General features: G+C 40.4%; 63 protein-coding genes, 1 tRNA gene and 1 pseudogene. 6 read left to right on the plus strand and 59 right to left on the minus strand.

Going from position 1 to position 51,051, the window contains the following annotated elements:
• Positions 1 to 260: 260 nt before the first annotated feature.
• The 3 genes from HMPREF1481_RS09535 to pbp2a form a co-directional block, all read right to left on the minus strand.
• Positions 261 to 332: transfer RNA gene (locus tag HMPREF1481_RS09535), tRNA-Glu, on the minus strand.
• 69 nt (positions 333 to 401) lie between these two features.
• Entirely contained in the window at positions 402 to 878 is a 477-nt protein-coding gene (locus HMPREF1481_RS09540; protein ID WP_016466444.1) for a sigma factor, read from the minus strand.
• Between the two features lie 182 nt (positions 879 to 1,060).
• Positions 1,061 to 3,286 carry a penicillin-binding protein PBP2A gene (gene pbp2a, locus HMPREF1481_RS09545; protein ID WP_016466445.1) on the minus strand — a complete coding sequence of 742 codons (2,226 nt, stop codon included), beginning with the start codon at positions 3,284 to 3,286 and terminating at the stop codon, positions 1,061 to 1,063.
• An 88-nt stretch (positions 3,287 to 3,374) separates the two neighbouring features.
• On the opposite strand from pbp2a, the gene HMPREF1481_RS09550 reads away from it, so the two are divergent.
• On the plus strand, positions 3,375 to 4,250 hold the full coding sequence (locus HMPREF1481_RS09550; RefSeq protein WP_016466446.1) for an RluA family pseudouridine synthase: 876 nt from the start codon (positions 3,375 to 3,377) through the stop codon (positions 4,248 to 4,250).
• 73 nt (positions 4,251 to 4,323) lie between these two features.
• Here HMPREF1481_RS09550 and gap read toward each other — a convergent pair whose 3' ends face one another.
• The 52 genes from gap to HMPREF1481_RS09795 form a co-directional block, all read right to left on the minus strand.
• A complete protein-coding gene (gene gap / locus HMPREF1481_RS09555; RefSeq protein ID WP_016466447.1) occupies positions 4,324 to 5,334 on the minus strand; it encodes a type I glyceraldehyde-3-phosphate dehydrogenase in 1,011 nt (336 codons plus the stop codon).
• A gap of 309 nt (positions 5,335 to 5,643) precedes the next feature.
• Positions 5,644 to 8,295, minus strand: coding sequence for a bifunctional acetaldehyde-CoA/alcohol dehydrogenase (adhE, locus tag HMPREF1481_RS09560; protein ID WP_016466448.1), 2,652 nt, complete (start codon positions 8,293 to 8,295; stop codon positions 5,644 to 5,646).
• A 299-nt stretch (positions 8,296 to 8,594) separates the two neighbouring features.
• Positions 8,595 to 9,008, minus strand: a complete 414-nt coding sequence (locus HMPREF1481_RS09565; RefSeq protein WP_016466449.1) for an MORN repeat-containing protein — start codon at positions 9,006 to 9,008, stop codon at positions 8,595 to 8,597.
• The gene (locus HMPREF1481_RS09570; RefSeq protein WP_016466450.1) at positions 9,001 to 9,438 is read right to left on the minus strand and encodes a low molecular weight protein-tyrosine-phosphatase; all 438 of its coding nucleotides are present in this window, start codon (positions 9,436 to 9,438) and stop codon (positions 9,001 to 9,003) included. Before HMPREF1481_RS09570 ends, HMPREF1481_RS09565 begins: the two co-directional genes overlap by 8 nt.
• 48 nt (positions 9,439 to 9,486) lie before the next feature.
• Entirely contained in the window at positions 9,487 to 9,807 is a 321-nt protein-coding gene (yajC, locus tag HMPREF1481_RS09575) for a preprotein translocase subunit YajC (RefSeq protein ID WP_016466451.1), read from the minus strand.
• A gap of 116 nt (positions 9,808 to 9,923) precedes the next feature.
• Complete coding sequence (gene tkt / locus HMPREF1481_RS09580; RefSeq protein WP_016466452.1) at positions 9,924 to 11,900, minus strand: transketolase; 1,977 nt, start codon at positions 11,898 to 11,900, stop codon at positions 9,924 to 9,926.
• 118 nt (positions 11,901 to 12,018) lie between these two features.
• Complete coding sequence (locus HMPREF1481_RS09585; protein WP_016466453.1) at positions 12,019 to 12,639, minus strand: hypothetical protein; 621 nt, start codon at positions 12,637 to 12,639, stop codon at positions 12,019 to 12,021.
• Between the two features lie 55 nt (positions 12,640 to 12,694).
• A complete protein-coding gene (jag, locus tag HMPREF1481_RS09590) occupies positions 12,695 to 13,651 on the minus strand; it encodes an RNA-binding cell elongation regulator Jag/EloR (protein ID WP_016466454.1) in 957 nt (318 codons plus the stop codon).
• A gap of 14 nt (positions 13,652 to 13,665) precedes the next feature.
• The gene (locus HMPREF1481_RS09595) at positions 13,666 to 14,481 is read right to left on the minus strand and encodes a YidC/Oxa1 family membrane protein insertase (protein WP_016466455.1); all 816 of its coding nucleotides are present in this window, start codon (positions 14,479 to 14,481) and stop codon (positions 13,666 to 13,668) included.
• A complete protein-coding gene (rnpA, locus tag HMPREF1481_RS09600; RefSeq protein ID WP_016466456.1) occupies positions 14,456 to 14,827 on the minus strand; it encodes a ribonuclease P protein component in 372 nt (123 codons plus the stop codon). The genes HMPREF1481_RS09595 and rnpA overlap by 26 nt, the downstream gene beginning before the upstream one ends.
• A 306-nt stretch (positions 14,828 to 15,133) precedes the next feature.
• Entirely contained in the window at positions 15,134 to 16,471 is a 1,338-nt protein-coding gene (locus HMPREF1481_RS09605) for a PFL family protein (protein ID WP_016466457.1), read from the minus strand.
• Between the two features lie 9 nt (positions 16,472 to 16,480).
• Positions 16,481 to 16,747, minus strand: coding sequence for an ACT domain-containing protein (locus tag HMPREF1481_RS09610; RefSeq protein WP_006151049.1), 267 nt, complete (start codon positions 16,745 to 16,747; stop codon positions 16,481 to 16,483).
• A 258-nt stretch (positions 16,748 to 17,005) separates the two neighbouring features.
• Positions 17,006 to 17,392 carry a 50S ribosomal protein L17 gene (gene rplQ / locus HMPREF1481_RS09615; RefSeq protein WP_004251124.1) on the minus strand — a complete coding sequence of 129 codons (387 nt, stop codon included), beginning with the start codon at positions 17,390 to 17,392 and terminating at the stop codon, positions 17,006 to 17,008.
• A gap of 11 nt (positions 17,393 to 17,403) precedes the next feature.
• Positions 17,404 to 18,339: a DNA-directed RNA polymerase subunit alpha gene (locus HMPREF1481_RS09620; RefSeq protein WP_006151057.1), complete on the minus strand. Its 936-nt coding sequence runs from the start codon at positions 18,337 to 18,339 to the stop codon at positions 17,404 to 17,406.
• 43 nt (positions 18,340 to 18,382) lie between these two features.
• The gene (rpsK, locus tag HMPREF1481_RS09625; protein WP_001118385.1) at positions 18,383 to 18,766 is read right to left on the minus strand and encodes a 30S ribosomal protein S11; all 384 of its coding nucleotides are present in this window, start codon (positions 18,764 to 18,766) and stop codon (positions 18,383 to 18,385) included.
• A 17-nt stretch (positions 18,767 to 18,783) separates the two neighbouring features.
• Complete coding sequence (gene rpsM, locus HMPREF1481_RS09630) at positions 18,784 to 19,149, minus strand: 30S ribosomal protein S13 (RefSeq protein ID WP_006151054.1); 366 nt, start codon at positions 19,147 to 19,149, stop codon at positions 18,784 to 18,786.
• A 17-nt stretch (positions 19,150 to 19,166) separates the two neighbouring features.
• On the minus strand, positions 19,167 to 19,283 hold the full coding sequence (rpmJ, locus tag HMPREF1481_RS10780; protein WP_001808836.1) for a 50S ribosomal protein L36: 117 nt from the start codon (positions 19,281 to 19,283) through the stop codon (positions 19,167 to 19,169).
• A 24-nt stretch (positions 19,284 to 19,307) separates the two neighbouring features.
• Positions 19,308 to 19,526 (minus strand): translation initiation factor IF-1, encoded by a 219-nt coding sequence (infA, locus tag HMPREF1481_RS09635; RefSeq protein ID WP_001029883.1) that lies wholly within the window; start codon positions 19,524 to 19,526, stop codon positions 19,308 to 19,310.
• Between the two features lie 117 nt (positions 19,527 to 19,643).
• Positions 19,644 to 20,282: an adenylate kinase gene (locus HMPREF1481_RS09640; protein WP_016466458.1), complete on the minus strand. Its 639-nt coding sequence runs from the start codon at positions 20,280 to 20,282 to the stop codon at positions 19,644 to 19,646.
• A gap of 155 nt (positions 20,283 to 20,437) precedes the next feature.
• Entirely contained in the window at positions 20,438 to 21,748 is a 1,311-nt protein-coding gene (gene secY, locus HMPREF1481_RS09645; protein ID WP_016466459.1) for a preprotein translocase subunit SecY, read from the minus strand.
• A 12-nt stretch (positions 21,749 to 21,760) separates the two neighbouring features.
• Positions 21,761 to 22,201 carry a 50S ribosomal protein L15 gene (gene rplO / locus HMPREF1481_RS09650; protein WP_004251104.1) on the minus strand — a complete coding sequence of 147 codons (441 nt, stop codon included), beginning with the start codon at positions 22,199 to 22,201 and terminating at the stop codon, positions 21,761 to 21,763.
• 145 nt (positions 22,202 to 22,346) lie between these two features.
• On the minus strand, positions 22,347 to 22,529 hold the full coding sequence (gene rpmD / locus HMPREF1481_RS09655; RefSeq protein WP_000057241.1) for a 50S ribosomal protein L30: 183 nt from the start codon (positions 22,527 to 22,529) through the stop codon (positions 22,347 to 22,349).
• Between the two features lie 13 nt (positions 22,530 to 22,542).
• Positions 22,543 to 23,037, minus strand: coding sequence for a 30S ribosomal protein S5 (gene rpsE, locus HMPREF1481_RS09660; RefSeq protein ID WP_004251100.1), 495 nt, complete (start codon positions 23,035 to 23,037; stop codon positions 22,543 to 22,545).
• A gap of 17 nt (positions 23,038 to 23,054) precedes the next feature.
• On the minus strand, positions 23,055 to 23,411 hold the full coding sequence (rplR, locus tag HMPREF1481_RS09665) for a 50S ribosomal protein L18 (protein ID WP_004251098.1): 357 nt from the start codon (positions 23,409 to 23,411) through the stop codon (positions 23,055 to 23,057).
• An 83-nt stretch (positions 23,412 to 23,494) separates the two neighbouring features.
• The gene (gene rplF, locus HMPREF1481_RS09670) at positions 23,495 to 24,031 is read right to left on the minus strand and encodes a 50S ribosomal protein L6 (RefSeq protein ID WP_016466460.1); all 537 of its coding nucleotides are present in this window, start codon (positions 24,029 to 24,031) and stop codon (positions 23,495 to 23,497) included.
• Positions 24,032 to 24,218: 187 nt separating this feature from the next.
• A complete protein-coding gene (gene rpsH, locus HMPREF1481_RS09675) occupies positions 24,219 to 24,617 on the minus strand; it encodes a 30S ribosomal protein S8 (protein WP_004251095.1) in 399 nt (132 codons plus the stop codon).
• A gap of 213 nt (positions 24,618 to 24,830) precedes the next feature.
• Positions 24,831 to 25,016 (minus strand): type Z 30S ribosomal protein S14, encoded by a 186-nt coding sequence (locus HMPREF1481_RS09680; protein ID WP_001085699.1) that lies wholly within the window; start codon positions 25,014 to 25,016, stop codon positions 24,831 to 24,833.
• Between the two features lie 17 nt (positions 25,017 to 25,033).
• Positions 25,034 to 25,576 carry a 50S ribosomal protein L5 gene (rplE, locus tag HMPREF1481_RS09685; protein ID WP_000013542.1) on the minus strand — a complete coding sequence of 181 codons (543 nt, stop codon included), beginning with the start codon at positions 25,574 to 25,576 and terminating at the stop codon, positions 25,034 to 25,036.
• Between the two features lie 23 nt (positions 25,577 to 25,599).
• Positions 25,600 to 25,905: a 50S ribosomal protein L24 gene (gene rplX / locus HMPREF1481_RS09690; protein ID WP_000497691.1), complete on the minus strand. Its 306-nt coding sequence runs from the start codon at positions 25,903 to 25,905 to the stop codon at positions 25,600 to 25,602.
• 72 nt (positions 25,906 to 25,977) lie between these two features.
• Positions 25,978 to 26,346 carry a 50S ribosomal protein L14 gene (gene rplN / locus HMPREF1481_RS09695; protein ID WP_000616547.1) on the minus strand — a complete coding sequence of 123 codons (369 nt, stop codon included), beginning with the start codon at positions 26,344 to 26,346 and terminating at the stop codon, positions 25,978 to 25,980.
• A gap of 25 nt (positions 26,347 to 26,371) precedes the next feature.
• The gene (gene rpsQ, locus HMPREF1481_RS09700; RefSeq protein ID WP_000440801.1) at positions 26,372 to 26,632 is read right to left on the minus strand and encodes a 30S ribosomal protein S17; all 261 of its coding nucleotides are present in this window, start codon (positions 26,630 to 26,632) and stop codon (positions 26,372 to 26,374) included.
• 24 nt (positions 26,633 to 26,656) lie between these two features.
• Positions 26,657 to 26,863, minus strand: a complete 207-nt coding sequence (rpmC, locus tag HMPREF1481_RS09705; RefSeq protein WP_000772918.1) for a 50S ribosomal protein L29 — start codon at positions 26,861 to 26,863, stop codon at positions 26,657 to 26,659.
• Between the two features lie 9 nt (positions 26,864 to 26,872).
• Positions 26,873 to 27,286, minus strand: a complete 414-nt coding sequence (gene rplP, locus HMPREF1481_RS09710; protein ID WP_000960948.1) for a 50S ribosomal protein L16 — start codon at positions 27,284 to 27,286, stop codon at positions 26,873 to 26,875.
• A gap of 3 nt (positions 27,287 to 27,289) precedes the next feature.
• Positions 27,290 to 27,943, minus strand: a complete 654-nt coding sequence (gene rpsC, locus HMPREF1481_RS09715; RefSeq protein WP_000529936.1) for a 30S ribosomal protein S3 — start codon at positions 27,941 to 27,943, stop codon at positions 27,290 to 27,292.
• 12 nt (positions 27,944 to 27,955) lie between these two features.
• On the minus strand, positions 27,956 to 28,300 hold the full coding sequence (rplV, locus tag HMPREF1481_RS09720) for a 50S ribosomal protein L22 (RefSeq protein WP_000818137.1): 345 nt from the start codon (positions 28,298 to 28,300) through the stop codon (positions 27,956 to 27,958).
• Positions 28,301 to 28,311: 11 nt separating this feature from the next.
• A complete protein-coding gene (rpsS, locus tag HMPREF1481_RS09725) occupies positions 28,312 to 28,593 on the minus strand; it encodes a 30S ribosomal protein S19 (RefSeq protein WP_000533766.1) in 282 nt (93 codons plus the stop codon).
• A 102-nt stretch (positions 28,594 to 28,695) separates the two neighbouring features.
• Positions 28,696 to 29,529 (minus strand): 50S ribosomal protein L2, encoded by an 834-nt coding sequence (gene rplB, locus HMPREF1481_RS09730; RefSeq protein ID WP_016466461.1) that lies wholly within the window; start codon positions 29,527 to 29,529, stop codon positions 28,696 to 28,698.
• Positions 29,530 to 29,546: 17 nt separating this feature from the next.
• A complete protein-coding gene (locus tag HMPREF1481_RS09735) occupies positions 29,547 to 29,843 on the minus strand; it encodes a 50S ribosomal protein L23 (protein ID WP_001055347.1) in 297 nt (98 codons plus the stop codon).
• On the minus strand, positions 29,843 to 30,466 hold the full coding sequence (gene rplD / locus HMPREF1481_RS09740; RefSeq protein ID WP_000024549.1) for a 50S ribosomal protein L4: 624 nt from the start codon (positions 30,464 to 30,466) through the stop codon (positions 29,843 to 29,845). The genes HMPREF1481_RS09735 and rplD overlap by 1 nt, the downstream gene beginning before the upstream one ends.
• A 24-nt stretch (positions 30,467 to 30,490) precedes the next feature.
• Positions 30,491 to 31,117 (minus strand): 50S ribosomal protein L3, encoded by a 627-nt coding sequence (gene rplC, locus HMPREF1481_RS09745; RefSeq protein WP_004251088.1) that lies wholly within the window; start codon positions 31,115 to 31,117, stop codon positions 30,491 to 30,493.
• A gap of 82 nt (positions 31,118 to 31,199) precedes the next feature.
• Positions 31,200 to 31,508 (minus strand): 30S ribosomal protein S10, encoded by a 309-nt coding sequence (gene rpsJ / locus HMPREF1481_RS09750; protein ID WP_003009585.1) that lies wholly within the window; start codon positions 31,506 to 31,508, stop codon positions 31,200 to 31,202.
• 279 nt (positions 31,509 to 31,787) lie between these two features.
• Positions 31,788 to 32,408 (minus strand): uridine kinase family protein, encoded by a 621-nt coding sequence (locus tag HMPREF1481_RS09755; RefSeq protein ID WP_016466462.1) that lies wholly within the window; start codon positions 32,406 to 32,408, stop codon positions 31,788 to 31,790.
• The gene (nrdG, locus tag HMPREF1481_RS09760) at positions 32,405 to 33,001 is read right to left on the minus strand and encodes an anaerobic ribonucleoside-triphosphate reductase activating protein (protein WP_016466463.1); all 597 of its coding nucleotides are present in this window, start codon (positions 32,999 to 33,001) and stop codon (positions 32,405 to 32,407) included. The genes HMPREF1481_RS09755 and nrdG overlap by 4 nt, the downstream gene beginning before the upstream one ends.
• Before the next feature lie 5 nt (positions 33,002 to 33,006).
• Positions 33,007 to 33,507, minus strand: coding sequence for a GNAT family N-acetyltransferase (locus HMPREF1481_RS09765; protein WP_016466464.1), 501 nt, complete (start codon positions 33,505 to 33,507; stop codon positions 33,007 to 33,009).
• Positions 33,508 to 33,544: 37 nt separating this feature from the next.
• Positions 33,545 to 33,685 (minus strand): hypothetical protein, encoded by a 141-nt coding sequence (locus tag HMPREF1481_RS10785; RefSeq protein WP_000521611.1) that lies wholly within the window; start codon positions 33,683 to 33,685, stop codon positions 33,545 to 33,547.
• Positions 33,686 to 33,696: 11 nt separating this feature from the next.
• Positions 33,697 to 35,904, minus strand: coding sequence for an anaerobic ribonucleoside-triphosphate reductase (nrdD, locus tag HMPREF1481_RS09770; RefSeq protein WP_016466465.1), 2,208 nt, complete (start codon positions 35,902 to 35,904; stop codon positions 33,697 to 33,699).
• A gap of 125 nt (positions 35,905 to 36,029) precedes the next feature.
• Complete coding sequence (locus HMPREF1481_RS09775) at positions 36,030 to 37,583, minus strand: hypothetical protein (protein ID WP_016466466.1); 1,554 nt, start codon at positions 37,581 to 37,583, stop codon at positions 36,030 to 36,032.
• 44 nt (positions 37,584 to 37,627) lie between these two features.
• Positions 37,628 to 37,762, minus strand: coding sequence for a hypothetical protein (locus tag HMPREF1481_RS10985; protein WP_016466467.1), 135 nt, complete (start codon positions 37,760 to 37,762; stop codon positions 37,628 to 37,630).
• 86 nt (positions 37,763 to 37,848) lie between these two features.
• On the minus strand, positions 37,849 to 39,765 hold the full coding sequence (gene mnmG / locus HMPREF1481_RS09780) for a tRNA uridine-5-carboxymethylaminomethyl(34) synthesis enzyme MnmG (RefSeq protein WP_016466468.1): 1,917 nt from the start codon (positions 39,763 to 39,765) through the stop codon (positions 37,849 to 37,851).
• 11 nt (positions 39,766 to 39,776) lie between these two features.
• Positions 39,777 to 40,229 carry an NUDIX hydrolase gene (locus HMPREF1481_RS09785; RefSeq protein WP_016466469.1) on the minus strand — a complete coding sequence of 151 codons (453 nt, stop codon included), beginning with the start codon at positions 40,227 to 40,229 and terminating at the stop codon, positions 39,777 to 39,779.
• A 140-nt stretch (positions 40,230 to 40,369) separates the two neighbouring features.
• Positions 40,370 to 41,491, minus strand: coding sequence for a tRNA 2-thiouridine(34) synthase MnmA (mnmA, locus tag HMPREF1481_RS09790; RefSeq protein ID WP_016466470.1), 1,122 nt, complete (start codon positions 41,489 to 41,491; stop codon positions 40,370 to 40,372).
• 354 nt (positions 41,492 to 41,845) lie between these two features.
• Positions 41,846 to 42,481 carry a LysM peptidoglycan-binding domain-containing protein gene (locus HMPREF1481_RS09795; RefSeq protein WP_016466471.1) on the minus strand — a complete coding sequence of 212 codons (636 nt, stop codon included), beginning with the start codon at positions 42,479 to 42,481 and terminating at the stop codon, positions 41,846 to 41,848.
• A gap of 241 nt (positions 42,482 to 42,722) precedes the next feature.
• Between HMPREF1481_RS09795 and sdaAB the strand changes: the two genes are divergently transcribed.
• From sdaAB to HMPREF1481_RS09810, 3 genes are read left to right on the plus strand one after another with little or no spacing between them, the layout of a single operon-like run.
• The gene (gene sdaAB / locus HMPREF1481_RS09800) at positions 42,723 to 43,394 is read left to right on the plus strand and encodes an L-serine ammonia-lyase, iron-sulfur-dependent subunit beta (protein ID WP_006151069.1); all 672 of its coding nucleotides are present in this window, start codon (positions 42,723 to 42,725) and stop codon (positions 43,392 to 43,394) included.
• Between the two features lie 8 nt (positions 43,395 to 43,402).
• Entirely contained in the window at positions 43,403 to 44,275 is an 873-nt protein-coding gene (sdaAA, locus tag HMPREF1481_RS09805) for an L-serine ammonia-lyase, iron-sulfur-dependent, subunit alpha (RefSeq protein ID WP_016466472.1), read from the plus strand.
• 22 nt (positions 44,276 to 44,297) lie between these two features.
• A complete protein-coding gene (locus HMPREF1481_RS09810) occupies positions 44,298 to 44,930 on the plus strand; it encodes an HAD hydrolase-like protein (protein ID WP_016466473.1) in 633 nt (210 codons plus the stop codon).
• A gap of 104 nt (positions 44,931 to 45,034) precedes the next feature.
• Here the strand turns inward: HMPREF1481_RS09810 and HMPREF1481_RS09815 are convergent, their stop codons facing one another.
• The 4 genes from HMPREF1481_RS09815 to HMPREF1481_RS09830 all read right to left on the minus strand — a co-directional run bounded on the left by HMPREF1481_RS09815 (position 45,035) and on the right by HMPREF1481_RS09830 (position 48,940).
• Positions 45,035 to 45,499: a DUF805 domain-containing protein gene (locus tag HMPREF1481_RS09815; RefSeq protein WP_016466474.1), complete on the minus strand. Its 465-nt coding sequence runs from the start codon at positions 45,497 to 45,499 to the stop codon at positions 45,035 to 45,037.
• Positions 45,500 to 45,675: 176 nt separating this feature from the next.
• Positions 45,676 to 46,029 (minus strand): DUF805 domain-containing protein, encoded by a 354-nt coding sequence (locus HMPREF1481_RS09820; protein WP_016466475.1) that lies wholly within the window; start codon positions 46,027 to 46,029, stop codon positions 45,676 to 45,678.
• A 151-nt stretch (positions 46,030 to 46,180) separates the two neighbouring features.
• Positions 46,181 to 48,031, minus strand: a complete 1,851-nt coding sequence (locus HMPREF1481_RS09825; protein ID WP_016466476.1) for a polysaccharide biosynthesis protein — start codon at positions 48,029 to 48,031, stop codon at positions 46,181 to 46,183.
• A gap of 78 nt (positions 48,032 to 48,109) precedes the next feature.
• Positions 48,110 to 48,940 (minus strand): glycosyltransferase, encoded by an 831-nt coding sequence (locus tag HMPREF1481_RS09830; RefSeq protein WP_016466477.1) that lies wholly within the window; start codon positions 48,938 to 48,940, stop codon positions 48,110 to 48,112.
• 217 nt (positions 48,941 to 49,157) lie between these two features.
• On the opposite strand from HMPREF1481_RS09830, the gene HMPREF1481_RS09835 reads away from it, so the two are divergent.
• Both HMPREF1481_RS09835 and HMPREF1481_RS10880 read left to right on the plus strand, forming a co-directional pair.
• Positions 49,158 to 50,324, plus strand: a complete 1,167-nt coding sequence (locus tag HMPREF1481_RS09835) for a CynX/NimT family MFS transporter (RefSeq protein ID WP_016466478.1) — start codon at positions 49,158 to 49,160, stop codon at positions 50,322 to 50,324.
• 211 nt (positions 50,325 to 50,535) lie between these two features.
• A pseudogene (locus HMPREF1481_RS10880) lies at positions 50,536 to 51,051 on the plus strand (hypothetical protein); the annotation flags it as partial.

Consider the following 51,051-nt stretch of genomic DNA (forward strand, 5'->3'; position numbering starts at 1 on the left):
TCATCCTGAGCCAGGATCAAACTCTCATTAAAAGTTTGAGTTCTCACTCATTTCTGTCACTGACAGATTTATTGTTTTTTCATTGTTCAGTACTATAACCTTAAGTTATAGTGCCCTGCACATTGGTTCGTCTTGTTCAGTTTTCAAAGGTCTTTGTCGCTCTTGCGACAACTATATTAGTATATCACAGTCGTTTTTCTCTGTCAACAGGTTTTTTTAACTTTTTTTATATCCTGTTTCCTTCAACCGCGATACACCCATAGTCCGTACGGGATTCGAACCCGTGTTACCGCCGTGAAAAGGCGGTGTCTTAACCCCTTGACCAACGGACCTTGAGCTTTTCAACTCTTTCTATTATACCTACTTTTTTACGCTTGTCAACTGGTTTTTCTTATTTTTTATTATTTTGGTGCAAAATCTTTTAAGACAATTTGCAATTCTTTAAGCATAGCTTTTCTACCTTTGAATCGTTCGTCTGCCATCAATCGCTCGAAATATTCCAACCTCTCCTTTCCTAAACTAGCCTGATATTTCTTAAGCATTTCTTGTAGTGCGTAGGACTCATCCAAGAGAAGTCCTCCCTCTCCTAATCTGTGGCTAATTTCACTCACTTCTTCGTATGCTTGGCGATCTAACTTTCTTTTATGACTCTCTTGCTTTCGCACGGCATCTAAAATTCGATTGCGAAATTTTGTTTTAAAGTAGATATAGAACTGTTTGTCTTTTTTCTCCTTGAATTCTGGGTAGTTCTCAATTAATTCATGAAGGCAAATCATTCCTTCTTGGTCCCAATCTTCTTTTTCCCATAAATGTAGATAGTACTCCTTTCGGCACTTGTGTACGATAGCTTTTACTTCTTGGTAATTTTTTTCTAACATGATTACCCTCCCTTTCTGCATTAAGTATAGCAGAGTCAACCTTCAAAAATGCCTTTATTCTTTATTTTGCTTCTATGCTTGTTTGAGTTTATACTTTAGATACTAATACATCTCTTTTACGTTATTTTTGAATCATTTCAGGACACAAAAAATGACAAGAAATCATTCTTGCCATTTAAGAATTATTGGAACAAATCTACTATTGTATCCCATATTGTTTTTGCTTTTTCTTTAATCTTAGCATCTGAAATTGCTCGTTCTGCTTCATCGATTAAATTCTGAGCTCGACCTTGGATGTCAGTTATAGAATCTCCAGACTGTGTCCCTGCATTATCACTGGCCTGACTCGGAGTATTTTGCGGAGCAATCCCATTAAGCTTATAGGCGTTCTCTACTTTAAAAGTAGTTCCTGGAGTATAAGGAAGTATTGTTTCAGCCATACTTCTGAATATATGAGCCGCACCATTCGAAGTCGAACCTGCTAGATAATGATTTTCGTCCGTGGTCGGGAAACCGAGCCAGTGACTAATTACCACGTCAGGAGTATATCCGATAACCCATTGGTCACTTGTATATACTGGGTTAAAGGCTGCTTCTGTTGTACCAGTTTTTCCTGCCATAACATAATCATCAGGTGAAGAACTGATCCCAGTACCATTTGTGAAGGTCCCTAACATCATACTTGTCATTTTATCAGCTACTGACTTATCAATTACACGTTTCTGAGAATTTTTGTGAGTAGCAATGACTTGTCCACTTGCATTTTCAATTCGTGTAATAAAATGCGCTTCAGGCATCAATCCATCATTTGCAAATGCCGCATAAGCCTGGGCCATTTGTAGTGGACTGGTCTCCACACCACCACCTAGAGCTACACCTAATACACGATCAACATTCGTTAAATCAAGTCCGAATCTTTCGCCTGATTCAAAAGCTTTATCGATACCAAGCTGTTTGACTGTCGCTACGGCAGGTAGATTTAGAGATTCAGCTAAAGCTTGATACATTGGAACTTCTGGCGACGTTTTGATTCCAGCGTAGTTATCGACCTTGTAGTCACCATATTCCATAGTATGATTATCCAGCTCTTTATTTAGAGCCCAACCTGCTTCGACTGCTGGTGTATAGACTACTAATGGTTTAATCGTTGAGCCTGGGCTTCTTTTTGATTGGGTTGCATAGTTGAAATTTCGGAAACCAGCTTTATCATCTCCTGCCACACGTCCGACAACTCCACGAACTCCTCCCGTTTTTGGTTCTAAAGCAACACTACCCGACTCAGCATGTGTTCCATCTTCTGCAGTTGGAAAGAGATCTGTATTTTCATAGATGACCTGCATATTAGCTTGGTAATTCTGGTCTAACTCTGTATAAATACGATAGCCGTTGTTCACGATTTCTTCTTCAGTTAGATTATACTTTTCAATCGCTTCATTAACAACTGCATCAAAGTAAGAAGGATAACGGTAGTCTGAAATTTTCCCCTCGTAAGTATCCTGAAGCTGAGAGGCCATATCAACGCTTGCAGCTTCCGCTTCTTTATTTTTATCAATATAACCAGCAGCTACCATGTTCTGCAAGACGGTGTCCCTACGATTTGTAGAATCCTCAATCGAATTTAAAGGGTTGTACAATTCCGGCCCTTTAAGCATTCCTGCTAGGGTTGCTGCTTCATCGAGTGTCAGCTGAGAGGCTGAAACCCCAAAGTATTTTTTACTTGCATCTTCAACGCCCCAAACTCCATTACCGAAGTAGGCATTGTTCAAGTACATGGTTAGAATTTCCTTCTTGCTATATTTTTTGGTTAATTCCAAAGCTAAGAAGAATTCTTTCGCCTTCCTTTGAACAGTCTGGTCTTGAGATAGATAGGCATTCTTAGCCAACTGCTGAGTGATTGTAGAACCACCACCCGAGCGACCTGCTGTTAGGATTGCCAGGAAAAAGCGTCCATAGTTAATTCCACTATTTTTATAGAAACTTCTATCTTCTGTCGCAATAACAGCATTCTGCAAATCTTCACTAATATCCGAAAGTTCGACATAAGTCCCTTTTTGACCTGATAGGGCACCTGCTTCTTTTTCTTCTCTGTCAAAAATCAGAGTACGTGTTTTTAAAGCATTCTGCAAATCTGTCACATTTGTCGATTTCGCTAGGGCAAATAGATAGACCCCAACAAAAAGGCTTGCACTTAGTCCTATAATCAGAAAAATTTTTGTCAGATGATAACGGCGCCAGAATTTTCGGATAGGACCAACTGCCCCAGATTTCTTTCGTCCTGATCTTGAACGTCGTAGATTACTAGACCCGTTACCTTCATGTTCAACTTCATTAGTCTCTGTTTCTTCAACTTCAGATTCTTCCTTTTTAAATAAAGAAAGAAATTTTTCAAATAATGTATCTAATTTCATGCGTTTATTTTATCATCTTCCCCATAGGAAGACAAGAATTTAGCTAGTTCCACTGTCCAAATAAACTAATTTTTGTTACAATATCTGTATGAAATTTACCTTTACTGTCCCTGAGTCTCTACCTGAAATGACGGTCAAGTTCTTCCTAGAAGAACAACTGTTAATCCCTCGAAAAATACGTCATTTTTTAAGAGTTAAGAAGCATATCCTCATCAACCAAGAAGAGGTTCACTGGCACCAAACTATCAAACCTGGCGATGAATGCCAATTAATTTTCGATGAGGAAGACTATCCTGCAAAAAGAATTTCTTTAGGAAACCCCAATCTTGTAGAAGAAGTCTATCAAGACCAACATTTGATCATTGTCAACAAACCCGAGGGTATGAAAACGCATGGAAATCAGCCTGATGAGGTTGCTCTTCTCAATCATGTCAGCGCCTATGTAGGTCAAACTTGCTATGTCGTTCATAGACTAGACAAAGAAACAAGTGGCCTCGTACTATTTGCAAAAAACCCCTTCATACTTCCTATCTTAAACCGATTATTAGAGAAAAAAGAGATTTCGCGAGAATACTGGGCCTTAGTGGAAGGAAAAACAGAAGCCAAAGAACTGATCTTTCGAGATAAAATCGGGCGTAATCGACATGATCGTAGAAAACGGGTCATCAATCAAAAAAATGGCCAATACGCTGAAACACAGGTAAGTCGATTAAAGAATTTTCAAAACAAAACTAGTCTCGTTCGTTGTAGATTAAAAACAGGGCGAACTCATCAGATTCGGGTTCATCTATCTCACCACGGACATCCAATCCTAGGAGACCCTCTCTACAACCCACACTCAAAAACTAAGAGACTGATGCTACACGCATTCAAACTATCTTTCATTCACCCGTTAACCCTAAATAAATTAAGTTTTACTGCGTTATCAGATACATTTGAAAGAGAATTAAAACAAAATGGATGATTTTATCATCCATTTTGTTTTGATAGAGGCAAAAAAGCAAGACCAGTTGGTCTTGCTTTTATCGACTCAGGAATTATTTAGCAATTTTTGCGAAGTATTCAAGAGTACGTACAAGTTGTGCAGTGTAAGACATTTCGTTGTCATACCATGAAACAACTTTAACCAATTGTTTACCGTCAACGTCAAGAACTTTAGTTTGAGTTGCGTCAAACAATGATCCGTAAGACATACCTACAACGTCTGAAGAAACGATTGGATCTTCAGTGTAACCGTATGATTCGTTAGCTACTGCTTTCATAGCTGCATTTACTTCATCAACAGTAACGTTCTTTTCAAGAACAACTACCAATTCAGTAACTGATCCAGTTGGAGTAGGAACGCGTTGTGCAGCTCCGTCCAATTTACCGTTCAATTCAGGGATAACCAAACCGATTGCTTTAGCAGCACCAGTTGAGTTAGGAACGATGTTAGCAGCACCAGCGCGTGCACGACGAAGGTCACCTTTACGGTGTGGACCGTCAAGGATCATTTGGTCACCAGTGTAAGCGTGGATAGTAGTCATCAATCCTTCAACAACACCGAAGTTATCTTGAAGAGCTTTAGCCATTGGAGCCAAGCAGTTTGTAGTACATGAAGCACCTGAGATAACTGTTTCAGTACCATCAAGAATATCGTGGTTAGTGTTAAATACGACTGTTTTAACATCTGATCCACCAGGAGCAGTGATAACAACTTTCTTAGCACCACCAGCATGCAAGTGTTTTTCTGCAGCTGCTTTAGTAGCAAAGAAACCAGTTGCTTCAAGAACGATTTCTACACCGTCGTTAGCCCAGTCGATTTGTTCTGGATCACGTTCAGCAGAAACTTTGATGAATTTACCGTTAACTTCGAATCCACCTTCTTTAACTTCTACAGTACCGTCGAAACGACCTTGAGTTGTGTCGTATTTCAACAAGTGCGCAAGCATAACTGGATCTGTAAGGTCGTTGATGCGAGTAACTTCAACACCTTCTACGTTTTGGATACGGCGGAAAGCAAGACGACCGATACGTCCGAAACCGTTAATACCAACTTTAACTACCATTAGTGATTTCCTCCTTATGAAAATCATGAAAATTTTATTGTGAAAAGAGTAACTTGAATCACTACAAATCACCTTTCAACAAACCTATTATATAACTATTTGAGTTTAATTGCAAGCGCTGACGTCGATTTTCATTTCAGTTTTATGCTTTTCAAAGACTCTAATTTATCTAAATTACCATAGTCAAAAGTCTTTTGTCCTTTCTCTTTATCATATTTCCAAACTCTTTTTGTCAAATCCTCAAACTCTTATATTTTAGAAAATTATAAAAAGAGACAGGATTACTCCTGCCTCTAGGTTGATAATCAATTACTTAAGACGTCCTGGTCTTTCTTTGTAACCATAGTAAGCATCTTCGATGATTTCTTGCATATGATCAACCATTGGAAGACGTGGGTTTGCAGGTGAACATTGATCTTCATAAGCAAGGAAGGCCAATTCACGTGAATGTTCTTTCCATTCTTTCTCATCAATACCTTGTGCTTTGAAGTTCATTTCGATCCCTACACGCTCACCGAGTTCGTAAACAGCTTTTGCGTAAGATGCAACCCCTTCTTCTGGTGTAGAAGCTGGAAGGCCAAGCATACGAGCGATATCTTGATATTTCTCATCTGCACGGTAGTAGTTGTACTTAGGCCATGTAGCTGTCTTAGCTGGGCGTGTACCATTGTAACGGATAACGTATGGAAGCAAGATTGCATTTGTACGTCCGTGAACTGTGTGGAATTGTGCACCAATCTTGTGAGCCATTGAGTGAGAAATACCTAGGAAGGCATTGGCAAAGGCCATACCAGCAATTGTTGAAGCGTTATGCATTTTCTCACGTGAGTGGAAGTCTGCATTCTTCACTGAGCTTTCCAAGTTTTCGAATACAAGTTTGATAGCTTGAAGAGCAAGACCGTCAGTGTAGTCGCTAGCCATTTGTGATACGTAAGCTTCAGTCGCGTGAGTCAATACGTCCATACCAGTATCAGCAGCAACAAATCCAGGAATTGTCAATACCAAAGCAGGGTCTACGATTGCCACAGTTGGTGTCAATGAGTAGTCAGCGATTGGGTATTTACGGTTGTTTGCTTTATCAGAGATAACGGCAAATGGAGTTACTTCAGATCCTGTACCAGATGTAGTTGGGATCGCGATGAATTTAGTCTTCTTACCAAGCAATGGGAATTTGAAGGCACGTTTACGGATATCCATGAATTTTTGTACAAGGTCACGGAAGTCCACTTCTGGCTGCTCGTAGAAAAGCCACATTACTTTAGCAGCATCCATTGGTGATCCACCACCAAGAGCGATGATTGTATCTGGTTTGAATGAACGCATGATTTCTGTACCACGTTCAACAGTTGTGATATCTGGATCTGGCTCTACATCTGCAAAGATTTGGTAAACAACCTTATTGCGACGAAGGTCAAGTTGTTCGATGATACGATCAAGGAAACCAAGTTCTACCATAGCGTGGTCTGTAACGATCATGACACGCTCAACGTCACGACATTTTTGAAGGTATTGAATTGAATCACGTTCAAAGTATGTTTTTGAAGGAAGTTTCATCCATTGCATGTTATTTCTCCGTCTTCCGACTTTTTTGATGTTCAAGAGGTTAATGGCGCTAACGTTATCCCCAACTGAGTTACGTCCGTAAGAACCACATCCGAGTGTCAATGATGGCAAGAAGGCATTATAAACGTCTCCGATACCACCGAAAGTAGAAGGTGAGTTACAGATAACACGAATAGCTTTAACAGCTTTACCAAATTCTTTAGTCAATTCTTCATCAGCAGTATGGATAGCAGCTGAGTGTCCGAGACCGTTAAATTCAACCATTTGACGAGCTTTATTAATTCCGTCTTCACGGTTTTCAGATTTCAAAACTGCGATAACTGGTGACAATTTTTCACGAGTCAATGGCTCGTTTTCACCAACTTCTTTACATTCTGCCGCAAGAATGTTTGTTCCTTCCGGAACACTAAATCCTGCTTGTTCTGCAATCCAAGTTGCTGGTTTCCCAACGATATCAGCGTTCAATTTTGCACCAGCACAGTTTTTGCTGTTTGCTTTCACGCCGAAGCAGAACTCTTCAAGAAGAGCTTTTTCTTTTTTGTTTACAAAGTAAGTGTGGTAAGATTTGAATTCTTTGACAAATTCATCGTAAATTTCTTTATCAATGATAACCGCTTGTTCAGATGCACAGACCATACCGTTATCAAATGATTTAGACATTACGATATCGTGAGCAGCTTGGCGGATATTAGCTGATTTTTCAACATAAGCTGGAACGTTTCCGGCACCTACCCCAAGAGCTGGTTTTCCACATGAGTATGCAGCTTTAACCATGGCATTACCACCTGTTGCAAGGATTGTTGCAACGCCTTCGTGGTTCATAAGTGCACTAGTTGCTTCCATAGATGGTTCAGTAATCCACTGCACACAGTTTTCAGGAGCTCCTGCTTTAATCGCTGCATCACGCACGATTTGAGCTGCATGAGCTGATGATTCTTGAGCTGATGGGTGGAATGCAAAGACAATCGGATTACGAGTCTTCAAAGAAATCAAAGCTTTAAAGATTGCTGTTGAAGTAGGGTTAGTTGTTGGAGTAATCCCACAAACAACACCTACCGGTTCAGCAATCAGAGTCAATCCTGTTACATCATCTTCTTCGATAACACCAACTGTTTTAGTGTGGCGCATGTTGTTTACTACGTGCTCACAAGCAAACAAGTTCTTAGTCGCTTTGTCTTCAAAGACACCACGACCAGTTTCTTCAAATGCATGAAGAGCAAGTTCTCCGTGTGCGTCAAGCGCTGCAACTGAAGCTTTTGCTACGATATAATCGACTTGATCTTGGTCGAGTTTACGCATTTCTTCAAGAGCAACCAAAGCCTTTTGCACCAAACCGTCGACATGCTTTTCAGCTGCGAGTTTCTTTTCCTCTGGTGTTACAGTTTTTTTATCAGCCATATTTTCCTCCATAGCTTTCAAGGATTGTAAGTCCTTTGTTAATTTTTTCACAATGTTATTATAACTCTTTTTTTAAAAATTGTAAACAGTTTCATAGAAATTTCACAAACTTTTTTTAGTTGTTTGTGAAAACATTTTCACATACGCCTACACATAAACTTTTACGCTCATACTTTGTGAAAAATTCTATAAAACTTTTATTTTTCACAAACTCGATTGTAAGATGGCATTGGAAGAGGTTCTAATTTCCATGTAAGCGCTTTCTGCGCCTGCGATATAATACCTCCTCTTAGAGGAGGTTATTGCGCTTGTTGAAAGAGCCCTTGTTTAAAGTCACCTTCGTAGACAACTTCTTGCTCGGTAGTTAGTTTACCTTTCCCTTCAGCTTGTCCATTTACGAAGTCACCTTCATAAACCCAGCCATCCTTAGCTTGGTAGGTTCCTTTCCCATTAAATGCGCCATTTTTAAATTCACCGGTGTAGGTATCCCCATTTGAGAAGGTCAATGTTCCCTGACCATTCATTTTCCCACGGACGATGCTTCCGTCATACACTAGTGAATCACCATCCAGTTTTAAGCCTCCTTGTTTAGGCATATTTCCTACAAATACAAGAATGGCACAAAGAACTATGACTACTACAGTCGCAATTTCTAAACGAGGACGAGTTATATAGACACTGTATTTATCATAGAGTTTTTTTAAATTATCCATTTTTTGCCTCATTTTCTAAACGTGCTAGCCAAGATTGGCAACCAGCTAAAACTCGATTATAAGTTTCATCAAAATCACCTGTATACCATGGATCTGGAACACTTTCAGAAGCGAATGCCTCTATCTTATGATGATGTTCCTGAGGACACATCCGAGTCAAGTCAAGAAGATTCGATTCGTCCATCCCAATGATATAATCAAAATATTCTAAATCATCCTTAGAGATTTGTTGCGATGTTTTTGATGAATCATAAGGAATACCGTGAGTTTTAAAGATTTTCTGAGTCCCTTTGTGAATTGGATTGCCGTGTTCCCAAGAAGAAGTTGCTCGACTTTCAATCTCATAATCATCGGTTAAAGATTTCATCACAAATTCTGCCATCGGGCTTCGGCAAATATTACCAAGGCAAACAAAAACAACCTTTTTCATCATTGCTCCTCATTATCATAGAAAAACGGGAATGAGATCCACCCCGTTTTATTCTTCAATCGCGCTTTCGCCGTCAACAACTGTACCTTCAGGTGTAACAGCTTCTTTGACTGGCAAAACTGTTCTAATTGCGCCTAATTCAAAAGTCAAGTAAACTCCATCTACATCAAGTACAATCGTTTTGTTTTCAGTGTCAACTTCGTCGACTGTACCGTAGAGACCCCCGATAGTGATTACTTCGTAGCCTTTTTGAAGTTTGTTGAGGCTCTCCATACGTTTTTCAGCTTGTTTCTTTTGAGAACGTTGCATGAAGAACATCAAGCCGAACATCAAAACAAGCATAATCAAGAATGTTAAATTCCCACCCATTATTTTTTACTCCTTTGTAATTCAGATAAAACTACTATATCAAATTTCACTTGTTTTTACAAGATTATACCCTGGTTTTGGGGCAATAAAAAACCAGAGCAAAGCTCTGATTTTTCTTACTTCAAGTTGTTTACAATTTCAACTAAGTTTTCAACTGTAAATCCATATTCTGCTAAAACTTTTGAAGCTGGAGCAGACGCACCAAAGGTATCAATACCGAGAACCGCTCCATCAAGACCGACGTATTTATACCAGTTTTGAGTTGCTCCCATTTCGACTGCTACACGGCGACGAACTACATTTGGTAAGATTTCTTCTTTATAGGCTGCATCTTGCGCGTCAAATACATCTGTAGATGGCATGCTGACTACGCGAACTTTTCCACCTTGACTTGCCAATTCTTTAGCAGCTGCTACTGCTAAGTTCACTTCTGAACCTGTTGCAATCAAGATAGTGTCAAAATCTGCTGCATTTTCATATACAACGTAAGCACCTTTCGCAACCTTCTCAAAGTCTGTTCCTTCCTCAACCGTCAAGTTTTGACGAGTCAAGACAAGGGCAGTTGGTGTTTTCTCACTCTTCACTGCAAGGTACCAAGCAGCTTGAGTCTCACGCGCATCTGCTGGACGGAAAACATTGAGGTTTGGAATTGCACGAAGTCCTGCCAAGTGTTCAATCGGCTCATGAGTTGGTCCATCTTCACCAACTGCGATTGAATCGTGAGTAAAGACATAGGTTACAGGAAGACCTTGTAGGGCTGACAAACGAACTGCCGCTTTAAGGTAATCTGAGAATACGAAGAATGTTCCGCCATAAACACGAAGTCCACCGTGAAGAGCCATTCCGTTTAAGACTGTACCCATAGCAAATTCACGAACACCAAATTGGATATTACGGTTCAAGCGATTTGCATCGTCCTGTAGTCCGTCAGTTTTGATGTAAGTCATATTTGAATGTGCAAGGTCAGCTGATCCACCAAGGAAGGTTGGCAATTTAGCAGCCACTACATTCAAGGCATCCTGACTTGAGTTACGAGTTGCTTGAGAGAAACCATTTTCTAGAGCTGGGAAGTCTTCTGGAGTCACCTCAACTGGATCACGTCCGTCAATAATTGCTTCCACTTCTGCTGCGAGTTCTGGATGAGCTTCTTTATAATCTGCAACTAGTTTTGTCCATGCTTCATATGCTGATGCACCTCGGTCCGCAACATTTTCTTTGAAATCAGCATAAACTTCTGCTGGAATTTCAAATGGTTCATAGTTCCAACCAAGTGCTTGGCGAGTTGCTGCAGTTTCATCTGCTCCAAGAGGGGCACCGTGTACGGCATTGGTTCCTTGTTTGTTTGGAGAACCATAACCAATAACAGTTTTCACTTCAATCAAAGATGGTTTTCCTGAAGCCTTAGCTTCTTCGATTGCAGCATGAATCGCTTCTAAGTCTGTTCCATCTTCTACCAAGGCTGTATGCCAACCATAAGCATTATAACGATCACGAACGCTTTCTGTGAATGAATCTTTTGTCTCGCCATCCAAGTTGATATCATTTGAATCATAAAGAACAACCAACTTGTCAAGCTTTTGCAAGCCTGCATAAGAAGCAGCTTCGCTTGAGACACCTTCCATCAAGTCACCATCTCCACAGACAACGTAAGTGTAGTGGTCAAAGATGTTATAGCCTTCGCGGTTGTACTTAGCCGCAAGGAAACGTTCTGCTTGTGCAAAACCTGTCGCGGTCGCAATCCCTTGTCCTAGAGGACCTGTTGTTGCATCTACCCCTGCTGTATGACCAAATTCTGGGTGACCTGGAGTTTTAGAGCCCCATTGACGGAAGCTCTTCACTTCGTCCATGCTCACATCTTCAAATCCAGAGAGATGAAGAAGGGCGTAGAGGAGCATTGAACCATGACCTGCTGAAAGAATAAAGCGGTCACGGTTAATCCAGTTTGGTTGAGCTGGATTGATACGAAGTTCTTTAGTGAATAGGCTGTATGCCATCGGTGCAGCTCCCATAACCACTCCTGGGTGACCTGAGTTCGCTTTATTGATAGCGTCAATACCTAGAAAACGAATCGCATTAACAGATAGATTTGACATAGAATTTCCTTTCTCTTTGAGGTGATAAGTATACCACTCATCCTATTTTACTATTATATGAAAAAATACCTAGAATAGCAATAAAACAATTTACTATAAAATGACTCAGCCGATTAAACTAATTTCTAGTCGCTTGATAAAAAGGCAATAATTTTTCAAAAGTTTGGTCCAGTTCATCTAAAACTGTATCTAGAGTTTCTTCATCAGTGACTGGAACATCCGCTTTTATTAATACTTTGCGAATCTCTTGGTTAGATAACTGTTGTCTCAAAAGTTGTCTATTCTCCTCAGTAGCCTGCACTCTATAACTCTCATCGTTTTTCTGAACCCAATAATAGATTCCCTCAACTACTGGCACATCCAAAACTTTAGCCTGTTTTGATAAGGTAGCTTCATCTTTCTTTCTCTCTATAAAACTAACTTCCAAAGAAATACCCCAACTATTCTGATTCCCATACAAACGAAGAGCCATCATGGGTTCTGTTATTTGTCCCTCTCGCTGTAAATAAGCCCAAAAATGGGGACGTAATCTCTGTGCTTGGTTCATCCATTGACTAGTTTGGTGTAACTGCCAATCAGAGTGTCTAGCTTGAAAGCACTTAGCTATGTGAGTAAATGACTTTCGTGCCTCTTGCCCTTTTTTACGCAATACAAGCATTTTCTCCCTATCATCCCCAGCCTTGTCGGGATTCCGATACTGTTCTCCTTGATATGCAAGGTAGTCCTCTATTTCTTTCATTTGCTTCCTTCTTTAGTGAGAAAAAAATCAGGAAAAACCTGATTTTTTATTTATCTTATTCTGTATCAACTACAACGTAACGGTTTGGTTCGTCACCTTCAGAATAACTCGTTACACCTTCCATTCGTGAGATGATACGATGGATAATTTTACGCTCGCTACTTGACATTGGATCTGTCATCTGACTACGTCCTTCTTCCAAGACACGTGTAGCCAATTTCTGTGCGTAACTCTGCAAGACTTCTGCACGATGTTCCACATAATCATTCACATTGATCGTGATGTAGAAAGTTTTTGAATAACGGTTATAAAGGTAATTTTGTGCCAAAAGTTGAAGAGATTTCAAAACTTTACCATGATAACCAATAATACGACCTGGCTCATTTGTGTCAATTTGCATATTGATAGAGCGGCGGTTAGAGGTACTAGAAATAGTTCCCTCAACATCCATATCATCGATGATTGCTTGAACATAGTTGGTTACTTCTTCAACAACCTTTTCAGTGTCATAAGTTGGTTCGACTTTCAAACCAAGGTTTTCTAAATCGCTACTTTGTTCTTCGTCAGCATTTTCTTGAGTTTCTTCAGGTTCCAATTCTTTTAAAACAGCAATATGCCCTGTTTCCTCTAAAATCGTACTTGCTTCTTTATCGTTTTTAAGAATTTCAGCCTTGACTTCTTCAGAAATTTCTTGCCCTTCTTCTTCGATTTTCTTGATAGCTGCAACTACATGCCCCAAGTCAACTGTCGCTTCACTGACTGTTTTTACTGGGTCATTTTGATCATTAATTTCTTTTGGAACGCCTTTGATAGCCTGCTGATTTGCTTTTACAACAGTAGTCTCACTAATTGCTTCAATATCAACTTGAGCTGGTTTCTTTCCGAAAAGTCCAAATAATCCTTTTTTCTCTTTCGAAACAACTTTGATATGAGCTTTCATTCTCGGAATATTTAATTCATTCAATCCTTTTTGGATTGCTTCTTCAACAGTTGAACCTGTAAATAATACCATTATCAGATTTCTCCTTACTTTTTCTTTTTCTGTGCTTTCTTCAGAGCTTTTCTTTTCTTAGCTTCTAGATCTCTTTTAGCCTTCACATCTGCTTCACGCTCTTCAATGATTTTGAAGGGGTTGTTCAAAAGGTAAGTTTGCAATACTTGATAAGCGTTTGAAACCGTCCAATAAAGAGCAACACCGCTTGGTGCAGACATTGCAAAAAAGAAGATGATGACAGGCATTCCATACATCATAGCTGTCATTGCACCATTTTTTTCAGGTAAGGCTTTGTTTGAAAGCCAACTACTGAAGAAAGTGAATAAGGCAGCTAAAATTGGTAATACCAAAGTAGTGTCAACTCCACCTAGATTGAACCACAAAAAATGGCCAGTCTTCAAAAAATCTACGTACGATAAAGCTTGGAAAAGGGCCAATAGAATTGGCATTTGAATCAAAAGTGGCCAAAACGATGCAGATTGCTTAATTCCCAATTCTTTAAATAGTTTGCGTGTTTCCTGATCTAGCTTAGTGCGACTTTCCATATCGCGACCTGGATAACGTTCGCGCAATTCTTTTATACGAGGCTGCGCTTCTTGCATTTTTCTGGATGCTACCATTTGCGTTTGAAAGACCGGTAATAAGATTGTTCGAATCAAGACTGTGAAAATAATGATCCCTAAACCAATACTTACATTAAAGGACAAAAAACGAATGGTTTCAGCAAAAAAATAAACAAGTTTACTCCAAAAATCTGCCGAGTCAGCAGAGACTTCACTAGTTGCACAAGCAGTCATTACCAACAAGGACAAACCTAGTACACTAGTCAACTGTAATTTCTTCTTCACTCCTATTTCCTTCCTGGTATATCTTTGCTAATCTCAAAACATGAAGTAGGTTTTTTTCGATTTCTGCATATTCTAGAGTTTCAACACCTTTTCGAGCAATGACAACAAAGTCTACATTATCAACTATCTGATGACTGTTTTCAATCAAAACATGTCGAATTCTTCGCTTGATTTGATTTCTTGTTACAGCATTTCCTAACTTCTTACTAACTGATAAACCTACTCGAAAATGTTGTTGTTGGTTTTCTAATCGATAAATAACAAATTTTCGATTAGCTACACTTTCTCCCTCTTTAAATATGGCATCGAAATCTTTCTCTTTTTTTACACGAAAGCTTTTTCTCAAAAATCATACTCCATCTAATAAAACTACTACTATTATACCATAAAATTTCAAAAAGCCAATCATAGCAAGGTTTCAAGCTATTTGTGCTGCAAAAAAATGACCATTTAAAAAATGAATGGCCAGAATCAATGAGAATTTACTACTTTTTCCTGAGTAAAAAACAAAAGTCACTCCAAGGAGTGACTTTTGTCGGAGATTATTATGAAAAAGTTTAGAATTCTATTAAATAAAGTTAGGAGGTCTTTATTTAATGATTATAGTATACATACTCATCCTTAAATTGAACTTAAAGTTCCTCTTTTTTCTTTAATTTTTAAAACTATGGATTGGAGCAGGTATCTGACCACCACGAGAAATAAAATCTACTGATGAAGCCCCGTTGACTTTCATAACCGGAGCAGTACCTAAAAGACCACCAAACTCAATCATATCTCCCTCTTTTCCTTTAGGGATAATACGAACTGCCGTTGTTTTCATATTGATAACTCCGATAGCAGCTTCATCTGCAATCATAGCCGCAATCGTTTCAGCAGGGGTATCCGCAGGAATGGCAATCATATCTAAACCGACTGAACAAATAGCGGTCATGGCTTCTAATTTTTCAAGGTTTAGGGAACCATTCTGTACGGCAGCAATCATGCCTTCGTCTTCAGAAACTGGGATAAAGGCACCTGAAAGACCACCGACTTGGTTACAAGCCATAACACCACCTTTTTTAACCTGATCATTCAAAAGTGCTAGGGCTGCAGTTGTTCCATGAGTTCCAACTGTTTCCAATCCCATTTCCTCAAGAACACGTGCCACAGAATCGCCAACTGCTGGAGTTGGGGCCAAGCTCAAATCAACGATTCCAAAATCAACTCCGAGACGCTCACTAGCCATTTGACCAACTAATTGACCAATACGGGTAATCTTGAAAGCTGTCTTTTTAACAGTTTCAGCAACTACATCAAAGCTTTCCCCACGAACCTTTTCCAAGGCACGTTTGACAACACCTGGACCTGAAACACCAACATTAATAATAACATCAGCTTCACCAACTCCATGAAAGGCTCCTGCCATAAAAGGGTTGTCCTCAACTGCATTGGCAAAAACGACTAGCTTCGCAGCTCCCATTTCTGAAAGCTCAGCTGTTTCCTTGATAATTCGGCCCATATCTGCTACAGCAGTCATATTGATCCCTGACTTAGTTGAACCTATATTGACAGAAGAGCAAACCTTATCTGTCTCTGCTAGAGCACGTGGAATAGAATTTATTAGAATTTCATCACCTTTTTGGTAACCTTTTTGTACCAAGGCAGAAAAACCTCCAATAAAATCTACTCCAATTTTTTTAGCAGCTCTATCCAAAGCTTTAGCCAACACTACATAATCTGTCGCATCCGTAGCCGCGCCAATTAAGGAGATTGGAGTTACCGATACTCGCTTATTTACAATGGGAATCCCCAGTTCAGCGGCAATTTCATCACCGACAGCAACTAAGTTAGATGCCTTTGTAGTAATTTTTTCATAAATTTTATCTGCAGCCTTATTAATATCTGGATCGATACAATCAAGAAGAGAAATTCCCATTGTAATTGTTCTGATATCAAAATTCTGCTCTTCAATCATTGAGATTGTTTCTGTGACTTGTCTAATATCCATACACGCCTCCTAGATATTATACATAGCATCAAAAATTGCAGCACTCTGAATATTGATTTTGACATTCAAAGTCTGACCAAAAGCCTCAAACTCATTTCTCAAATGAGTAAAATCTTGTTTTTCTTCACTAGATACCACAGCCATCATTGTGAAGAACTCGTCCAATACAGTTTGTGAAATATCATCAATATTTAATCCTAATTCAGCAATCTTAGTTGCAACACCTGCAACAATCCCACCTTTATCTTTTCCAACTACAGTTATGATAGCTTTCATATCGACCCTCCATTTTTAAACTATAGAAAATCTAATTTTGTAATTTTCTTTTTTTCAGTATAGCATATTTACAACAAAAAAACTAAAAAACGCCTGCTTACGAAATTGTTCTTAAAAGAAAAACAATTTCGTAAACAAGCGTCTACCCGACCATCTTATGATGAGTGTTCCCGCTAGGACAAAAGTCCTAGCGGTAGACCAGAGCTAGACTAAGAGCACAAGGCTCCATCATCATAACACTCAACAAAATTGATGATTTTATACTAATTCGATGATTGCCATTGGCGCTGCATCACCACGACGTGGTTCAGTTTTAAGGATACGAGTGTATCCACCGTTACGGTCTGCGTAACGAGGTGCGATTTCTGAGAACAATTTTTGAAGTGCTGTAGTAGAAGTGTACTTGTCAGTTGCTTCATCATAGTTTTCAGATGCGATTTCATTACGTACGAAAGCAGCAGCTTGACGACGTGCATGCAAATCACCACGTTTACCTAGAGTAATCATTTTTTCAACAGTTTTACGGATTTCTTTAGCACGAGCTTCAGTTGTCACGATTGATTCGTTGATCAAAAGGTCAGTTGTCAAATCGCGAAGCATTGCTTTACGTTGTGAGCTAGTGCGTCCTAGTTTACGGTAAGCCATGTATTCCTCCTTTATTTATCTTTTAATCCAAGACCCAAATCAATGAGTTTGAGTTTCACTTCTTCCAAACTCTTGCGTCCAAGATTTCTTACTTTCATCATCTCTGCTTCAGATTTTTCTGTCAAATCATGCACAGTATTGATACCAGCACGTTTCAAACAGTTATATGAGCGTACAGATAAGTCAAGTTCCTCAATCGTACGTTCCAAAATACGGTCGTCCGATTCAGTATCAGCTTCTTTCATCACTTCTGCAGATTTAGCAATCTCTGTAAGATTTGTAAACAAATCAAGATGTTCTGTCAAAATGCGTGCTGAAAGCCCTAAAGCATCTTCTGGAATAATAGTTCCATTTGTCAAGATTTCAAGGGTTAATTTGTCGAAACCATCATTGCTTCCTACACGAGCAGGTTCAACTTGATAGTTAACTTTTGTAACTGGTGTATAAATAGAATCTACAGCAAGTGTTCCAACTGGTGCATTATCTTTCTTGTTTTCATCTGCAGGTACATATCCACGACCACTGTTTACAGTCATAGTCGCTTTAAATGAAGCACCTTCTCCGATTGTGAAAAGATAATGATCTGGATTTACGATTTCGATATCACTATCAGTCAAAATGTCTCCAGCTGTAACTTCAGCAGGTCCTTCAACATCAAGTTCAATAGTCTTTTCGTCTTTTACATATGATTTAACTGCAATCCCTTTAATGTTCAGAATGATTTGCATCACATCTTCGCGAACACCTGGAATTGTATCAAACTCATGTAATACTCCATCGATATCGATAGATGTAACAGCTGCCCCTGGAAGAGAAGCAAGAAGTACACGACGAAGAGAGTTACCAAGTGTTGTACCGTATCCACGTTCTAGTGGTTCGATTACAAACTTGCCATAATCTTTATTTTCATCAATTTTTGTTATATTTGGTTTTTCAAACTCGATCATTTAGTTACTCCCTCTTAAACGAAAAGCAGTGTAAAGGTAATGATTATACACGGCGACGTTTTGGAGGACGAGCACCATTGTGTGGCACTGGAGTCACATCACGAATTGCTGTTACTTCAAGACCAGCGGCAGCAAGAGCACGAATAGCTGACTCACGACCAGAACCTGGACCTTTTACAGTAACTTCAACTGATTTAAGACCGTGTTCTTGTGCAGATTTAGCAGCAGCTTCTGAAGCCATTTGAGCAGCAAATGGTGTAGATTTACGGGAACCTTTAAAACCAAGAGCACCAGCTGATGACCAAGCGATTGCATTACCATGCACATCAGTAATCATAACAATAGTGTTATTAAATGTAGCGTGAATATGAGCAATACCAGATTCGATATTCTTTTTCACACGACGTTTACGTGTTGGTTTAGCCAAGACTTTTACCTCCTATATTATTTTTTCTTACCAGCAATCGCAACAGCTTTACCTTTACGAGTGCGAGCATTGTTTTTAGTGTTTTGTCCACGGACAGGAAGTCCACGACGGTGACGGATACCACGGTATGAACCGATTTCCATCAAACGTTTGATGTTCAAGTTTACTTCACGACGAAGGTCACCTTCAACTTTAATTGCATCAACTTCACGACGGATAGCATCTTCTTGATCTGATGTAAGGTCGCGAACGCGAATATCTTCTGAAATTCCAGCAGCTGCTAAGATTTTCTTAGATGTTGCAAGTCCGATACCATAGACATAAGTCAATGAGATAACTACACGTTTGTCATTTGGAATGTCAACTCCAGCAATACGAGCCATGTTTTCTCCTTTCTATCTTATCCTTGACGTTGTTTGTGTTTTGGATTTGCTGGGCAAATTACCATAACACGGCCATTACGACGAATTACTTTACAGTATTCGCAAATTGGTTTGACCGATGGTCTTACTTTCATTTCTTATCCCTCCAAGTTTTTCGATTATTTAAAGCGGTAAGTGATACGTCCACGTGTCAAGTCATATGGACTCATTTCAACAGTAACACGATCTCCCGCTAAAATACGAATATAGTTTTTACGAATTTTACCAGAAACTGTTGCTAAAATCTGATGTCCATTTTCAAGTTCAACCGTAAACATTGCATTCGGCATTGTATCGACTACTTTGCCTTCAACTTCAATCACATCGTCTTTTGCCACGCAAAAGTACCTCCCTAAATTTCGATTTGATGCCTCTAGACACAGAGACAACAATTATAAGTCAGACTAACTCAGTATAACATTTGTCAAGACATTTTGCAAGTCTGAAAAACGCTTTTATTTCAAATTTGTCAATACCTTTTCGATATCTTTAAAAACATCATCGATATCTTGGTTACCTTCGATATCATGTACTAGACCTTTAGCACGATAGTGAGCAATGATTGGTTCACCTTGGGCAATATTAACATCCAAACGACGTTTTACTGTCTCAGGTTTATCATCTTCACGTTGGTAGTAATCTTCCTCTTTGTAATCAACTGGTGGATTGAATACTTTATGGAAAGTTTCTCCAGTTTCACGGTGAATGATACGACCACTCAAACGTTCAAGTAGGCATGATGGATCTACTTCGATGTTAATAACACCTTCAAGTTCAATTCCAAGTTCAGACAATGTTTTGTCTAAGGCATGAGCTTGCTCAATTGTACGTGGATATCCATCCAACAAGAAACCAGTTTCTTTAATATCATCTTGAGAAAGACGTTCTTTAACAATTCCATTTGTAACTTCATCTGGAACCAACTCGCCTTTGTCAATATATGACTTAGCTAGCACACCCATTTCAGTTTGGTTAGCCATTGCTTCACGGAACATATCACCTGTTGAGATGTGGGCAACGTGAAATTGTTCAACAATTTTCGCTGCTTGTGTCCCCTTACCTGCACCAGGTAAACCCATAATCAAAAGATTCATGATTCATACTCCTTTTTTATTTTTAAATAGAAGCAAAAATTCATTTCAACTCCTATTTAAAAACAAAATAGAAGAGAGGAGATAAAAATCCGACTAGGTCTCTGATTTTTACACTCCACTCTCTGAGCAATAGTGAATTTTATTTTCTATTACAATTATTCTGTTGTATCTAAGAAACCAACATACTTACGTTTCAATAGATATCCTTCCAATTGTTTAATTCCTTCAATACCTGTAGAGATAATGATGAGCAAACTTGTTCCCCCAAAAGCAACAACCTCTGAAAGACCAAATAAATCTTTAGCTACGATAGGTAAGATAGAAATAACACCTAGGAAGAGAGATCCGACAGTTGCGAGGCGACGAAGAAGTTTTGACATGTACTCTTCTGTCCCTTTACCTGGACGGACACCATGGATATAAGCTCCACTCTTTTGTAAATTCTCTGCAGCTTTCTCTGGATTAATCTGTACAAATGTATAGAAGAATGTAAAGAGAATAATCAACAGAGCATACAAAGCAACACCTGAAGGAGTTGATGTAGATACCAACTCTTGAGCTGTTTTTACCCACTCCCAGTTGAGACCAGATGCACTTACAAATTGTAAGATTGCTGCCGGCGCTGCTGTAATGGAGCTGGCAAAGATAACTGGGATAACCCCAGCAGGGTTAATCTTCAAAGGAAGATACGAACTTGATGGTGCACCTTGAGCTACCTTTGTATACTGAATTGGAATCTTGTATTTAGCTTGTTCAACGTAAGTTGTAAAGTAAACAATCAACAAAACAGCAACGATTAAGATGGCAACGAAAATAAGAGACGATGTCAAACGACTGCTTGGTACATTGACAAAGTAATCCACATAGATGCCTTTAATCATATCAGGAATTGAAGCAACAATCCCTGCAAAGATAATCATTGAAACACCATTCCCGTATCCCTTATCTGTGATTTGCTCTCCCAACCAGGTCACAATCATGCTTCCTGCTGTTAAAATTCCACCAATTATAAGGAAAACTTGTGGTGTAAGTGGTACAGTCAAAAGTTTAGCTCCAGACAGAGCGTTAAATCCAGCAGTAATCCCGACTGATTGAACAAATGCAAGCACAAGCGCAATGTATCGAGTCGCTTGGTTTAACTTTCTACGACCAACTTCCCCCTGTTTGCCCCACTCTACAAACTTTGGTAATAAATCCATTTGCAAGAGTTGGACGACGATTGATGCTGTGATGTAAGGACTAACCCCAAGCGCAAAAACTGAGAAATTTTTCATGGCATTCCCTGACACCAAGCTCAACATATTCAAGAAGGATAGTCCACTCAAAGCGTTCAAGCTATTTGCATTTACCCACGGTACAGTGATGCTAGTACCGATACGAAATACAAATACGATAAAAATTGTAAATAGAATTTTTGATCGAACTTGTTTAACTTTGAATGCTTCTCTCAATAATTTAAAAAACATAGGTCACCTCACTTAGATGACTTCAACTGAACCACCTTTAGCAGTGATAGCTTCTTCAGCTGATTTAGAGAATTTAGCAGCTTTAACAGTCAACTTCTTAGTCAACTCACCGTTACCAAGAATCTTGATACCTGATTTTTCAGATTTAACAATTCCTGATTCTACAAGTACCACTGGAGTTACTTCAGCACCGTCATCAAAGGCGTTCAATTGATCAAGGTTTACAATCGCATATTCTTTAGCGTTGATGTTAGTAAATCCACGTTTTGGAAGACGACGGAACAATGGAGTTTGTCCACCTTCAAAACCAAGGCGTACTCCGCCACCGCTACGAGCTTTTTGACCTTTTTGACCACGACCAGATGTTTTACCGTTACCTGATGAAGTACCACGACCAACACGGTTACGAGTTTTACGAGAACCTTCTGCAGGTTTCAATTCATGAAGTTTCATTATATATTTTCTCCTCTTTTGTAAAATGCTAGCGCCGATAAGAGAGAAAAGGTTGTCTCTCCTATCAACTCGCCTATACTGAGTCATCTAAGATGACTATATCTAGTTTTAGGGGATGGTCTTATGCACATCCCCTAAAATTTTATTAGTTTACTTCTTCAACTGTTACCAAGTGAGATACTGCAGTGATCATACCACGGATAGCAGCGTTATCTTCTTTAATAACAGAGCTGTTCAATTTGCCAAGTCCAAGTGCTACAACAGTTTTACGTTGTGATGGAATGCGTCCGATTGGAGACTTAGTCAAAGTAATTTTAATTTGAGCCATTTTATCCCCTTTCTTATGCCAAATCAGAAACTGAAATACCACGAAGGGCAGCAACTTCTTCAGCGCGTTTCAATTGTTTCAAACCTTCAACAGTTGCACGAACAATGTTGATTGGAGTGTTAGAGCCAAGTGATTTAGATGTAATATCTGCCACACCTGCCAATTCCACAACGGCACGAACTGCACCACCTGCGGCAACTCCAGAACCTTCTACAGCTGGTTTCAACAATACTTTAGCTCCACCGAATTCTGAAAGAACTTCATGTGGGATTGTTGTTCCAACCATAGGAACTTCGATCAAGTTTTTCTTAGCATCTTCTACTGCTTTGCGGATTGCTTCTGGAACTTCTTGAGCTTTACCAGTACCAAATCCTACACGACCATTGCGGTCACCAACAACTACAAGAGCTGCGAAACGAAGACGACGTCCACCTTTAACAACTTTTGTAACACGGTTAACAGCAACTACGCGTTCTTCAAGTTCTACTGCATTGTCTTTAAATGCCATTTTCTAGTGTCCTCCTATTAGAATTTCAATCCGTTTTCACGAGCTGCATCAGCCAAAGCTTTCACACGTCCGTGATATAGATATCCACCGCGGTCGAACACCACTTCTGAAATACCTTTAGCACTTGCACGTTCTGCAACGAGTTTACCGACAGCAACGGCTTGTTCAGTTTTAGTTCCTTTTGAAACTTCTTTGTCAAGAGTTGAAGCACTTGCGAGCGTTACACCCGCTACGTCATCAATCACTTGAGCGTAGATGCCTGTATTAGAACGGAATACGTTCAAACGTGGGCGATCAGCAGTTCCAGAGAGTTTTCCGCGAACGCGACGGTGGCGTTTTTGGCGGAGTTTGTTTTTATCTGGTTTAGAAATCACAGTTTTCACCTCTTTAATTTTAAATCGTGTGCTATGCACTAAGTTGGTAATGAGGTTGGTGGTTGAAAATCAACCACTCAACATTATTTACCAGTTTTACCTTCTTTAAGACGAACATATTCGCCAACGTAACGGATACCTTTACCTTTGTATGGTTCTGGTGAACGAAGGCTACGTACGTAAGCAGCTGTTTGACCAACTTTTTCTTTTGAAATTCCGCTGATAACGATAGTCGTTGGGTTTGGAAGTTCAAAAGTAATTCCTTCTGGAGCTTCAACTTCGTCTGGATGTGATTTACCAACAGCCAAAACAAGTTTGTTTCCTTGAAGTTGTGCACGGTAACCAACCCCACGCATTTCAAGTTCTTTCTTGAATCCTTCTGAAACACCAATAACCATGTTGTTCAAAAGTGCACGAGTAGTTCCGTGGATAGTTTTCATTTCTTTTGAATCGTTTGGACGGTGAAGAGTTACTTCAGTACCTTCCACACGGATTTCAATATCTTTTGAGAACTCACGAGTAAGTTCTCCTTTAGGTCCTTTTACAGTTACAACGTTGTCATTGTTAGTGAGTTCAACACCAGCAGGCAACACGATAACTTTATTACCAATACGTGACATGTTTTTATTCTCCTGTTAAATTGTCAGGCCATAAAGGCCAGTTTTCACGGGGTTAAATCGATTTCTCGATTTAAAGGAATATTTAGATTTCAATTTCAAAGTGAATCTAGGCATCGTCTCGCAGGCATAACTTTTGGTTAGGCTAGAGACGATAACGAAGAGTCACAAAGAAATTGGGAGCTAAATATTACCAAACGTAAGCGATAACCTCACCACCAACATTCTTTTGGCGAGCTTCTTTATCAGTAAGCAAACCTTCAGAAGTTGAAAGGATAGCAATTCCAAGTCCGTTAAGAACTTTTGGAAGATCTTCACGTTTTTTGTAGACACGAAGTCCTGGTTTAGAAACGCGTTTCAAGTTAGTGATAACTCGTTCACCGTTTGCTCCGTATTTAAGGAATACACGGATGATGCCTTGTTTGTCATCTTCGATGATTTCTACGTTCTTAACAAAACCTTCGCGTTTAAGGATTTCAGCAATCCCTTTTTTGATGTTTGATGCAGGTACTTCAAGTACTTCGTGTTTTGCTTGGTTAGCGTTACGAATACGAGTTAGGAAGTCTGCGATTGGGTCAGTCATAACCATTTTATTTTTCTCCTCTTACTAGTAGTTTGCAAGTTGCACTTGCTAGTTAATGATTGAGCTGGGCTCAGATAGTATTGACACATTCAAACAAGATAATCTCATTTGAACACGAGCTACAACCTGGGCAAAAAAAGATAGATTTGTCTTGGAGCACCGCTCCTGCACCAAATCTCCTATTTTTGCTGGGGTTGTTACGCTCTTTGTATCACGATATTACCAAGATGCTTTTGTTACACCAGGGATTTGACCTTTATATGCCAATTCACGGAAGCAAACACGGCAAAGTTTAAACTTGCGGTAAACTGAGTGTGGACGTCCACAACGTTCACAGCGAGTGTATGCTTGAGTAGAGAACTTCGCTGGGCGTTTGTTCTTAGCAATCATAGATTTTTTAGCCATTAGTTATACCTCCTATATTATTTTGCAAAAGGCATTCCAAGGCCTGTAAGCAATGCACGTGACTCTTCGTCTGTGTTAGCAGTAGTTACGATAACGATGTCAAGACCGCGAGTTTTGTCAACGTCATCAAAGTTGATTTCTGGGAAAATCAATTGCTCTTTCACACCAAGTGTGTAGTTTCCGCGTCCGTCAAATGATTTTGTTGGAACACCGTGGAAGTCACGTACACGTGGAAGTGATACTGAAACCAATTTATCCAAGAATTCGTACATACGTTCACCACGAAGGGTAACTTTTGCACCGATCGCAACACCTTCACGAAGACGGAAGCCGGCGATAGATTTTTTAGCTTTAGTGATAAGTGGTTTTTGACCTGAGATAAGCGCCAATTCTTCAGCAGCTTTTTCAAGGCTTTTAGCGTTTGATACTGCTTCACCAACACCCATGTTCAAAACGATCTTATCCACTTTAGGAACAGCCATCACTGATGAGTAGTTAAATTGTTCTGTCAAAGCAGGAACTACTTCATTAAGATATTTTTCTTTTAAACGATTTGCCATTATACTTCTCCTTTCCTTCGTGATTAATCAAGCACTTCGCCTGATTTTTTGTTGTAGCGAACTTTTTTACCGTCTACAAATTTGTAACCAACACGGCCAGCTACACCATTTTTGTCCAAAACTTGGACGTTTGATACGTGGATAGCTGCTTCCTTCTCGATGATACCACCTTGAGGAAGTTCGTTAGTTGGACGTTGGTGTTTCTTAACGATGTTAACACCTTCAACGATAACTTTGTTTACTTTTGGAAGGGCAGTAAGGACAACAGCTTCTGTTCCCTTATCTTTACCAGCGATTACGCGAACTTTGTCGCCTTTTTTTACAAACATTTTTTTCTCCTTTTATTCTTACGCCCAATGGGCACCCTGGCTAGGCCAGGGGACTGTGTTTGTTTTTATTGATTAAAGTACTTCTGGAGCAAGTGACACGATCTTCATGAAGCCACCTTCACGCAATTCACGTGCAACTGGGCCAAAGATACGTGTTCCGCGAGGAGTTTTGTCGTCACGGATGATAACTGCTGCGTTTTCGTCAAATTTGATGTATGAACCATCAGCACGACGAGCACCTGATTTAGTACGAACGATAACTGCTTTAACAACGTCACCTTTTTTAACCGCACCACCAGGAGTAGCTTGTTTTACAGATGCCACAATAACATCACCGATGTTCGCAAATTTACGTTTAGAACCACCAAGAACTTTGATAGTCAAGATTTCGCGTGCACCGCTGTTGTCTGCGACTTTCAAACGAGTTTCTGTTTGAATCATTTCAGTTTTCTCCTTTCAGGCTTGATTAGATGATAACCGCTTCTTCAACAACTTCTACAAGACGGAAACGTTTTGTAGCTGAAAGCGGGCGAGTTTCCATGATACGTACGATATCGCCTTCTTTGGCAACATTGTTTTCATCATGTGCTTTGTATTTTTTAGAGTAGTTAATACGTTTACCATAGACTGGGTGGTTACGTTTTGTTTCAACTACAACTGTGATTGTCTTGTCCATTTTGTCAGATACAACACGTCCAACAAGAACTTTACGATTATTGCGTTCCATTGAAATTTCTCCTTCCCTAGTCTATTATTTCGCTTCAGATTGAACTGTTTTGATACGAGCGATTTGTTTTTTAACTTCTTTCAAGCGAGCTGTTTGTTCTAATTGACCAGTAGCAGCTTGGAAACGAAGTTCAAACAATTCTTTTTTCAATTCGTTTTCGCGCTTCGCGAGTTCTTCTTGAGAAAGACCACGAAGTTCTTTAACAAATTCTTTTACTTCATTAAGTTTCATGCCTTCTCCTTATTCTGCTTCACGTTTTACGAATTTACATTTAACTGGCAATTTGTGGCTTGCAAGACGAAGCGCTTCGCGAGCGATCTCTTCAGATACACCAGCAACTTCAAACATTACTTTACCACGTTTAACTGGTGCTACCCAACCTTCAGGTGCCCCTTTACCAGATCCCATACGAACCCCGATAGCTTTTGCTGTGTATGATTTGTGTGGGAAGATTTTAATCCAAACTTTACCACCACGTTTCATGTAACGAGTCATGGCGATACGAGCAGCCTCGATTTGGCGGTTAGTGATCCAGTGGCTAGTTGTAGCTTGAAGACCGTATTCACCGAATGCTACTTCTTTACCACCTTTAGCTTCACCGCGCATTTTACCACGGAATTCACGACGGTGTTTAACACGTTTAGGTACTAACATTGGTTATTTACCTCCTTTAGTGTTTTTACGAGCTGGAAGAACTTCACCACGGTAGATCCATACTTTAACACCAAGTTTACCGTATGTAGTATCTGCTTCTTCCCAAGCGTAATCGATATCTGCGCGAAGTGTGTGAAGTGGAACTGTACCTTCAGAGTATCCTTCTGCACGAGCGATATCTGCACCGTTCAAACGACCTGATACTTGAGTTTTAATTCCTTTAGCTCCAGCACGCATAGCACGTTGGATTGCTTGTTTTTGTGCACGACGGAAAGCAACACGTTGCTCCAATTGACGAGCAATGCCTTCACCAACAAGGTGAGCATCCAAATCAGGTTGTTTGATTTCGATGATGTTGATGTGTACTTGTTTTCCAGTCAATTTGTTAAGTTTTGCACGGAGTGCATCAACGTTAGCACCACCTTTACCGATAACCATACCTGGTTTAGCAGTGTGAAGTGAAACGTTAACTTTGTTTACTGCGCGTTCGATTTCAATAGTTGAAACTGCTGCGTCAGCAAGTTCTTTTTGAACGAATTTACGGATTGCAAGATCTTCATGAAGGTAATCCGCGTATTCTTTTTCAGCATACCATTTGGCATCCCAATCACGGATGATGCCGACACGCATACCAATTGGATGTACTTTTTGACCCACGATTTTACCTCCTTATTTTTCTGCAACAGCTACAGTGATGTGAGCTGTACGTTTGTTGATTGGTGAAGCTGAACCTTTCGCACGTGGACGGAAACGTTTCATAGTTGGTCCTTCGTTTGCGAATGCTTCAGATACTACCAAGTTAGCTTTATCCAAACCAAAGTTGTTTTCAGCGTTAGCTACAGCTGAGTTCAAAACTTTCAAGATGATTTCAGCAGCTTTGTTTGGAGTGAATGTCAAAATTGCGATTGCATCGGCTACGCTTTTACCACGGATGTTGTCAAGAACAAGACGTGATTTACGAGGTGAAACACGTACTGTGCGAGCCATTGCTTTAGCTGAAGTAATTTCTGCCATTTATGTTCTCCTTATTTTCTACGTGTCTTCTTGTCGTCTGCAGCGTGACCTTTGTAAGTACGAGTTGGTGCAAATTCACCAAGCTTGTGACCTACCATGTCTTCTTGGATGTAAACAGGTACGTGTTTACGTCCATCATAAACTGCGATAGTGTAACCAATGAAACTTGGGAAAATCGTTGAACGACGTGACCAAGTTTTGATAACTTTTTTCTTTTCGTCGTTAGCTTGAGCTTCAACTTTTTTCATCAAATGCTCATCGACGAAAGGTCCTTTTTTAAGACTGCGTCCCATTTTAATATTTTCTCCTTTAAATATAGTACCACAGCGGCTTGCGCTCACGAGGAGCGCTACCGAGCTGGCGGATCATCTAGCACTTAAGCGACTAGTTTAAAATTATTTCTCGTTGCGACGACGAACGATAAGTTTGTCAGATTTCGCTTTCTTGTTACGAGTTTTAAGACCAAGAGCAGGTTTGCCCCATGGAGTTGATGGTGCTTTACGACCAACTGGTGCTTTACCTTCACCACCACCGTGTGGGTGATCGTTAGGGTTCATTACAGAACCACGAACTGTTGGGCGGATACCTTTCCAACGGCTACGTCCTGCTTTACCAAGGTTTACAAGCCCATGTTGTTCGTTTCCGACAACACCAACTGTTGCACGACAAGTTCCAAGAATCATACGAACTTCACCTGATTGAAGACGAACAAGAACGTATTTACCTTCTTGACCCAATACTTGAGCTGATGCTCCAGCAGCACGTACCAATTCTCCACCACGACCTGGTTTCAATTCGATGTTGTGGATCAAAGTACCAACTGGGATGTTAGCAAGCGGAAGAGCGTTTCCGACTTTGATATCTGCATCTGGACCTGAAACGATACGTTGACCAACTTCAAGACCTTTTGGAGCGATGATGTAAGCTTTCACACCGTCAGTGTAGTGTACAAGAGCGATGTTTGCAGAACGGTTTGGATCGTACTCGATAGTTTTAACAACTGCTTCAACGTTGTCTTTGTTACGTTTGAAGTCAACCAAACGGTAGAAACGTTTGTGTCCACCACCTTGGTGACGAACAGTGATACGACCGTTGTTGTTACGACCAGCCTTGTTCTTCAAAGCAACAAGCAAAGTTTTTTCTGGTGTGCTTGTTGTGATTTCAGCGAAATCCAAAGAAGTCATATTACGGCGACCGTTTGTTGTTGGTTTATAAACACGAATTCCCACGATATTTCCTCCTTAGATTATTCAGCTTCAGCTGCAAACAACTCGATTGCTTTTGAATCAGCTGTAAGAGTGATGATAGCTTTTTTAGTTTTGTTAGTAAAACCAGTGTAACGTCCAACACGTTTAGCTTTAGGTTTTACGTTGATTGTGTTAACATTTGCAACTTTAACACCTTCGAAAGCAGCTTCAACAGCTTGCTTGATCAAAAGTTTGTGTGCGCGAGTGTCAACTTCAAATACATATTTTCCTGCTTCAAGTTGAGCCATTGAGCTTTCAGTGATAACAGGTTTTTTGATAACATCATACAAATTCATTATGCAAGAACCTCCTCGATTTTAGAGATAGCTGCTTGAGTAACAAGAAGTTTGTCACTATTTGCGATGTCAAGAACACTTGCAGTTGTAGCAGTCGCAACTTTCACGTTTGGAAGGTTACGAGCTGAAAGAGCTGCGAATTCGTTTCCTTCTTCAAGAATAACAAGGACTTTAGAATCGATGCTCAAAGCTGCAAGAACTTTTGCAAATTCAGCAGTTTTTGGAGCTGTAAATTCAAGAGAATCAACGGCTACAAATTTGTTTTCAGCAACTTTTTCTGAGTAAACAGATTTAAGCGCAAGGCGACGAACTTTTTGAGGAAGTTTGTACGCATAGCTACGTGGAGTTGGTCCGAAGACGATTCCACCACCACGCCATTGTGGAGAGCGGATAGAACCTTGACGAGCACGTCCAGTTCCTTTTTGACGCCATGGTTTGCGTCCGCCACCTGAAACAGCTGAGCGGTTTTTAACTGCGTGAGTTCCTTGACGAAGGCTAGCACGTTGGCTGATGATCACATCAAACACAACAGATTGGTTTGGTTCGATACCAAAGATTGCATCGTTAAGAACAACTTCGCCCGCTTGTTTACCAGTTTGGTCGAATAATGTTACATTTGCCATTTTGACTGTATTCCCCTTTCCTTATTATTTACCAGCTTTAACTGCTGACTTGATAGTGATAAGAGATTTCTTAGCACCTGGTACGTTACCTTTGATAAGGATAACGTTCTTTTCTGGAACAACTTGTACAACTTCAAGGTTTTGAATTGTTACGCGGTCGCCACCCATACGTCCTGCAAGGTTTTTGCCTTTGAATACGCGGTTAGGTGCAACAGGTCCCATAGAACCTGGACGACGGTGGTAACGAGAACCGTGAGCCATAGGTCCACGTGATTGTCCGTGGCGTTTGATAACACCTTGGAAACCTTTACCTTTAGATGTACCAGTTACATCAACAATGTCTCCAGCTGCGAAAGTTTCAACTGTGATTTCAGCACCAACTTCCAAGCCTTCAACGTTTTTGAATTCACGAATGAAGCGCTTAGGAGCCGTGTTAGCTTTTGCTACATGTCCTTTAGCAGGTTTGTTGCTCAATACTTCGCGTTTGTCATCGAAACCAACTTGGATAGCGTTGTAACCATCTGTTTCAACAGTTTTAACTTGAAGAACAACGTTTGGAGTTGCTTCGATAACTGTTACAGGGATCAATTCGCCAGCTTCAGTGAAGATTTGAGTCATTCCCACTTTTTTCCCTAAGATTCCTTTTGTCATGAGAAAATAGTTCCTTTTCTATATTTTTTATTCAAAAAGTTTTTAACGAGCGTTTTTTATGCTCAAGGTATCAAGCTTTAAATTAAAGTTTGATTTCTACGTTTACACCACTTGGAAGATCCAATTTCATCAAAGCGTCAACTGTTTTTTGAGTTGGGTTGATGATGTCGATCAAACGTTTGTGTGTACGCATTTCGAATTGTTCGCGAGAATCTTTATATTTGTGAGTCGCACGAATGATTGTGTAGAGGCTACGCTCAGTTGGAAGTGGGATTGGACCCGCAACTTGTGCACCTGTACGAGTAGCTGATTCTACGATTTTTGCAGCCGCTGTGTCAAGCGTACGGTGTTCGTAAGCTTTCAAACGGATACGGATTTTTTTGTTTGCCATCTTTTTCTCCTTTTCGTCTATTTAAGATAATAGGCTAGCTCCACAAGAAAACCGACGCGCGTTGCGTGGCAATGCAACCGAGCGTGTCGCAACCTCTTGCATCAAAGCTAAGGCTGTAATTTACAGCACCATAATAGAATAACACAAAGACCCTGCGATTGCAAGGGATTTGACAAGAATTTTTTAATTTTTTAGATGAAACTGTTTTCGTACATTTCTGAAACAAAAAAGACAATCTATTCTTAATTTATATATATCTTTTCCTATTTAAGTAGTTCTTTAATAGTCCTTTTCTATTTTAAACTGATTTTTAGATTGGTTAATTAACACATCCGCCTCTTTTTCTGTTTCTTGATAATAACGGCGATATTGTCCGCGTCTGATTTGATGAGTCTCACGAACAAACGTGGCTTCGCTTTTCCTCACAGTGGTATCTCTTCCCAGACGACGCTCCAACTCAGTTTCTTCATCCGTGTAGAAACAAACAGTTTTGTCAAAGAGTTCCTTGGGTAGAAAACCCACAGACATCCCTTCGACTATCAGAATCGGTTTTGCTCCCGATAATACCTCACTAGCCTTCCAAGGTTCTTCGATTGTCAAGACATCCATACCCGCTTGCAACGCTAGAATATCTCTCTGTAAGCTTGCCAGTTCATGTGCCACTGGCAAACATGCTGTCACCTTTTGGTCCGGTATTTCTTTAGGCACTACCAAATGTCGTCCTGAAGTAATATAGGGATCTGTCTCTAGTAAATTTACCTTTTCAGCATCCAATGCTTGGTATAATTCTTGGGCAAAAGTTGATTTCCCTGAAGCTCCGTGACCGTAGATACCCAGCGTTTTTATTTTTCCCGACTCTATTTCAGATACTAGTCTTTTTATTAACTCTTTTTTCTTCATTCTCTCTTGACCTGTTCATAGCTTTGTTTCCCATCGTTAAGCTTTTCCCAAATAATGACTTTCCCGCTTTTAAGAGATTTTTGAACATCGATAATCCGCTGATTAGAAGAGCCACGGAACTGTAGCATAAGATTTCTCTTGCTACGATCATAGCGACCATCGACTAGGATATCAATCAGCGATAAAAGCTCCAATTTGTCAGGCGTCTCCAACATCATTTCTTCCCAAGTGTAGCCCGTCCAAGACCAGATATCTTTTTCTGGTAACTCTTTCCGAATACGTTTTACAAGGGGCAAGAGAATACCTGTATTGAGGAATGGCTCTCCACCGAGTAAGGTCAGCCCTTGAACATAAGGCTGGGCAAGATCTGCCATAATCTGTTCTTCCAACTCTGGCGTATAAGGAATCCCTACATTAAATGACCAGGTCGCTACATTGTAGCAACCTTCACAGTGAAACATACATCCTGCTACATAAAGCGAATTGCGCACCCCTTCGCCATCAACAAAGTTGAAAGCCTTGTAGTCGATGATTCGACCTTGGCTCAATTCCTCGCTCTTCCACTCGCCTGGTTTTGGTGTATTCCATGTCATACTTTCTACTCCAACTCTATCCAATAGCGCTCCGTTCCATTTCGAACATCCTCTAACTTCCCACCATTAGCTAAGATAACAGCTCGGCTGGCAGGATTTTCTGTGCTACAAGTCACAAGCGCTCGTTTGATATTCTTTTCCTTGGCAATTTGTAGACCTTGCTGGAGGGACTCTTTGGCATAGCCTTTGCCCCTTTCAGACGGACGGATGGAGTAGCCGATATGGCCAGCATGATTCAGCAATCCCTCATTTAGTCTCAACCGTAAACTTAAAAAACCTAAAGCATGATCTGATTTATCAAACAATACGAACTGAATTGATGGAACACGATTTTCAGGCAATTTTATTCCCATTTCTTTATTAAGGTTAGTTTCTAGCCACTCTTCATAATCAAAGTTCTCAGCATCCCAAAAGCCGCCGTCGTGAGCCGACTGGATCTGTTCAAACTCTGCCATCATGTTTAGAATGGTTTCTTTATCTGCTAATGTTGGTCTGCGTAATTCCATGTATTCCTCCAGCTAAGAGAAAAGCGAGAGCGGACTCTCACTTTTTCTTATTCTTATTTAAAAATTGCTCTCTTAGGCTAGCCACTCGATCTTTTTTATTGACTCCACCCTTTGAATGTTTTTCGTGGAATCGTTGAACCAAGGCCTTTCCCTTATCATCTAATTGATATTTTCCCATTCTATCTCTTTCTAATTTCTTACTTCATGTCCTGCTGTTTTAATAGTTGAACCGTTCATATGTTTGACACGCGCAGCAATTTCCTTGTGGCGTCCATTAACCATCGGACGCGCTTGTGGGTTTCCAAGATATCCGCAGGTTCGTTTAACCACATCTACTGTTTTAGGGTCGCTATTGCCACAGTTAGGACATGCAAAACCTCTCTCAGTTGGATCAAAATCTCCTTCAAAATCACACTTGTAGCAACGATCAATCGGAGTATTAGTTCCTAGATAACCTACACGATCATAAGCATAGTCCCAAACAGCTTCCAAGGCCTTTGGATTTTGTTGAAGAACTGGATATTCACAGTAGTGGATAAAGCCACCTGACGCACCCGCTTCTGGATAAACCTTCTCAAAGTCTAACTTTTCAAACGGTGTTGGATTTTTACGCACATCATAATGGAAGGAATTTGTGTAGTACTCTTTATCTGTGATGTCTGGAATAGAACCAAATTTCTCTGTGTCCAAACGACAGAAACGATCCGTTAAACTTTCAGATGGTGTTGAATAGATTGAGAAGTGATAACCATATTGGTCTGACCACTCTTCTACTCGATGTTTCATATCTCGAATGATATCAAGGGTGAATTCTTTAGCTTCTGGATTGGTTTCCCAATTGTTGCCAAAGAATACTGTCGCTACTTCATAAAGTCCAATATAGCCAAGCGAAACAGTAGCACGGCGATTCTTAAAGAGCTCGTCAACACTTTCTTCCTTACCAAGACGACGGCCGAAAGCACCGTATTGATAGAGGATAGGCGCATTAGCTGGTGTCGCTTCCTTGGTTCGCTCTACACGGTAGACCAGTGCATCTTCTGCGATATTCATGCGCTCATTGAAGATTTCCCAGAACTTGTTCAAGTCGCCTTCAGATTCAAGGGCAATACGAGGAAGATTGACCGTTACCACACCTAGATTCATACGACCTGAGTTGACTTCTACTCCATTTTCATCCTTCCAACCTTGGAGGAAAGAACGGCAACCCATCGGAACCTTGAAAGAACCTGTCAACTCGACAATCTTATCGTAAGACAAAACATCCGGATACATGCGCTTAGTGGCACACTCGAGAGCCAATTGTTTAATGTCGTAGTTAGGAGAGCCTTCCTCTAAGTTAAGACCTTTTTTAAGAGTAAAGATAAGTTTCGGGAAGATGGCTGTACGGTGTTCTGAACCAAGCCCCTTAATCCGAATGTTCAAGATTGCCTTTTGAATTTCACGTTCAAAACGACTGGTCCCTAAACCGAAACCAAGTGAAGTAAAAGGTGTTTGTCCATTTGATGTAAAGAGGGTGTTAATCTCGTACTCTAGAGATTGCATGGCATCATAGATGTCTTTTTGAGTTTTCTTCCATGCGTATTCTTCGCGCTTATCAGATAGCACCCATTCCTCCGCATCCTTGAGGTGTTTTTGGTAATTTTTCTCTGCATAAGGAGCCAAAACTTCATCAATACGGTCTGCTGAACATCCCCCATACTGACTAGATGCGACGTTTGCGATGATTTGTGAAATTTGCGCCGTCGCAGTTTGGATAGACTTAGGACTTTCTACCTCAGCATTCCCAATTTTAAAACCATTTTCCAACATACCCTTGAAATCAATCAAACAGCAGTTGGTCATAGGAGTGTAAGGGCTATAGTCCAAATCGTGATAGTGGATATCCCCTTTTTGATGGGCATTAGCCACATGTTTAGGAAGCATTTGAAGTCCGATTGATTTTCCAACAATCCCGGCCGTCAAATCACGCTGGGTGTTAAAGACATCGCTATCTTTATTGGCATTTTCATTGACAACCGCCTGATCTTTGTTGAGAAGTTTATGAATGCTAAAGTTGATATCTGTCGCTTTTGAGCGTTCAAAATCCCTTTGTGTCCGATAAGTGATATACTCCTCGGCCAAGGCATATTCTTTGGCTTCCAGCAACTCGTGTTCAACGATGTTTTGGATTTCATAGATTTTTACACCTTGTGGGAAACGGCTATGGATCTCATCAACGATACGCTCAACCAGGGCACTAAGGCGCTTTTCGACCAAGGGAGTTACATCCATAACCTTTTCAGCAGCCTTATGGAGTGCTTTGTCAATCTTGTCTACATCAAAAATTACACGTCTGCCATCACGCTTTTCAACGAATAAAGTTGGAGCAGGGACAGTCTTCTCTTCCAATATAATCATATCCATACCCTTTTCTTAAATATAATATTGATTCTAAAAAGTATTATATCACTAAAAAAATAAAAATCAATATCTTGTGTAAAAAAATAAAATTTTTTTAAAATTACACAAGATATTGATAATTTTTATTTTAATTTGTAGAGTTTGAAATCTTTGAATTCACTTTGAATCGCTTGATAATTTTCAGCTAAAAGCTGCTCTACCTCTGTCCAAAGGGTTGTCTTTGTATTTACGACAATCATCTTTGGTTGATTATCCCGAAGATTATTTATAAGCTTGGTCCGATTTGTATCGATTCCTGTATGTAATCTAGGAGAAAGCAACTGACTAGCTGACAAGCGTTCGCTAGCCTTATAACTGCTTGTCAAATTATCCCATACATAGATACGATCTGTAGCTTGCGTTTCCTCTTTAATCTTAGCCTCAATACTAGTACGCTCTTTATATTGCTCTGCATGAAGCACATATCGTGATACTACAGGAGCTAAAAATAGGTAAACTAGGGCAAAAATTGGTAAATAGGCATTTCCTTTTATAAAAGCACCCCATGGCGAAGTTTCTTCTCTGCGTCTTCTACGACGATTGGCTCCCTCTAATTCCCAAGTACGAATCCGTGTCAGTAAAAGAATGGTCATGAATGGAAGAAACTCAACCATACGACAACCATGGATGAGGTCTGTAGAAAACACTTCTAAACCTAACACCAAAACGACAGCTATAGCAGCAAAGACTGATAAAACTGACTGCTTTAATGGTTTAGATTGGAAGAGGCCTGTAAATACTAGCGTCAAGACTCCAAGAGCAATTGCCAACAGTCCATAGAAGAGGATGTTGTCTAGCAAACCTGGGTTAGACGTAAAGTTCAAACTATCTACTGGGTAGAGGATTTGACTAATGGCGTTCCCGAAACTCCCCTTATAGGCTGTATAGTAGCCAATTGGATAAAAGAAAATGGAAAAACCAAGACCTGCTGCAAAGAATTGATAAAGGCCATGATTCAAGTTGTTGCGACTGACATTAAAAGCCGTCACAGCAAAAAGTAAGACAAATGCAAATAAGGTTGTAACTAAAGGTGCAAAGAAAAATGCGAGAGCCAAGCTAATTCCAATACGCACGAAACCTTTGTCATGGTCTGGTTCGGCCAAATAAGCAGTCACTATGCTGAGAGCATAGAACAAGAACGGGAGGGCAAGGATAGTTGCATAGCCACCACCAAAGCTAAAAGCAGCAGTCAAGATATAAAATACTGTCAATACTTGCTGCGATTGTTTATTTTGCTCCGTCAAGTTATAAGCTGAATGAAAAAGAAAGAATCCAGCGCCTACTAAAGCCAACCAATTAAAGGCAGCAAATAAAATACTACCCTTGGTCAGATACTGTAAAAAGTAATAAAGGAGACCACTAGTACCAAAATAATCTGAATAGATATCTCCACTCTGATGCATAGCCCATCCATTATAGAAATCCTGAGCCTGCTCTGGACTTAGCAGTCCTAATAAATAAGGTAGAATCACAGACACAAGTACTACTAAGGTACTCAAAATTAGGATATTAAAAAATGGTAAGTGGGCAGGTTGACGAGTCTCAACCTCAAGTTGCTCCTCGTTTTCCACCAGAGCTTCTTGACTTTCCACCCAATATGGATTCGATTCGTCTTCTAATCTGCCATATACGTTCATTCATTCTCTCCTATATTTTAATTTGTTCTAGTATATCAAAAAGTCTAGTTCTTGTCAGCCTGTGGCGGACTTTTGCACAACTTTTCAGACAAGGAGACAAAGCGTTCAATCTCATAAAAACGATGATAAGAAGCTTTTTTATAGTGGTCTAAAAAAGTTTTTTCCTCTACTGTCAGCATAGTCATTCCTCCTTTTCTCTTCATTCGGAAAAAGAAGAAAAATCTAAAAAACTGAATTCCCCAAAAGAGAATTCAGTCTTTTATCTTTAGTCAGCTTTCTTTTCTAAGTTTTTTGAAATGCTTCGATTTTTACCTTCCAGGTACACCATCAGAATAGAAATATCTGCTGGGTTAACCCCAGAAATACGGCTGGCTTGACCGATGGTTTCTGGATTGATGAGCTTGAACTTCTGACGAGCTTCAGTCGCGATAGAGTCAATATCATCCCAGTCGATGTTGGCTGGAATGCGTTTTTCTTCCATGCGTTTCATCTTAGCAACCTGATCCATAGCTTTTGAGATGTAACCTTCGTACTTGATTTCTGTTTCAATCAATTCGATAATCTTGTCATCCAATTCTTCGGCAGCAGGTCCAATAAAGGCCACCACGTCTTGGTAAGAGACTTCTGGACGACGGAGAAACTCCTTGGCAGTGACTGCATCAGTCAATGGTTTGAAGCCCATTGCTTCAACCTTAGCATTGGTTTCCTTGACTGGTTTAAGTTTGATGCTATCCAAACGCTTCATTTCATTCTCAAATTGATTTTTCTTAATTTCAAAGCGTGCCCAACGTTCATCATCCACAAGACCAATCTCGCGTCCCATCTCAGTCAAACGCATATCAGCATTGTCATGACGGAGAATGAGACGATATTCAGCACGACTGGTCAAGAGACGATAGGGTTCAATGGTCCCCTTGGTCACCAAGTCGTCAATCATCACACCGATATAACCGTCACTGCGCTTCAAAATCAACTCAGGCTTGCCTTGGATTTTCAGAGCCGCATTGATACCCGCTATGATCCCTTGTCCAGCAGCTTCTTCGTAACCTGACGTTCCATTTGTCTGACCAGCAGTGAAGAGACCTGATATTTTCTTGGTTTCAAGTGTTGCACGCAATTGATGAGGTAAGACCATATCATACTCAATGGCATAACCAGTTCGCATCATCTCTGCATTTTCCAAACCTTTGATGGAATGAACCAAGTCACGTTGTACATCCTCAGGCAGACTGGTTGATAAGCCTTGAACATAGACTTCTTCTGTATTGCGACCTTCTGGCTCAAGGAAGAGTTGGTGGCGTTCCTTGTCCGCAAAGCGTACAATCTTGTCCTCAATCGACGGACAGTAACGAGGCCCCACTCCCTTAACCACACCTGTGAACATAGGCGCACGGTGGAGGTTGTTTTGGATAATCTCATGACTAGTACCGTTGGTGTAGGTCAACCAGCACGGCACCTGATCTTTGACATAGTCCTCATCACGTGAAGTATAAGAGAAGTGATTTGGAGTTTCGTCCCCTGGCTGAATCTCTGTCACATCGTAATTGATAGAAGAAGCCTTGACACGTGGAGGTGTCCCTGTCTTGAAACGACCGATTTCAAGCCCAAGTTCCTTGAGATTGTCAGCTAGATTAATAGAAGCTAGGCTATGGTTTGGTCCTGATGAGTACTTGAGATCTCCGATGATGATTTCCCCACGGAGGGCGGTACCTGTTGTCACGATAACAGCCTTGGCAGCATACTCTTGATGGGTCGCTGTACGAACACCGACAACCTTGCCATCTTCCACCAAAATCTCATCAATCATGGTTTGACGAAGGGTCAGATTTTCTTGATTTTCAACTGTCTTGCGCATTTCCTTAGAGTAAAGCTCCTTGTCAGCCTGCGCACGAAGGGCACGAACAGCAGGCCCTTTCCCAGTGTTGAGCATCTTCATCTGGATGTAAGTCTTGTCAATGGTTTTGGCCATCTCGCCACCAAGGGCATCAACTTCACGCACGACAATCCCCTTGGCAGAACCACCGATAGAGGGATTACATGGCATGAAAGCCAGCATTTCAATGTTGATGGTCGCCAGCAAGACCTTACAGCCCATACGGCTGGCTGCTAGAGATGCTTCTACCCCCGCGTGCCCCGCACCGATTACAATAATATCGTATTCTTCTGTAAAATTATAAGTCATCTTCTCTCCTATTATTCAAGATGAATGTGTCTTAGTTGGCTGTCCCAATCTGGTAGAGCTGTTTTTAAAAAGGCTGGAACCAGCTGGAAATCCTCTAATTCATCCAAGTCAATCCATTCACAGGGCTGCATTTTCTCATCTTCCTGCATGGCCAATGGAGCATCTTCAAGCAAGTTCACCAGATAATGAAACTCGATGTTGTGATAAGAGACACCGTCTTGTTCAAATCGATTTTCAACCACGAAAGCTAGCTGCCCAGCTTGAGCTTTGACACCTAGTTCTTCCCTCACTTCACGGACTACCGCGTCTTCCGTTCTTTCATTGACTTGAATCGCACCGCCGATGGTGTAATACTGGTCCTTATCTTTGGTAACTAGGAGCTTGCGATTTTGGAGAATCAAGGCTGTCGCCCGAACACCAAAAACAGTATTTTCCACTTTTGTCCGAAAGTCTTGTTGAGTCATCTTTGCCCTTTCCCTTAAACGACACAAAAACAGTCAAAACTCCAAAGAAGTGCAGGACAAAAAAGCCTGCAACATCCATGAGCTTTGACCATCATTTCTATTGCTTTTATTATTGTAGCAGATTGAGAAAATTTGTCAATCTATATGTACTGACAAACCTTGCCATCACGGTAGGCATTGTCAATCAAACCTCCACCGAGACATTCTTCACCATCGTAAAAGACAACTGCCTGTCCTGGTGTAATGGCGCGTTGCGGCTCCACGAAAATGACCTCTGCCTTGTCTCCTTTGACATGAACCGTTACCTTAGAGTCAGGCTGACGGTAGCGGAATTTAGCCGTACATTCGAGCGTAAACTCCTCTGGCATGTCACGAGTAAAGTGAACTTGACTAGCCTCTAAGCTTGTTGACATGAGCGCTTCATGGTAGAAACCTTGTCCTACATAGAGGATATTTTGGCTTAAATCTTTTCCGACAACAAACCAAGGAGCATTGTCGCCGCCGTGTTGACCACCGATACCGAGCCCCCCACGCTGACCAATTGTATAGTACATAAGGCCCGCATGCTCGCCCATATCGCGACCATCCACAGTCATCATGCGACCAGGTTGAGCTGGTAGGTAGTTGCTGAGAAATTCTTTAAAGTTCTTTTCTCCGATAAAGCAAATCCCTGTCGAGTCTTTCTTCTTGGCAGTCGCAAGTCCAGCTTCTTCAGCTATTTTTCGGACTTCAGGTTTTTCCAAATGCCCCAAAGGAAACATGGTTTTTTGGAGTTGTTCCTGAGAAAGTTGACTGAGGAAATAGGTCTGGTCTTTGCCATTGTCCACGCCTCGAAGCATGTGAACGATGCCATCCTCATCACGCGCCACTCGAGCATAGTGACCAGTCGCCACATAGTCAGCCCCCAAGGTCATGGCATAGTCCAAAAAGGCCTTAAACTTGATCTCTTTGTTACACATAACGTCTGGATTTGGCGTGCGTCCTGCACGGTATTCCGCTAGGAAATACTCAAAAACGCGGTCCCAATACTCTTTTTCAAAATTGACAGAGTAGTAAGGAATGCCAATCTGGTCTGCCACCGCAGCCACATCCTTGTAATCTTCGGTCGCCGTACAGACGCCGTTTTCATCTGTGTCATCCCAGTTCTTCATGAAGATACCGATCACATCGTAGCCCTGCTCCTTGAGCAAGAGAGCCGTCACTGACGAATCGACACCACCACTCATCCCCACGACAACACGTGTTTTAGAGTTATCACTCATGGTAAGTCTCCCATCTATTCGTTTATCCATACCCTTCAAAATTCTATTTATTATGACTTTCAATAAAATTTCTTCGAGTATAGTCTTTTCGTTTGCTTTTAGTACTAGGCAACGAGTCGCAGGCATAACTTGAGTTAGGCAAGACGAGTTAACGTCGTAATAAAAGATAAACGAAATGACTAGTTCACGATTGAAGGTCGTGTGTGCTTTAACGATTGAAGGTCGTTTGAGCAAGATTCATTATAGCATGCTTTACAGAAGAAGACAAGAAAGATGGCAGAGGCCTTCAATTAGGAAACACGAAAAAAGTCGAGGAAATTCCTCGACTTTCGCATCTTATTTTGTCGTCAGTTCTTAGTACCAACCGTTGTTAAGCCAGAAGTTCTTAGCTGCAGTCCATGAACCGTAACGTCCTGCTACATAAGCATCTGCTACACGTTCTTGGTTTTCAACAGAGTGGTCACCGTTCAAGTAAGAATCTGTCAATTGGTAACGTCCGATGTAACGTCCGTTTGTTGCTGTATAGCTACCGCCTGATTCTTTTTGAGCAATCCATTCTTTAGCTTCTGCTTCTGAACCACTTACAGATGAAGCTGGAGCTGAATAGCTTTCTTCCGCTACAGGTGCTGTAGAGGCTGCAGGTGCTGCAGGTTCGTAAGTAGCTTCATAAGTAGTTTCTTCTACAGCAGCCTCTGTAACTGCTGGAGTTTCTTCAACTTCTGCTACAGGAGCTTCTGTTGTAGTTGAAGTGGCTGGAGCTTCACCATCGATTACCAATACTTGGTCAACATAGATGAGGTGAATGTTTTTAATGTTGTTCAATTTAGCCAATTTTTCAACTGTTGTGTTGTGAGTTTCAGCAATTTCTGAGAGAGTATCTCCAGCTTTAACTGTGTAAGTTTTTGATTCTTGTGCAAAAGTTAGTGATGGTGCAAGGAAAGCAAGTACTACTGCAAATCCTGCAAATTTAGATTTAATGTTTAATTTCATTTAAAAAAGTTCTCCTTTTTTCTTATACTACCATGATACCTTTCTAATGTTACTATTTGTTAACGAATTTGTGTAGAAATGTTACAGGACTGTGATTTATTTACCTAAAAATAGCCTTTTTTGTTACAAAAGCCTTGTTATTAAAGGGTTTTTGGTCTTTTTAGAGATTTTAGAACGGAAATAAGCACTTGAAACCAATCTTTGATATAATAGAAGTAAGAATCTTTTTAAGGGGAAACAGATGCAATCACTTCGTTTTCAATCTGTCTTTGATATTATCGGACCAGTTATGATTGGACCATCTAGTAGTCACACGGCAGGAGCTGTTCGAATCGGGAAAATTGTTTCATCAATTTTTGATGATACACCAACTGAGGTCGAGTTCCAGCTTTTTAATTCTTTTGCAAAAACCTATCGTGGACACGGGACAGACCTTGCCCTCGTCGCTGGGATTTTAGGCATGGATACAGATGACCCTGAAATTCCAAATAGTTTAGAAATTGCTCATAAGCGTGGCATCAAAATCGTATGGACCATCCAAAAAGATAGTAATGCTCCCCACCCAAACACCACGAAAATCACTGTGAAGAACGATCGTAAGACTATCAGTGTAACAGGAATCTCAATCGGTGGTGGTAACATCCAGGTGACAGAACTAAATGGCTTTGCCGTATCTCTCAACATGAACACCCCTACCATTATCATCGTTCATCAGGATGTCCCTGGTATGATTGCTCATGTGACAGAGGCCTTATCGCGCTTTGATATTAACATCGCTCAAATGAATGTAACCCGAGAAAAAGCTGGTGAGAAAGCCATTATGATTATCGAAGTTGATAGCCGCAACTGTGAAGAATCTATCGAAGAAATTCGTAAAATTCCTCATTTGCATAATGTCAATTTCTTTCAATAGGAGAAAATATGTTTTACTCTATCAAAGAATTAGTCGAACAAGCCGAACTTGATTTTCAAGGAAATGTTGCTGAACTCATGATTACGACTGAGTTTGAGCTAACCGGTCGAGAACGCGAAGAAGTTCTCCTCCTCATGGAACGAAATCTTGAAGTCATGAAGGCTTCTGTTGAACTTGGCCTTAGTGAAAAGAAATCTCGTAGCGGTTTGACAGGTGGTGATGCTGCAAAGCTCGACCACTACATCAAAAAAGGAAAGACGCTGTCTGACTTCACTGTCTTGTCTGCAGCCCGTAACGCTATCGCCGTTAATGAACACAATGCCAAGATGGGATTGGTCTGTGCAACTCCTACTGCTGGTAGTGCCGGTTGTCTTCCCGCTGTCCTCACAGCTGCTATTCAAAAGTTGGGTTTAACTCATGAACAACAACTAGACTTCTTATTTGCTGCGGGTGCTTTTGGTCTCGTCATTGCGAACAATGCTTCTATCTCAGGTGCCGAAGGTGGCTGTCAAGCCGAAGTTGGTTCAGCTTCAGCTATGAGCGCTGCTGCCCTAACCCTAGCTGCAGGCGGAACGCCTTATCAAGCGAGCCAGGCCATCGCCTTCGTTATCAAAAACATGCTTGGTCTTATCTGTGATCCCGTTGCTGGTTTGGTTGAAGTTCCATGCGTTAAGCGTAACGCCATGGGAGCAAGCTTCGCCTTTATCGCAGCTGATATGGCCTTAGCTGGTATCGAATCAAAAATCCCAGTTGATGAAGTCATTGATGCCATGTACCAAGTGGGCTCTAGTCTTCCAACCGCCTTTCGTGAAACTGCCGAGGGAGGCCTTGCTGCCACACCGACAGGTCGTCGCCTTCAAAAAGAAATCTTCGGTGAATAATTTCAAATTACTAGGAGAATCAATGTCATCTCTATCAGCCATCTTTTTTGATCTAGATGGAACCCTTGTAGATAGCTCAATCGGTATTCACAATGGGTTCACCTATACTTTTGACCAACTGGGAGTCCCTAGTCCGGATGCAAAAACCATCCGTGGCTTTATGGGGCCACCATTGGAAACAAGTTTCGCTAGTTGCCTCCCAGTAGATCAAGTTGAAACAGCTATCCAGCTTTATCGTTCCTACTATAAAGAAAAGGGAGTTTACGAAGCCCAGCTTTTCCCACAAGTCAAGGACCTACTCGCTGAGCTAGCTAAACAATACCCACTCTATATCACTACTACGAAGAATACACCAACTGCAATTGATATGACCAGCAACTTTGAGATCAATCAATTCTTTGATGGAATCTATGGTTCAAGCCCTCAAGCACTGCACAAGGCAGATGTTATTCGTCAAGCTTTAACAACACATGATTTAGCTCCAGAAAAAGTGGTTATTATCGGAGATACAAAATTCGATATGATTGGCGCCCAAGAAACTGGCATTAAAAAACTAGCGGTTACTTGGGGATTTGGCGACGAGAAAGAACTCATGACCTATCAACCTGACTGGGTTGCTCATCAGCCAACTGACATCTTACGTCAACTACAATAGAAGTTCTAAACAAAAGCACTCCAATTTAATTGGAGTGCTTTTAAAATTGTTGGTAACAAAATACAAAAAGTTCAAACAAGATTCAAATGGAAAACTAGGCTCTCTTAGTTCTTGTCAGAATCTTCAAATGGTGTCACCTCGATGACTTCTTCAACATTAACTGCCTGAGGTTCACTATAGTTTACCACTTCAGTTTCTTTTGTTGGCATAGCGTGCAAGATCAAAAGGGCAATCCCTCCCATAGGGGCGAAGCGAAGGAAGATAAAGGCCCAGTGGAATCCAGCATCACGCAAACGACGAACTGACAAAGCTAGAGTTGGCACTAAGATTGCTAGGTAGAAAACTACATAAATAATAACAACCAAGCCCAACACCATAAAAGTCGCTTCGCTCACTGAATCGTCTATCGAATCCATCACGGTACTAAGAAATACAGTGTAGAAATAGATAATCCAGAAAGGAATAGAAAGGATAAAGTTTCCTAGCCAAACCCACCAGTAATCTGGCTGCGTTGAACGTCCAGTGAACTCAGCATAATTCTTAAAAAAATTCTTATACGCGTTAATCATGAGATACTCCCGACTTTTATTTTCATCAATATAACTAACTATTCAGTTATAGAACACTCCCAAATCTAGTAAGAGACTTGGGAGTGTTAGTAAATGGTTCATCAAGACTCAAGAAGTTCGATTCAAAGTTGAAACTTCTTGATTCTTGTATCTTTTTCAGACAGTTGAACTTATCGTTAGTCCTTTGATGGCATAGCTAGTAGCACCATAAGGGCGATACCTCCAACAAATGGAATAAAGGCAACGAAAATGAGTGCCCAATGGAAACCTGCGTCACGTAGACGACGAACTGTCAATGCAATTCCAGGCAAGAAAAGTGCCAAACTAAAAATGAGATAAACAAATCCGATTAAGCCCAAAGCCATAATAGCAGCTTCGCTATCTGGATTTGCCATTGCACTAGCGTATACCATGTAGAAAGGGATAGAAAGGATAATGTTTGCCAACCAAATCCACCAGTAATCTGGGCGTGTTGAACGTCCAGAGAAATCTACATAACCTTTAAAGAAATTTTTAATTGCGTTAATCATAAAATACTCCTAATTACTTTAATGATTATATTTTATCATAAGTGTAAACACCTGACAAGTAAGTACCTAATTCACGGAAGCTCACTCTAAGTTAAAAAAGATACTATCTGCTTCTTCTCTAAAAGAAGTCGCGGATAATATCTTATCTATTTTAGTCAGCATGAGTTGTTTCGTTTGCAAAACTGATAATGGCTCTCTTCAATTCAGAACCCTGCATAGTACGGAATTCTTCAATCTTCTGATCGATCATTTCAAGAGGCATCACATTTACTTTACCAACAAAGATCTTGTCCATTACTTGATTGTCCACTAATTCAGTTGATACAAGTAATTCCTCGTATAGTTTTTCACCTGGACGAATTCCTACTTCTACGATTGGAATTTCATTTTCAGTATGACCACTGAGTAGAACCATTTTCTTAGCCAAGTCGTAAATGCGTACAGGTTTACCCATATCAAGGATAAAGACTTCCCCATCTTTGGCATAAGCACCCGCATGAATCACCAAACGACTAGCTTCTGGAATGGTCATGAAGTAACGAGTCATTCGGAAATCTGTCACCGTTACAGGACCACCTTCAGCAATCTGACGTTCAAAGACAGGAATCACACTACCACGACTACCGAGAACATTACCGAAACGCACCGCACAGTAGGTTGATTGGCTACGTTGATTAAATCCAGTCACAATCAACTCAGCAACACGTTTTGTTGCTCCCATTACGTTTGGTGGATTAACGGCCTTATCTGTCGAAATCATAACCATTTTTGGAACTCTAGCAGCGTCAACTGCTCTAGCAACATTATAGGTCCCAAGAATATTATTCTTGAAGGCTTCTTTTGGATTGCGTTCCATCATTGGAACATGCTTATGGGCTGCAGCATGGTAAACAATAGCTGGTTCATACTGTTCAAAGACTTGAAGCAAACGGTCATAATCTTGAATATCAGCAATGACAGGAACAAAGTCAATTTCCTGGAATTTACGAATCAATTCATGGTAAATCAGATAAATAGAATTTTCCCCATGTCCTAACAAAATGACACGTTCAGGATTGAAACGACTAACCTGACGACAAATTTCTGATCCAATCGAACCTCCGGCACCAGTCACCAAGATTGTTTTACCAGTAATTTCAGAACCCAGACGTGATTCGTCTAGTCGAATCTCTTTACGTCCTAAAAGGTCTGTAATGTCAATCTTCTGAAAACCACCAATTGGAGGCTGGATACCTTGCACGACTGACTCAATCATAGGCATCTTATAGCATTTCAAGCCGATATGGTTACACATTTGCAGGATGCGTTCATACTCAGATGGATCTAGAGACGGAATCGCAACGATCACTTTTTCAACTCTAAAGCGCTTCGCCAATTCTGGTAGGTCATCATAAGAACCCAAAACTGGGATTTTCCCAAGTTTTTGGCCTTTTTTCTTTTCATCATTATCCAGAATACCGACCAATTCAAGGTCACTGGTAGGATGTTGGTAGCTATTCATAAAGAGCGCACCACCATCTCCGGCACCAATCAAGAAGGTACGACGGTGTTCTCCTTCTCCATTACCCTTTTTACGTCTTGAGTAAATCAACTGCCAAGTGATACGAGGAAGTAGAATCAAGAAGGTTGTCAATAAGATAAAGAGTACGATAAAACGGACAGAAAAGAGTGGCAAGAAAGCGTAGCAAATAATATAAGATAAAATACTACTAATAGTCACTCCGAAGAAAATCTTCATGAAATCTGTGATTTTGCTATATCGGCTGATACTAGCGTTAAGTCCCCAGAAACCAATCATAATCTGGTAGAAAATGAAGGTTAGACCTGTATAAATGACATAGTCTACCGGAGCTGGATTGATCAATCCATAAAATAGAATATAGGAAACAATAATTGATAAGACCATACTGGCAATATCAAAAAATCCCCAAAAAATTTGTTTCTGTTGTTTATTTAATACTTCAACCAGATCAATTACATAATCTGTCATTTTTTTATTCATGTGAATGGTATCCTCCTACACAAAATCACATTTTCTAGAAATTATAAAATCTTTCTTTAAAATCCTAGCAGTTAATTCTTACTTATTTTTTCTTAGGAGTTTTAAAAAGATAAACTGTCGTACAAATCCTGGACAGAGAGCAACAACAACTTGGATTAAAACACTTTTCAGGTATTCGCTATAAGAAATCTGCCCACGTTCATACATTCTTTTACGTGCTTGGCGATAAAGTTTGAGATAGCGAAGGCCGCCACGGCGTTCAAACATCCCTGCTCCCACGCGCACCTTACAAAGAATCTGATCTACATTCCCAGTTCGAGCTCCGGCGCTAATCATATTGAGCCAGAGAAGATCGTCCTCCATATAAAGTCCATCTTCATAGTTACCCGCCTTGAGAACCATCTCTTTTTTGAACATAACTGTCATGTGATTAAAAGCACTTCTCATACGTTGGTAAACAATGATATCCTCATGCTTAATCGGTACACGACGGTAAGATACAATTTCATCAGGCTGGTCGATAAATTCAGCGATATGACCACCTAGCAGGTCCAAATTTTCTGTTTCCATCAATTTAAACTGTTGTTCAAAACGGTCTTCAACAGCAATATCATCCGTATCCATACGGGCAATGACATCATATTGGCACTGTGTAACACCATACTTAAGTGCCAACCCTAGACCGCGATTTTGTTCAAGCGGACAGCGTTTGATTGGAATGCTTGACTGTGCTTCCAATTCCTCCAACACTTGATATAGTTCAGGTGTCAGTGGTCCATCTTCAACGATGATCACTTCGCTTGGTTGGAGTGTTTGATGTAAGATACTCTCGACCGCCTCTTTCAAAAAGACTGGGTTCTCTTTGATGTAGACTGACATCAAGACACTAAATTTCCGATTTTCAGACACAGCTTTTCTCCAATATATAGATTTTCATTCACTATTTTATCACAAATTTCCTGACTTTCCTATTTTTATTTGAATACAAGAAAAAAACTAGTAAATCTATCAAACTTTTTTCAATGATTTTTCGCAGCTAAAAGACGGATTCCCTCACGCCATCTTGACATCGATAGGAAAAAGCCTTAAAATAAGCTGTTATCAAAATCAGTTTGTTGAGGTTCACATGAAAAAACGATCACTCTTTTTTATTCTAGGAATCATCTTAATCGGGGCAGTCTTAAGAGCTCCTTTTACTGCCTTACCAACTATTTTAGGAGATATCGCCCAAGGTTTAGGAATTGAGGTCAGCTCACTTGGGGTTTTGACGAGTCTTCCTCTCTTGATGTTCGCCCTCTTCTCCTCTTTTGCGAGTCGCTTGGCTCAAAAAATTGGACTTGAGCATCTTTTCACCTATAGTCTTATCGTCTTGACCGTCGGTTCAGTGATTCGTATCTTCAATCTCCCTCTGCTTTACCTGGGAACCTTACTTATCGGAGCAAGTATCGCTATTTTCAACGTGCTTCTTCCTAGTGTCATTCAGGCAAACTACCCACAAAAGATTAGCTTCCTGACAACGATTTATGTGACGACTATGGGGATTGCCACTGCTCTTGCTTCATATCTTTCAGTCCCCATTACTCAGGCAACATCATGGAAAGGCTTGATTCTCTGCTTATCCTTGGTCTGTCTACTAACTTTATTTGTCTGGTTCCCCAACCATGGTCACAATCATTTCTTAGAAGGACATGAGAAAAAACAAGAGAAAGAGAATATCTTAAAAAACAAGCAAGTTTGGGCTATTATTGTATTTGGCGGGCTTCAGTCCTTACTCTTCTATACCTGCATGACCTGGTTACCAACTATGACCATCAGTGCCGGACTATCTCATACAGACGCTGGCCTACTGGCTTCAATCTTCTCACTGATTAGTATCCCCTTCTCCATGACTATTCCAAGTTTAACGACGCGCCTGTCTAATCGTCACCGTCAAATCATGTTAACAGTCATCTCTCTGGCTGGTATGTTAGGAATCGCCATGCTTTTATACCCAAGCAACAGTTTCTTATACTGGCTGGTGGCGCAACTCTTGATTGGGACAGCCTGCAGCGCCCTTTTCCCTTACCTCATGGTCTGTTTCTCCATCAAGACCAGTTCTCCTGAAAAGACAGCTCAACTGTCTGGACTTGCCCAGACCGGTGGTTACATCCTAGCTGCCTTTGGACCAACTCTCTTTGGTTACAGCTTTGATATGTTCCAGTCTTGGGTTCCAGCGGTATTGGCTCTTCTAGTTATTGATATCATCATGACAACCGCCCTCTTTATGGTGGATCGAGCGGATAAAATCCTCTAAAAAATTTTAGAATTTACTACAATAAACTCACTTTTCAAGCTAGACATCTGTCTGGCTTTTTTGTATGAGTTTATGTTTAAAAAGCATCATACATATACTAGGAGAAAGATGTGGTTTTTGATATAATAAAATATGTAGAAACTAATTATAAAACGAAAAGGCAGATTAGTTTTAACTAGCAATAATTACTATTTCAAAGTGAGGACATAGTATGGATGAACAGAAATACAATTTGGAACAAAGTATAGCCGAGTTAGGTAAGCTCCTTGACTTATCGGCCAAGGAAACAGATAAGACTACCTGTGAAGCTCTAGCTAAAAAATCAAAAATAATTTATGAGCAACACCCTGAATCAGAAGACATTGCTTTAGGTTATGCTACGGTCTTAGCCAATTTGTCAGTTGAACAAGATAATGTTGAGGATTTACTGAAGACTAGCAAAGCAGTCAAACAAATTTTTGATAGCTTCAAGCGCTCGGAAAGTTTTGCCTTACGGTATGCTATGACTTTAGTCAATTTATCAGCTGAACAAGATAATGTTGAGGATCGATTGAGCACTGTCAATGAAGTCAAACAAATTTTTGATAGCTTCAAGCACTCGGAAGACATTGCCTTACATTATGCTATGGTCTTAGCCAATTTGTCAGCTAAACAAGAAAACGTTGAGGATTTACTGAAGACTAGCAAAGCAGTCAAACAAATTTTTGATAGCTTCAAACACTCGGAA

The sequence above is a fragment of the Streptococcus sp. HPH0090 genome, from assembly GCF_000411475.1.
Classification (GTDB): domain Bacteria; phylum Bacillota; class Bacilli; order Lactobacillales; family Streptococcaceae; genus Streptococcus.

Bases quoted from the DNA above. Each gene is read 5' to 3' on its own strand.
- HMPREF1481_RS09540 (WP_016466444.1), bottom strand. From the start codon at position 878: ATGTTAGAAAAAAATTACCAAGAAGTAAAAGCTATCGTACACAAGTGC.
- pbp2a (WP_016466445.1), bottom strand. From the start codon at position 3,286: ATGAAATTAGATACATTATTTGAAAAATTTCTTTCTTTATTTAAAAAG.
- HMPREF1481_RS09550 (WP_016466446.1), top strand. From the start codon at position 3,375: ATGAAATTTACCTTTACTGTCCCTGAGTCTCTACCTGAAATGACGGTC.
- gap (WP_016466447.1), bottom strand. From the start codon at position 5,334: ATGGTAGTTAAAGTTGGTATTAACGGTTTCGGACGTATCGGTCGTCTT.
- adhE (WP_016466448.1), bottom strand. From the start codon at position 8,295: ATGGCTGATAAAAAAACTGTAACACCAGAGGAAAAGAAACTCGCAGCT.
- HMPREF1481_RS09565 (WP_016466449.1), bottom strand. From the start codon at position 9,008: ATGGATAATTTAAAAAAACTCTATGATAAATACAGTGTCTATATAACT.
- HMPREF1481_RS09570 (WP_016466450.1), bottom strand. From the start codon at position 9,438: ATGAAAAAGGTTGTTTTTGTTTGCCTTGGTAATATTTGCCGAAGCCCG.
- yajC (WP_016466451.1), bottom strand. From the start codon at position 9,807: ATGGGTGGGAATTTAACATTCTTGATTATGCTTGTTTTGATGTTCGGC.
- tkt (WP_016466452.1), bottom strand. From the start codon at position 11,900: ATGTCAAATCTATCTGTTAATGCGATTCGTTTTCTAGGTATTGACGCT.
- HMPREF1481_RS09585 (WP_016466453.1), bottom strand. From the start codon at position 12,639: ATGAAAGAAATAGAGGACTACCTTGCATATCAAGGAGAACAGTATCGG.
- jag (WP_016466454.1), bottom strand. From the start codon at position 13,651: ATGGTATTATTTACAGGTTCAACTGTTGAAGAAGCAATCCAAAAAGGA.
- HMPREF1481_RS09605 (WP_016466457.1), bottom strand. From the start codon at position 16,471: ATGGATATTAGACAAGTCACAGAAACAATCTCAATGATTGAAGAGCAG.
- HMPREF1481_RS09610 (WP_006151049.1), bottom strand. From the start codon at position 16,747: ATGAAAGCTATCATAACTGTAGTTGGAAAAGATAAAGGTGGGATTGTT.
- rplQ (WP_004251124.1), bottom strand. From the start codon at position 17,392: ATGGCTTACCGTAAACTAGGACGCACTAGCTCACAACGTAAAGCAATG.
- HMPREF1481_RS09620 (WP_006151057.1), bottom strand. From the start codon at position 18,339: ATGATCGAGTTTGAAAAACCAAATATAACAAAAATTGATGAAAATAAA.
- rpsM (WP_006151054.1), bottom strand. From the start codon at position 19,149: ATGGCTCGTATTGCTGGAGTTGACATTCCAAATGACAAACGTGTAGTT.
- rpmJ (WP_001808836.1), bottom strand. From the start codon at position 19,283: ATGAAAGTAAGACCATCGGTCAAACCAATTTGCGAATACTGTAAAGTA.
- HMPREF1481_RS09640 (WP_016466458.1), bottom strand. From the start codon at position 20,282: ATGAATCTTTTGATTATGGGTTTACCTGGTGCAGGTAAGGGGACACAA.
- secY (WP_016466459.1), bottom strand. From the start codon at position 21,748: ATGTTTTTTAAATTATTGAGAGAAGCATTCAAAGTTAAACAAGTTCGA.
- rplO (WP_004251104.1), bottom strand. From the start codon at position 22,201: ATGAAACTTCATGAATTGAAACCTGCAGAAGGTTCTCGTAAAACTCGT.
- rpmD (WP_000057241.1), bottom strand. From the start codon at position 22,529: ATGGCTCAAATTAAAATTACTTTGACTAAGTCTCCAATCGGACGCATT.
- rpsE (WP_004251100.1), bottom strand. From the start codon at position 23,037: ATGGCATTTAAAGACAATGCAGTAGAACTTGAAGAACGCGTAGTTGCT.
- rplF (WP_016466460.1), bottom strand. From the start codon at position 24,031: ATGTCACGTATTGGTAATAAAGTTATCGTGTTGCCTGCTGGTGTTGAA.
- rpsH (WP_004251095.1), bottom strand. From the start codon at position 24,617: ATGGTTATGACTGACCCAATCGCAGACTTCCTAACTCGTATTCGTAAC.
- HMPREF1481_RS09680 (WP_001085699.1), bottom strand. From the start codon at position 25,016: ATGGCTAAAAAATCTATGATTGCTAAGAACAAACGCCCAGCGAAGTTC.
- rplE (WP_000013542.1), bottom strand. From the start codon at position 25,576: ATGGCAAATCGTTTAAAAGAAAAATATCTTAATGAAGTAGTTCCTGCT.
- rplX (WP_000497691.1), bottom strand. From the start codon at position 25,905: ATGTTTGTAAAAAAAGGCGACAAAGTTCGCGTAATCGCTGGTAAAGAT.
- rplN (WP_000616547.1), bottom strand. From the start codon at position 26,346: ATGATTCAAACAGAAACTCGTTTGAAAGTCGCAGACAACAGCGGTGCA.
- rpsQ (WP_000440801.1), bottom strand. From the start codon at position 26,632: ATGGAACGCAATAATCGTAAAGTTCTTGTTGGACGTGTTGTATCTGAC.
- rpmC (WP_000772918.1), bottom strand. From the start codon at position 26,863: ATGAAACTTAATGAAGTAAAAGAATTTGTTAAAGAACTTCGTGGTCTT.
- rplP (WP_000960948.1), bottom strand. From the start codon at position 27,286: ATGTTAGTACCTAAACGTGTTAAACACCGTCGTGAATTCCGTGGTAAA.
- rplV (WP_000818137.1), bottom strand. From the start codon at position 28,300: ATGGCAGAAATTACTTCAGCTAAAGCAATGGCTCGCACAGTACGTGTT.
- rpsS (WP_000533766.1), bottom strand. From the start codon at position 28,593: ATGGGACGCAGTCTTAAAAAAGGACCTTTCGTCGATGAGCATTTGATG.
- HMPREF1481_RS09735 (WP_001055347.1), bottom strand. From the start codon at position 29,843: ATGAATTTGTATGATGTTATCAAAAAACCTGTTATCACTGAAAGCTCA.
- rplD (WP_000024549.1), bottom strand. From the start codon at position 30,466: ATGGCAAATGTAACATTATTCGACCAAACTGGTAAACAAGCGGGCGAA.
- rplC (WP_004251088.1), bottom strand. From the start codon at position 31,117: ATGACAAAAGGAATCTTAGGGAAAAAAGTGGGAATGACTCAAATCTTC.
- rpsJ (WP_003009585.1), bottom strand. From the start codon at position 31,508: ATGGCAAACAAAAAAATCCGTATCCGTTTGAAAGCTTACGAACACCGT.
- HMPREF1481_RS09755 (WP_016466462.1), bottom strand. From the start codon at position 32,408: ATGAAGAAAAAAGAGTTAATAAAAAGACTAGTATCTGAAATAGAGTCG.
- nrdG (WP_016466463.1), bottom strand. From the start codon at position 33,001: ATGACATGGAATACACCAAAACCAGGCGAGTGGAAGAGCGAGGAATTG.
- HMPREF1481_RS09765 (WP_016466464.1), bottom strand. From the start codon at position 33,507: ATGGAATTACGCAGACCAACATTAGCAGATAAAGAAACCATTCTAAAC.
- HMPREF1481_RS10785 (WP_000521611.1), bottom strand. From the start codon at position 33,685: ATGGGAAAATATCAATTAGATGATAAGGGAAAGGCCTTGGTTCAACGA.
- nrdD (WP_016466465.1), bottom strand. From the start codon at position 35,904: ATGATTATATTGGAAGAGAAGACTGTCCCTGCTCCAACTTTATTCGTT.
- HMPREF1481_RS09775 (WP_016466466.1), bottom strand. From the start codon at position 37,583: ATGAACGTATATGGCAGATTAGAAGACGAATCGAATCCATATTGGGTG.
- HMPREF1481_RS10985 (WP_016466467.1), bottom strand. From the start codon at position 37,762: ATGCTGACAGTAGAGGAAAAAACTTTTTTAGACCACTATAAAAAAGCT.
- mnmG (WP_016466468.1), bottom strand. From the start codon at position 39,765: ATGACTTATAATTTTACAGAAGAATACGATATTATTGTAATCGGTGCG.
- HMPREF1481_RS09785 (WP_016466469.1), bottom strand. From the start codon at position 40,229: ATGACTCAACAAGACTTTCGGACAAAAGTGGAAAATACTGTTTTTGGT.
- mnmA (WP_016466470.1), bottom strand. From the start codon at position 41,491: ATGAGTGATAACTCTAAAACACGTGTTGTCGTGGGGATGAGTGGTGGT.
- HMPREF1481_RS09795 (WP_016466471.1), bottom strand. From the start codon at position 42,481: ATGAAATTAAACATTAAATCTAAATTTGCAGGATTTGCAGTAGTACTT.
- sdaAB (WP_006151069.1), top strand. From the start codon at position 42,723: ATGCAATCACTTCGTTTTCAATCTGTCTTTGATATTATCGGACCAGTT.
- sdaAA (WP_016466472.1), top strand. From the start codon at position 43,403: ATGTTTTACTCTATCAAAGAATTAGTCGAACAAGCCGAACTTGATTTT.
- HMPREF1481_RS09810 (WP_016466473.1), top strand. From the start codon at position 44,298: ATGTCATCTCTATCAGCCATCTTTTTTGATCTAGATGGAACCCTTGTA.
- HMPREF1481_RS09815 (WP_016466474.1), bottom strand. From the start codon at position 45,499: ATGATTAACGCGTATAAGAATTTTTTTAAGAATTATGCTGAGTTCACT.
- HMPREF1481_RS09820 (WP_016466475.1), bottom strand. From the start codon at position 46,029: ATGATTAACGCAATTAAAAATTTCTTTAAAGGTTATGTAGATTTCTCT.
- HMPREF1481_RS09825 (WP_016466476.1), bottom strand. From the start codon at position 48,031: ATGAATAAAAAAATGACAGATTATGTAATTGATCTGGTTGAAGTATTA.
- HMPREF1481_RS09835 (WP_016466478.1), top strand. From the start codon at position 49,158: ATGAAAAAACGATCACTCTTTTTTATTCTAGGAATCATCTTAATCGGG.